This window comes from Streptomyces sp. NPDC058579, from assembly GCF_042718575.1.
GTDB lineage: Bacteria > Actinomycetota > Actinomycetes > Streptomycetales > Streptomycetaceae > Streptomyces.
Map to the genome: position 1 here is coordinate 1 of NZ_JBHXPI010000028.1, position 56812 is coordinate 56812.

A 56812-nucleotide genomic window follows, 5' to 3' on the forward strand; every position below is an offset into this window, starting at 1 on the left:
GGGGCTGTTGAGACAGCCCGGCCCGACCTATGTGAAGGCCCCGGTAATGGCCCCCGTACCGGCTACGGCGCCTGGTCCGACGCCGACTGGGCGGGAATGCGACCGCCGTCGCCGCCCTTCCCCTTCGTCCTCGCCTTGATCCACATGTCCCGCAGGCTTTCGAGCATCGACGCGAGGAAGATGACCGCGCCGCCGAAGATCTGCGACAGGTTCAGCGACTCGCGGTTGACGAGCCCGAAGAGGCTGGCGAACACGAGGTCGAGGTTGAAGATGACCGACGTCCGCGCGCTGCCGACGCGCCGCTGGAAGCGGGTCTGGAGGTAGATCGCCAGGGCGGTCGACATGACGCCCATGAAGACGATCGCGATCCACACCCTGGTCTCGGTCAGCGGCGCGAGGTCCCGCGCGAACGGGAAGTACAGCAGGGCGAGCGTGCCGAACAGGACCTGGAAGAAGCCCAGGGCCAGCCGGTCGACCTGCCCCGACTCGGGCTCGGACGTCAGCTTCCCGATGATCGAGATGGTCATCGCGATGGCGAAGGCGGCGAGCCCGCCCCACAGGTAGCCGACGGAGATGTCGTCGAGGTCGGGCCCGAGCACGATGAAGGCGCCCACGACACCGACGACCACCGAGGCGAGGTCCACCTTCGAGGGCCACCCCTGGCCGAGCGCGGCCGAGACGAAGGGGATGAAGACGATGCACATCGTCACGCAGAACGCCGTGCTGGCCGACGACAGATAGTGCAGCGCGTAGCTCTGGCTGACGATGTTGAGCGCGCTGAACAGGCCGAGCACGAGCCCGCCGAGGAGCGCCTTGCGGCTGGCGCGCAGCGCGACCGGGAGGGCGAACGGCAGCAGCGCCAGCGTCGCGACGAGCGAGCGGGCGAACGCGTACAGACCGGGGTCGACCACCGCCACGGCGTTGTGCGTCAGCGGAAAGCCGATGCCCCAGATCAGCGGGATCGCGAAGATCGCCAGCAGAGCGACGCGGTCGCGCCCCTTCTCGGCCTTGCTGTCGTCCAGAGGAGCGGCACGCTCATCGGTAGTCGACGTATCCATAGAACTTCCCCGGCTCGTAGTTCCACGTCACGGTCCGCTGCGTGTCGCCGAGCAGCATCTCGGCACGGCGCAGGTCACGCGAGACCAACAGGCGCTGCAGCCAGCGGTCGGTCCCGTCGTAGCGTGCCTTGAACGCCGTTCTGCCGTGGACGGTTTTGAGATTGTCGAGCAGCAGGGTCTCCCCTGGCCCTAGGTCGACCGCGTACATGTTCTCGTGCAGGATCACGCGCAGCCGGTCGAGGGCCGCCTGGGCGCGGGGGTTCGTACCGGCGATGTACTCGTCGTCGTACGCGATCATCGGCGAGGCCGGGTCGCCGAACAGGACGCGGATCGCGGGGCCGTTGCCGCGCTCGGCGTCGCTGTTGCCGAAGTTGTAGTCGACGCTCGTACGGAACTGGAACTCGGAGAGCGTGGCGATGTCCTCGGCGCTCAGCAGGGGCAGGATCTCGTCCGCCCCGATCACGAGCGTCTTGGCGACCCCGGACGGGTCGCGGCGGAGCCCGCTGAGCATCAGGTAGTCGGGCTGGACCGGGTGGTAGATGTTCTCGTTGTGCAGGTCGAGGATGACGGCCGAGCTGTCCGAGGAGATGTTGGACTCGTTGAGCTTGGCCGGGCGCACGTTGTGGATGATCGCGCCGTTCCGCTCCTGGCTGTAGCTGAAGGGCTCGCCGAGCAGCTTGCCGAGCATGATCAGCGTGAACTCGCTGTAGTACGTGCCCTTCCCGTTCTCGATGTCCTCCGTGGACTCCGTGGTGGGCATCAGGTCGGGGTCGATCGCGCCGTCGCGTATGAGCAGGCGTCCGCCGGGGCCGCCCTTGCGCTTGAAGTCGAGCAGGGCGCGGACGTCGTCGTGCTCCAGGGTGGCGAGCGCCTCCTCGGCGTGCGCGGCCGTGCGCTCGAACTCCCGGTAGGGGTTGGCGCGGACGGCGAACCGCCGGATCGCCTCCGACCAGGAGGAGATGTCGACCGTCGGCATGGGAACGTGGGTGGTGGTACGGGTCACAGGGCTGCCCTCGCAGTCTCGCCGCCGTCGACGATGTAGTGCTGACCGGTCATGAAACGTGCCTCGTCGGAGGCGAGGTAGACGAGGAAGCCCCCGATCTCGGAGGGGTCGGCGTGCCGGCCGAGCGGGATGTTGGCGTTGACCTCGTCGAGCATCTCGTCGGTGTACTCGGCCCGCTGCATGGGCGTGAGCACGGCGCCGGGAGCGAGAGCCAACACCCGGATCTTGGGCGCGAGTTCGACGGCCATGGTGCGCGAGAGGGCGAGGATGCCGGCCTTGGAGGCGTTGTAGTCCGCGTAGTGCGGGAACGCGGCGAGGCCGTTGATCGAGGACATGTTGACGATCACGCCCTCGTCCATGCGCCGGACGGCTTCGCTCGCGACGTAGAAGACCCCGTTGAGGTTGGTGTCGATCACGGCGCGCCACTGCGCGGGCGTGATCGAACGGAAGCTCTCGTGGCGGACGCTGACTCCGGCGTTGTTGATCAGCACGTCGAGGCGCGGGAAGGTCTTCTCCAGCTCCTGGAACGCCTGCGCCACGGCGACGTCGTCCGAGACGTCCACGGTGATCGCCACGGCGATCTCCGGAATGGCCGCCAGCGTTTCGTCGATGGCGCGCTTGTCACGGTCGAAGATCGCGACGCGTGCGCCCTCTTCGACGAACCGCCTGACGGTGGCCTGGCCGATTCCGCTCGCCCCGCCGGTGACCAGCACTCTTTTCCCGCTGATGCCCTGCATGAAGAAACTCCCCTGAGTGCCGGTCACAGCTGCTCGAAGACGTTGCGGTCCGGAATCTCGAAATCCACGGGCCATTTTCCGGAGTCGACGCGCTCCTTGATGTACGGGAAGTCGCGGTAGAGCTGGCCGAGGAGGTGGTGTCCCACGACGATCCGCTCGTCGCTCTCCCCGAATTTCGGCAGGACGCTCAGTTCGGTCTCGAAGTCGAGATTCATGAAGAAGGGGAAGCTGTAGCGCTCTTCGCCGGTCGTGACGACCCGGTGCAGGAGCGACTTCACTTCTCCGCCGGTGATGAACTGGAGCATGTCGCCGCCCATGACGAGCAGCATGTTCTTGAAGACGGGCATGCTGCGCCAGGTCTCGGTGGCGCGGTCGTAGGCGAGCAGGCCGGGCGAGGTCTGGTGGATGAGCGTGAAGAGCTCGTAGTCGGTGTGCGCGCCCATGGACGTGTCGCCGCTCTTCACGAGCACGTCGTTGGGGACGTAGTGGATCAGGCGCAGCTGCGAGGCGGGCCGGGTGATCCAGGGGTCGAAGTGGTCCTCGCCCTGCCCGACTCCCTGCGCGATGAGCCGCAGGATCTGGCGGGAGATCTCGAAGTTGGCCGCGTAGTACGCCTCGGCGGTGCCGGCCATGCCGTCGATGTGCGAGGGGTACCGGTTCGGTCCGACGAGTTCGAAGCCGAGGCTGCTGCTCGGCGGCAGCGGCTCGGCGTCGTAGCCGATGTCGAAGGCCTCGTAGGTCCGGATGGATTCGTCGCCGTAGGCGCCCTGTTCGGTGACGGGGACATAGCCGCGGTGATTGTCGGAATCGCCGATGTAGAACTCCAGCTTCGACTCCGTCGGGGAGTCGAAGAAGCTCTTCGAGACGTCTTGCAACGACTTGAAGAGAAGCGGAGATATGACCTGGTCAAGGTCGGAGAGATAGAAGTAGCCGGTGTCAGCGAGGGCTTCCAGGATGTGCGCGGGTGTCACGTCACCGGAAAGGATTTCGTCATAGCTGATGACCGGAATGGAGTGAATCGCCATGTATGGGCTCCCCCGAGCTCCATGCTTTCGGACAGATCTTGCCGTCGGAGAGTTTGGTGAGCCCGGAATGGAACGTCAATCTTCCACTTGTGGTCGTACACGACGAAATTATTGAGCACCGAACAATGAGGCCCGCTTTGTTGGCCTTTTGACCGCTGTCAGCATTGAGGAATTGGCCATCCTGGCCGTAACCAGCCCCTCAAAGTGTGACTGCGATCACAGGCCGAAGTCCGTTTGGTTACTGCGGGGTTACACCCCCGGACACGCCGAGCCGGAGTGACCAAGGACACCCGACATTTGCTTGTGGGAATCCTGTGCGGCGGCTGTACGGTCCCTGAGGCACATGCACCCGAGGGAAGGCTCCGTCATGCCGGGCTTCAGCCGAGCCAGCAGCGGAAAGGAACCGGGCGCGCGTCTCTTCGCGCTGGACGGCATACGGATCACGGCGGCGCTGGTGGTGGTGCTGTACCACTACATAGGGCTCAATTCGGCGTGGGACAGAAGCACCGCCGAGCTGTTCCCCGCGCTCCGGCCCGTCGCGCTGTTCGGCTGGCTCGGCGTCGAGATCTTCTTCGTCGTGAGCGGCTTCGTCATCTGCATGAGCGTGTGGGGACGCACGGTCGGCGACTTCGCCGTCTCCCGGGTGTCCCGCCTGTTCCCCGCGTACTGGGCCGGCATCGCGCTCACCGCGCTCGTCCTGTGGTTCCTGCCCGAGGTGCAGGAGCTACGGCACACGGAGCAGTGGAGCGACGTCCTGATCAACCTGACCATGATGCAGGGCGGCCTCGGCGTCGGACACGTGGACCACTCGTACTGGACGCTGTTCGTGGAGCTCAAGTTCTACGCGCTCTTCGCGATCGTGGTGCTCTGCGGTGTCACCTATCGCAATTGCATACTCTTCTGCGGAGTCTGGACCCTGGCCGCGATCGCCGCGCCGACCACCGACTTCCGGCTCCTGCACTTCTTCGCGATGCCGCAGTACGCGCCGTACTTCATCGCCGGCATCGCCTTCTACCTGATGCACCGGTACCGGCCGACCATGCTGCTGTGGGCCATCGTCGGCGTCCAGTTCCTCATCGCCCAGCACTACGTCCGCGGCCGGATGCGGATGAACCTCGGCCTCCACCTCTCCGAGCAGCTGCCGACCTGGCCCGCGCGTCTGGTCATCGCGGTCGGCTTCCTCGCGATCGCGGCCGTCGCGCTCGGGTACCTGGACCGGATCCAGTGGCGCTGGCTGAAGACCGCGGGAGCGATCACGTACCCGCTCTACATCATCCACATGGCCATCGGCATCACCCTGATCCACCACTTCCGCGACCGCGTCCCGCCGCTGCCCCTCGTCGCGACCGTGACGGCCGCGATGCTGGTCCTGGCCTGGCTGATCCACGTCTGCGTGGAACGCCCCCTGTCGAAGCGCCTGCGGGTGGGGATGCGGCGGGGGGTCGAGGAGATCCGCCGGAACACACCGGCGCCGGTGTCAGGCTCCGACTCCGGTTCCGGTTCCGGCTCCGGTTCCGTCTCCGTGCCGAACGCCCGGGCGCCGCTGGGCGAGCTTCACGTGCGCGAGCCGGCCCTGTCCGCGTTCAAGCGGTGACGTGGTCCTGCAAGAGGTGACGGCGGAGGAGGACGTTCGCGTCCGTCTCCGCGCTGCCGTCGAAAAGGGCGCGCGCCTGTCGGCGCTGGACGGCCAGGGCGGCGCAGGTCTCGCAGTCGGGGACGGGTGTGGGCGGTCGGTCCGGGTCGACGGTACGGGTACGAGTACGCGCCCGGGCGTTGGCCGCGCTGACACCCGCGCTCAGCCGTTCCGCCGGGGTGGCCGGCCGCAGGGCCGCCGGATCGGCCTGCCACTCCCGCCCGCCACCGACGGGCCGGAGCATGGCGTACGGGCCGATGCTGCCGCGGAACTCCCCTACCACACAAGCCACTTTGTCGTACATGAAAGCGCCGCACTCCATGGATTCCCGCCGTCCTCGTGAATTACCCTCTGTGATCCGGGCACTACGAGAATGGACCCGGGACCGAGGAACGATGAGCGCTGCAGGGCCGTACTTCCCCACGTCGCGCGGGTAGTTCCACATCTTCCACAAGGGAGCGCGTGATGCCGGCGAGACGGGTGGTGACGGGCCGCAGCCAAGAACCGCGCAAGCGGTTCGCGGAGGAGCTGCGCAAGCTGCGGGCCGAGCGGGGCGAGAGCCTGCGGAGGCTGGGCGAGGTGGTGGGCTGGGACTGGTCCCTCTTCTCCAAGATGGAGAAGGGCGAGACCCTGGGCGGCCCGGAGGTCGTCCAGGCCCTGGACACGTACTACGGGACGTCGGGGATGCTGCTGGTGCTGTGGGAGCTGGCGTTGGCGGACCCGGCGCAGTTCAAGGAGCGGTACCGGACGTACATGGCGCTGGAGGCTGAAGCGATCAGCCTCTGGCACTACGCGCCCCACGTCATGCCAGGTCTGCTCCAGACGGGGGCGTACGCACGCACCCTGATGGGGTGGGGCGGCGGCTTTGAGGGCGACGCGCTGGCCCGGCAGGTCGAGGCTCGCGTAGGGCGAAGAGCACTACTCGAAGGAGACAGCGCTCCCACGTTCCGAACGATCCTGTCGGAGACGGTTCTACGCACGTCGCTGCCAGTTCGGGCGGAGTGGCAGGAGCAGTTGGAGCATCTGCTCGCAATGAGCGACCGCCGGAATGTCACCGTCCAGGTGGTTCTGCACTCAGCCGGCCTGTACGGCCTCGCGAACACGGACGTGACGTTCCTCAAGCCGACGGACGGCAGAACGGTGGCTTGGGTGGAGACCTCGTACTCTGGCGAAGTCGTCGAGGAAACCGGCGCTGTCGACCGACTCCAGCACCGATACGATCTCGTCCGGGACCTGGCCCTTTCCCCGGCCGACTCACGGAAGTTCATCACGCGGACGTTGGAGGAAGCATCGTGCGAGCCATCGATCTGAGCTCCGTTGCGTGGCGCAAGAGCTCCTACAGCAACGAGGACGGCGGTAACTGCCTCGAAGTCGCCGACGCCCTCCCCCTCGTCCCCGTCCGCGACAGCAAGAACCCCACCGGACCGGCCCTGCTCATCGCCGCGCCGGCGTGGGGAGCCTTCGTCGACGGCGTCAAGGGCGGCGGACTCAGCCGGTGAGCTGGTTCTCCGTCAGAGGTTGAGTACGGGTACTCAAGCGGGCGGTGATCCGCAGCCCGCAGGGTATGGGCATGCGATCAATTCACCTTTCGAAGTCCCTGCTGGCCTCCGCGCTCGGTGGCGTCGTCCTCCTGACCGGCATCGGCGCGCAGCAAGCCACCGCCGGTCAGACGCCCATGGTCAAGGCCGCCTCGGTGACCAATCCCTTCGAGTCGCGGTTCCTCGAGATGGCGGACCTCATCGCACAGTCCTGTGCCCCGGACGTCTCCGACAGCGCTGCCGCGGCGCCTGCGGCCGAGCCGTCCCCCGACACCACCCTGCCCATCCTCGTCGACCCCGTGCCGCTGTCCTCGGAAGAGAGCTGCGCCGCCCAGAGACACCAGGCGCGTATCAGCAGAGCGTTCTCGGGGACGGGCGCGGCCTCGTACACGGATCTGCGGAACAGGCTGATGAAGCTGAACTACCCGCCGGCGCGCATGTATCGCATGCCGGACTTCTCGGGTGAGCCGCGGGTCAGGCTCGACCTGCGTGTGGGAGCCGAGCGGCTGGCCCTGGAGGTGACCGACCTCGGCAACAGCGTGATGGTCGAGGCGTTCGGCGTTCCGAAGGACGTGAAGGTGACCGAGGTGCGGCTGGTGCCGCAGCTGGACGCGCCCACGCTCGGGCACTGACAAAAAGGTCATCCTCGGGGACGACCCCGACCTCGCCGCCCTCTACGAGATGGCCGTCGGCGGCACGCTGCTGCCCGCCGGCGACGAGGAGTTCGCCAGGGAGGCCGGTCTCGACGTGGCGTGGCACAAGCCGTTCCAGGAGCTCCTGGAGCGCGCGGTGGAGGCCGGGCACGGGGAGCACAGCGTCTCCGCGCTGGTCGAGGTCCTCAAGAAGCAGTGAGGGCCGGACCCCGCCGGGTCCGGCCCTCACATACGCCTAAGGACGCGTCCGTCACTTGACGGGGTTCAGGCAGAGCACGAACTTGTACGACTCCAGCTGCTGCGCGAGCGCGACCTCGCTCACGTCGCCGCACTTCTCGACGTCGAAGGTGTCGTCGATGACCTTCACGACCTTGTAGAGGTCGGGGACCTTCTCGCCGCAGGGCTTGGTGTCGACCTCGGGGTCGTTCTCCGGGCCGGTGACCGTCACGCACTCGCCGACCTTGGCGGAGACGGGCGCCTCGCCGGTGAGGTACGGGAGGCCGAGCTTCCAGAACAGGATGGCCGCGATGGCCACGACGATGCTGAGGATCGTCTTGCCTATGCTGCGCTTCTTCTTCGCCGGCTCGGCGGGAACGGGCGCGGGCACGGGCTCAGGCGCGAGGGGCTGCTCGGGGGAGGCGGGCGGCTGCGTCGTCATGAAGGATTCCTTGGGGACGTGAGCATGATCAGACGCGCAGATTACATCTCACGGAACGGGCAAATCGGGCCCGGAAGATCCAATTCCCCAACCAGTTGTGGACTCGTGATTCTGGCGCCCCGTCAGGCGAAGTGACGGGGCAGCCGAAGCCACGGGGCAGCCGAAGTGACCGGTCAGCCGAAGCGGCCCATCTGCTGCTGGCGGGCCAGCGAGCGCCGCAGGTCCGTCGGGAGCGCGTGGTACGGGCCGTACGCGCGCTCGGTGTCGTACAGCAGTGCCTGGAGCTGCTGGTGGGCCGCCGTGTGGTCGCCCATCGACAGGAGCAGGTTGCCGATCCGGCGGCGGATGTCGAAGAACCGGGCCTGGTCCGCGCCGTGCTCCACGAACGGGAGCAGGGCCCGGTACTCCGTCAGCGCGGAGGCCGTCTCCCCCAGCTGCTCCAGGCACTGCGCGGCCTCGTAGCGGAACTGCAGGGTCTGCGGGTCCGCCGGGCCCGCCTCCTTCGCGCGGTCCTCGGCGAGGCGGCGCAGCTCCGGCAGGGCGCGGCGGTACTGGCCGTCGTCCATGAGGGTCGTCGCGTACTGCTTGCGCAGGATGCGGACGACCGGCGAGTGCTCGCCGTGCTCGGCGGCGGCCGCGGGCAGGATCGAGCCGAGCAGGTCCACGGCACGGGTCAGCGAGCCCTCCCCCAGGAGCCGCTTGACCTCGTCCACCGTCGCGGCCACGTCCGGGCGCGAGACCGGCGGCGGGACCGGCGGGGCCACCGGCCGAGGGGGCGGGGCGGAGGCGCGGTCCGGCCAGGGGGCGTGCGGGCGCAGGAAGGGGCGGGTCGGGTCGAGCGGTCCTGCCGGGGCGCCGCGCGCGGGGAGCATCGGCAGCAGCGCCTCGTACACCTCGTGCGCCCCGGAGGGGCGGTGCTGCGGGTCCTTGGAGAGCAGCCGCAGCACGAGCGCCTCCAGCGCCTCCGGCACCTCGGGGCGCAGCTGGCGTACCGGCAGCGGCGGCTCGTACAGGTGCCGGTGCAGCACGCCGAGCGCGGTCGAGCCCGCGAACGGGACGTTCCCGCTGAGGAGTTCGTGGAGCAGGACCCCGAGCGCGTACAGGTCGGTGAACGGGCCGACCGCGCCGCCCATGGCCTGCTCGGGCGCCATGTACGCGGGGCTGCCGATCGGCGAACCGGTGTGCGTGAGGCGGGTGGTGTCGGTGTCCAGGACGGAGGCGACACCGAGGTCGAGCACGGTGAGGGAGCCGTCCGAGCGGACCATCACGTTCCGCGGCTTCAGGTCGCGGTGGACGATCGGGACCGCGTGCACGGCGGCGAGCACCGCGCACAGCTGCGCGGCGACGGAGACCGCCCACTCCCAGGGGTACGGGTCGTGCTCGGCGAGATGGTCGGCGAGGTCCGCGCCGTCGACGTACTGCATCACGAGGTACAGGTCGTCGCCGTCGCTGCCGGCGTCGTGGACGGTGACCAGGCCGGGGTGGTCGACCTGCGCCGTGACCCGGCACTCGCGCACGAAGCGGCGCCGCAGCTCCTCGGCGGCGGTCGCGGGGCCTGTCATGGTGGCGGGGCGGAGCAGCTTGACGGCGACCCGGCGGTCGAGCCGTCCGTCGTACGCCGTCCAGACCTGGCCCATGCCGCCCTGGCCGATGACGGTGGAGAGTTCGTACCGGCCGCCGATGACGCGTCCGTTCACTTACTTCCCCTCGTCCTTCCGGAGGAGGTCGCTGAGCTCGTCCAGCTCGGCCCGGACCTGGTCGATCCGGGGGTTGGAGGGCTGTGCGGGCGGCGCGGGCTGAACCGTCGGCTGCGGCGGGATCACGGGCTGGGGCTGGGGCTGAGGCTGCGGTTGGGGCTGCACCGGGGGGACGTAACCGGCCTGGTGGCGCGGGACCGTCGCCCCGTACGGGTTGAACGGGGCGGCGGGGTGGGCCGGCGGTACGGCACCGATGCGGACCTTGTCGTGCCGGATATCGACGACCAGGAAGTAGGCGGTGAACGCGGCCGCGTTGAGGAGGATGATGCCCATCGCGATGTCCGCCTGGGTCGTCTCCACGTCCTCCGGCAGGATGGCCAGGCCGGTGATCATCACGGCGGCGGAGACCCCGCAGAGCACCCAGTCGCGCGCGCGCCGGGTCACGGCGGCGAGCCGGATCATGGTCCCCCAGGTCAGGAACCCCAGGCTGAACAGCGGCAGCAGCGCGAAAAGCACGCGGAGCGCGATCACCGACGCCGGAATGACACGCGGTGGTGGCGGTGGCGCATAGCCGTGGCCGTACATTCCTGCTCCTGAGCACTCGGTTCGGTTGCGGAGTCGAGCGTATACACCGACGCGGACAACGTCCCCAGGGTTGTACCGAACCGTTGCCGGACCGATCAGGTCAGGGCCCGCGTCAGGGCGCCACCGTGCCGTCCGCGAGGCCGTCGAAGAGCCCCTGGACCAGTTGCTCGCCGATCCGGCCCGCGAGGCGCAGGGCGTCCTCGAACTCGGCGAGGGCGCGGAAGCGTTCGCCGTACCGCTGCTGTTCGGTGAGCGGCAGGCGCGGGAGCTGGAGGCGGCGGACGTCGAGGCGGGTGGCCGTGGAGGCGTAGCTGCTGGCCTGTCGGGTGTTGGTGGTGCCGCGCAGGAAGCCGGCCAGGAACCACGGGTCGAGGGCGGCCGGGTCGGGGCGCAGGAGCTGGAGGTTGCGGCCGAGCGCGGCCCCGGCGGTCGCGGTGTCGACGACCCGGGCGAGGGAGCCGCCGCCGAGGACGGGGACGACGACGTCGCCGGGGGCGAGGAGGACGGGCTCCTCGGGGGCGCCGTCGGGGAGGGCCCCGGAGGGCGGCTGGGCGGCGAAGACGTCGTTGTCCGTGAGGACCCGGGTCGGGGCGCCGGTGAAGGAGGTCGTGCCGGTGCCGCCCGCGCGCAGTTCGAGCGCGCCCGTACGGGCCAGTTCGCCGACCGTGACACCGGTGGGCCGGGCGGCCGCCGCCGCCGGGTCGCCGACGGCGCGCGTCGCGGCGTCGGCGGGCAGGGCGGGGGGCGGGGTGAGCGCGACCGTACGGCCGAGGGTCTCGGCCAACCGGTCCCGGACCGCGAGGAGTTCGGCCGCGCCGCCGCCCGCGGCGGGGGGCGGCAGATGGCGGGCGGGCGCCAGGTCGACGTCGTCGTCGAGGAGTTCGATGACGGGCACGGACCGGCTCGCGCCCGGGGTCTCGGTGACCGTGCCGTGCTTGTCGAAGGGCAGCCAGGCGTCGAGGACGGCGGTGTGGACGGCCTGCCAGTCGAGCTTGTCGCGGCCCGCGCCGGCCAGGTGGTCGGCGGTGGTGTCGACGAGCAGCAGCTCCGGGGAGGGGGTCACGCCGGCGGCCGGCTTGCGGAGCACCCAGAGGTGGAGCGGGATGCCGTAGGGCGGGGCGGCCCCGGCGGGCAGGGCGACGACGGCCCGCAGGGCGCCCCTGCGCAGGAGGTCGGCGCGGATGCGGCGGCCCGAGCGGCGGGAGGCGGCGGCGGGCGGCATGAGGAGGACGGCGGTGCCGCCGGGGCGGAGCCGGGCCAGGGCGTGCTGGACCCAGGCCAGTTCGGACTCCGTACGGGCCGGGAAGCCGTACTCCCAGCGCGGGTCGTAGGCCAGTTCGTCGTGGCCCCAGTTGCGCTCGTTGAACGGCGGGTGGCAGAGCACGGTGTCCGCCGTGAGGTGCGGGAAGGCGTCGGCGCGGAGGCTGTCGCCGGTCCGCACGCGGACGTCGGCGTCGGAGGCGAGGGCGAGGCGCAGGGCGGTGAGCGCGGCCAGGTCGGGGTCGGTGTCCTGACCGTGCAGGGCGCCGGGGTGCTCGACGGCGCGGAGCAGGGTGCCGGTGCCGGACGCCGGGTCGAGGACGGTGGGGCGGGGTCCCTCGGTGGGGGCGGCGAGGGCGGCCATGAGGGCGGCCGGTCCTGGCGGGGTCAGCGTGTACTGGCGCGGGTTGGCGTCGAGGTGCCGGCCGAGCAGGAACTCGAAGGCCTGGCGGGCGCCGATCTCGGCGGCAAGGTCGGCGGCCCCGCGCAACAGGGGTACGGAGGGGCCCAGTTCGGCCGGGCTCGGGGTGAGGACGGACCTCTCGACGCCGAGGCGTTCGGTGAGGACCTCCTCCAGGGCGACCGGCAGGGTCTCCGCGATCCGTTCGTCCGAGACGGCGGCGAGCTTCGGCCAGGCGCTGGACCGGTCCCGTACGAGCAGCAGGACGCAGCCCGCGTGGGCGAGCGCGGTGACGGCCTCCGCCGGGTGGCCGGCCACCTGCTGCCAGACGCGCTCGCGCAGCGGGACCTCGGCGAGCTTGCCCTGGGCGCGCAGCCAGCCCTCGACGTCGGCGAGCGCGAAGGAGGGGCTGGTCTCCGTGCCGCCCACGGGCCGGGGGAAGTCGGCGTGCCGGCGCCGCCAGTTGCTCACGGCGGCCCGCCCGACCCCGGCGAGCCGGGCGATCCCGGCGGCGGTCACCTCTGCTGCGTGCTCCGGCACCTGGCGCCTCCTGTGCGTTTCCCGCGCGTTGTCCCTGCGTACCCCGCGTACCCGGCTGTGAGCCCCGATAGTACCGACGGACGCAAGTCCCCTCCCTTCACAGTGTGAGTCGACGTGAATCCTTCGAACCGTGTTGACTCGGTTCACAGGCTCTGGTCTTATTGAGTCATCGCTCCACGGGAACTCGGTGGGGCATCGCTCACCACCGACACGTCATGTCACGTCACACGCCACGTCATGTCCTGGAGGACACCCATGTCGTACGACACCCAGATCCCGCAGGCGCCCCAGGTGGCCGTGCGCAACGGGCTCGGCACCGCGGCCCTGATCCTCGGCATCATCGGTACGGTCTCCGGCCTCATCCCGCTCCTCTTCTGGCTGGCCGGCATCCTCGGCGTCATCGCGCTGATCCTGGGTCTGGTGGGCAGGGGCCGGGTCAAGCGCCGCGAGGCGAACAACAAGGGCGTGACGACGACCGGCGCGATCCTGGGCCTCGCGGCCCTGATCCTCTCGGTGGTCGGCGCGGTGATCACGTTCACGGCCGTCAGCGACGCCGTCGACGAGATCAACAAGGCCGTCGAGGACTCCGCCCCGAAGGACCCGTCGAGCAGCCCGGGCAAGGGCGACGCGGGCAAGAAGGACATCGCCAAGGGCCTGGCGGCCGGTGACATGGCGGCCTACGACGACCTGAAGGTCACGGTGTCCGAGGCGAAGCCGTACAAGCCCAGCGAGTTCGCCGCCGGCCACACCGAGGGCAACAAGGCGTACCAGGTGACCGTCGTCATCGAGAACAGCGGCAAGCAGAAGTTCGACGCCACGCTGGTGACGCTGACCGCCCGCGCCGGCAAGGACGGCGTGACCGCCGAGCAGGTCTTCGACGAGAAGGTCGGCACCGGCTTCAGCGGCACCATCCTGCCCGGCAAGAAGTCCACGGTCGTCTACGCCTTCGACGCCCCGAAGGACGCGAAGAACCTCTCGGTCGAGGTCAGCCCCGGCCTGGACCACGAGGCCTCCCAGTGGGAGCTGAAGGTCGGCTGACCCCGGGCCCTCCCCGCCCGCTCCCCCACCGCTCCCCTTTCGTACGCCCGTAAGCCCGTAAGCCCGTAAGCCGGTACGCCCGTACGCCGGTACGCCGGTACGCCCGTACGCCGGTACGCCGGTACGCCCCCAACCCCCGCCCCTGAACACCCCGGAGAAGGACCCACCATGTCTGCCGCCCGCCACCCCCGCACCCGCCGCACCGCCGCCCTCGTCTCCGCGCTCTGTGCCGCCGTCGCGCTCGGCGCCACCGCCTGCGGGCCCTTCTCCGACGACGCGAAGGCCTCCGGGCCGTTCGGGGACCTGACCGGACCCCAGATCGCCAACAAGGCGATAGCCGCGACGAAGAAGGCCGACTCCCTGACCCTCGACCTCGCCACGAAGACGACCGACGGGCCGATGAAGGCCTACCTGGCGATGGACACCACCGGAAAGTGCGCCGGCACCCTGACCGTCGGCACCACGGGCACGGCCGAGCTGGTCAAGGCCGACGACAAGGACGTCTACCTCCGCTTCGACGAGGCCTTCCTGCGGGCGCAGGCGGAGGGTGAGCCGGCCGAGGTCCAGGAGGCGGTCCTCAAGGAGCTCAAGGGCCGCTGGGTGAAGACCCCGGTGACGGACCCGGAGGCCAAGGACAACCTCGAACTCTGCGACCTGAAGGCGCTCCTCGGTGACTTCGAGGAGGGGATCAACTTCGCGGCCAAGGGCAAGGAGACCACCGTCGGCGGCAAGAAGGCGCTGACGCTCACCGAGAAGTCCGGCGGCGAGACGACGACCCTCTACGTGGCGACGGAGGGCGAGCCGGTCATCCTCAAGGTCGTCGCCGAGGGCGGCGAGGAGCCGGGGACGATGACGTTCACCGACTACGGCAAGCCCGTCCAGGCGAAGGTGCCGGCGGCCAAGGATGTCGTCGACGAGAAGAAGCTCGGCTGACGCCCGAGGGGCCGAGCACGCGGTACGCGGAAGAAGGGTGTGAGGGCCGCCGCAGGGGAGCGGCCCTCACACCCTTCTCGTACGAAAGCCGTGTTCACACGCGGTGGCGGACCCATATGTTCGGCTCGACGTAGACCGCGTAGCCGCGCGAGGCCTCGCAGTGCACCGGTACGAGCGCGCCCGCGACCTCCACCGGGCCGTCCGTGTCGAAGGGCAGCCCGGTCCAGGCGCGCCACTGCTCCACGGAGGCCGCGACGGTCATCGAGGCCGGGCAGACCGCCTCCACCGTGCCGCCCGCCCGGACGTGGACGCGCAGCCACGGGTCCTGGGGCAGGCCGTCGGACTCCCGGGTACGGAAGGCGTACTCGTGGATGGAGGACGCGGCCTCCAGGTGCTTGCCGTTCGGGCGGACCGGGGCGACGACCTCGGAGAAGCCGAGGCGGCGGGCGTTGTCCCGCATCGCGCCCAGCATCCGCCCCGAGAGCCCCTGCCCGAGCGCGCTCGTGTCGACCGTGACCTCGATCGCGCTCACGGTGTCGGGCACGCGCCCGTGCCGCAGGTCGGAGAACGCCCACATCAGGACCTGGTCCCAGCCGGTGGCCGGCAGCTCGCCGCGGCCCTCGGCCCGGAGCTGGAAGGGGACGCTGAGCGCGCGGGCGACGAACGTGCCCTCGGCGTCGGTGGCGACGAGGACGTACTCCGGGAGTTCGGCGACGATCCGGCCGTAGTGGGACCAGCTCACCGGGTCGTTGACCGTGAACACCGGCCAGAGGTCCTTCATCGCCCACATCGCGCCCTGGAGTTCGGGGCGCTCGGCGAGGGTCGTGATCGTCAGTTCCATGGGAGCGGAGGCTAACGGCCGTTAGCGCAGGTGAGGAAACGATTTACCGCGGCTACGGGACTACTGCGGCTACGGGACCACGGCGGCCACCGGACTACGGCAGCCACCGGACTACGGCAGCCGGCGGACTACGGCAGCCGGCGGACTACGGCAGCTTCTGGTCCGGGCAGCGGCCGAGGACCTTCTTCATCGCCTCCTGCTCGCCCCGGGTGACCCAGACCCCGTACTTCTTCTTCACCGCGACCTGCGCCGCGACGTACGTACAGCGGTACCCCTTGTACGGCGGCAGCCAGGTCGCCGCGTCGCCGTCGGACTTGCGGCGGTTGGCGGACGAGTCGACGGCGAGCAGGTTGAGCGGGTCGTTGGCGAAGCGGCGCCGCTTCTCCGCGTCCCACTTCTGCGCGCCCTTCTGCCAGGCGTCGGAGAGCGCGACGACATGGTCGATGTCGACCTTGCTGCGGCCCCGGACGAAGTCGATGCGGTCCCCGGTGTACGGGTCGTGGGCGAGGACCCCGGAGGCGACCTTGCAGCGGTCGTCCTTGAAGCGGACGTCCGCGAGGTCGCGCTTGAGGATGTCGTCGCGGGTCCCGCAGCCGTTGCCGTCGACGTCGGCCCAGGCGCGCCCGAACTTCTCCCGCTCGTAGCCGGTCTTCGGCGCCCGGCCCTTCACCGTGAGCGCGTCCACGGCGACGAGCGCGGAGCCACCCGCGCCTCGGGCACCTCCGGCCGGCGGGCCGTCGGGGCTCTCGGTGCAGCCGGAGGTTATGAGGACGGTGGCCGCGAGGGCGGCGGCGAGGGCGGAGGTCCTGCGGTAGCTGGGCACCCGGGGATCCTAGCCAGAGCCCTGCGTGGTCCAGACCATTGAGCCGCTCGACGCGCGGGATCGGCAGCGGGCACGTAGCGTCGAATGAGCCGTTTATCCCCTTCTGAAGGAGTCACACACCATGGGGATCATGGACAAGCTCAAGGGCATGATGGGCCAGCACTCGGACAAGGCCAAGGAAGGCGTCGAGAAGGGCGGCGACGCCGTCGACCAGCGGACGGGTGGCAAGCACGCGGCCAAGGTCGACCAGGCCCAGCAGAAGGCGCAGGAGTACATCGACAAGCAGCGCGGGCAGGACCAGCCGCCGCCGAGCTGACCCGACGGCTTCTCCGTCCTCCGACTTCCGGCCGCGAGGTGCGCGCGACGCGCACCCCGCGGCCGCGCGCGCTTCGTGACAGAAAAAGCCAAGCCGCGGAATAAGCGGAGCTCGACTCCACTTGATCACGTGCATGACGACGATCACGCCTGACACGACAACATCCATACGCCGCACCGCCGTTGCCACCCTGACCGCCGCCGCGCTGACCGCCGCCCTGACCGCGCTCCCCCTCACCGGCACCGCCGTGGCCACGGAGCACCGGCACGGCGGAAGCCAGTGGCGCGGCGCCTGGGCCACCTCGCCGCAGGCCCCGACCGCGCCCTTCGGCGCCAACTGGTCCCAGCAGGGCTTCTCGAACCACACCGTCCGCCAGGTCGTCCGGGTCACCACCGGCGGCACCAAGGCGCGCATCGAGCTGTCCAACCGCTACGGCACGACCCCGCTGCGGATCACCGGCGCGACCGTCGCCCGTACGGACAAGGGCGCCTCCGTGAAGGCCGGTTCGGTGCGGCAGCTGTCCTTCGGCAAGGGCCGCTCGCTGACGATCCCGGCGGGCGGAACGGCGTACAGCGACGGCGTGCCGTTCACGGTGAAGGCGCTGGAGTCGGTGACCGTCACGCTCTACCTGGCCGCGCCCACCGGGCCCGCCACCTTCCACCACGTCGCCTCCGCCACCAGCTACCGCGCGGACGGCGACCACCGCTCGGACCGGTCCGGTACGGCCTTCAAGGAGACCGGCTCGTCCTGGTACTACCTCTCCGGCGTCGAGGTGACCGGCGGGCAGGCCCCGCGCCGGGACGGCATCGTGACGTTCGGCGACTCGATCACCGACGGCGTCGGCTCCGGCCTCGACGCGTACAACCGCTACCCCGACGAGCTGGCCGAGCGCTTCGCCGCCGCCGGGAAGCCGCGCTCCGTCCTCAACCACGGCATCGCCGGCAACCAGGTCACCAACGACACGACCTGGGCGGGCGAGAAGGGCATCGCGCGGTTCAAGGAGGACGTCCTGACCGAGCCGAACGTCCGGACGGTCATCCTCCTCGAAGGCATCAACGACTTCGGCGGCAGCCTCCCGAGCGACTTCGCCGCCCCCACCCCCGAGGTCTCCGTGGAGCGCCTCATCGCGGGCCACCGCGAACTGATCCGGCAGGCCCACGCCAAGGGCATCAAGGTCGTCGGCGCGACCCTGACCCCGGTCGGGGGCTCCTTCTACGACACCCCGGCCGTCGAGGCCAAGCGCGACGCGTTCAACGACTGGGTCCGCACCTCGGGCGCGTACGACGCGGTGGTCGACTTCGACCGCGCCGTCGCCGACCCGGCCGACCCGGACCGCATCCTGCCCGCGTACGACTCGGGCGACCACCTGCACCCGGGCGACGCCGGGTACAAGGCGATGGCGGAGGCGCTGGACCTCGACGCGCTGTAGGAACCCGGGGCCGGCCGGCCGCAGACCCCGGCCGGCCCCGGACCCCGCTCCCTACGACCCCAGAATCGTCGTCAGGAACTCGCCCGTCCACGCGAGCAGTTCGCGTCCGACCACCGGCTTGCCGCCGATCTTCCCGCTCGTCGGGCGCGGCACCAGGATCTGGTGGACGGCCGGCTTGATGACCGTACGGGGGTAGAGGCGCTTGAGCCGCAGCTCCTGCGACTCCCGCAACTCCACCGGCGCGAAGCGGATGTTGGGCCCCTGCAGGACGATCTCGCCGACCCCGCACGCGCGGGACAGCATCCGCAAGCCCGCGACCAGGAGCAGGTTCTCGACCGGCTCGGGCAACTTGCCGTAGCGGTCGGTGAGTTCCTCCCGTACCGCCTTGATGTCCTCCTCCGTGTTGGCGGAGGCGATCGCGCGGTACGCCTGGAGGCGCAGCCGCTCGCCGGGCGCGTAGTCGTGCGGGACGTGCGCGTCGACCGGCAGCTCGATCTTGACCTCGAGCGTCGGCTCCTCCTCGACCCCGCCCTCCAGGGAGGCGCGGTAGTCGGCGACCGCCTCGCCCACCATCCGTACGTACAGGTCGAAGCCGACGCCCGCGATGTGGCCGGACTGCTCGCCGCCGAGCAGGTTGCCCGCGCCGCGGATCTCCAGGTCCTTCATGGCCACGTACATGCCCGCGCCCATCTCGGTGTGCTGGGCGATCGTCGCGAGCCGCTCGTGCGCGGTCTCGGTCAGCGGCTTCTCCGGCGGGTAGAGGAAGTAGGCGTAACCCCGCTCGCGGCCACGGCCGACGCGGCCGCGCAGCTGGTGCAGCTGCGACAGGCCGAAGTTGTCGCCGCGCTCCACGATCAGCGTGTTGGCGTTGGAGATGTCGATGCCGGACTCGACGATCGTCGTCGACACGAGCACGTCGAACTTCTTCTCCCAGAAGTCGACCACCACCTGCTCCAGGGCGTTCTCGCTCATCTGCCCGTGTGCCGTGGCGATCCGCGCCTCCGGGACGATCTCGCGCAGGCGAGCCGCCGCCCGGTCGATGGACTCGACGCGGTTGTGGATGTAGAAGACCTGGCCCTCGCGCAGCAGTTCGCGGCGGACGGCCGCGCCGATCTGCTTCTGCTCGTACGGTCCGACGAAGGTGAGGACCGGGTGCCGCTCCTCCGGCGGGGTGGTGATCGTCGACATCTCGCGGATGCCGGTCACGGCCATTTCGAGCGTACGGGGGATGGGGGTGGCGGACATGGTGAGGACGTCGACGTTGGCGCGGAGCTTCTTCAGCTGCTCCTTGTGCTCGACGCCGAAGCGCTGCTCCTCGTCGACGATGACCAGGCCCAGGTCCTTGAACTTGGTCTCGGAGGAGAAGAGGCGGTGGGTGCCGATGACGATGTCGACGGAGCCGTCCCGCAGCCCCTCCAGCGTCGCCTTCGACTCGGTCTCCGACTGGAAGCGGGAGAGCGCGCGGGTGACGACGGGGAACTGCGAGTACCGCTCCGAGAACGTGCCGAAGTGCTGCTGCACGAGCAGCGTGGTGGGGACGAGGACGGCGACCTGCTTGCCGTCCTGGACGGCCTTGAAGGCGGCGCGGACCGCGATCTCGGTCTTGCCGTAGCCGACGTCGCCGCAGATGAGGCGGTCCATCGGGACCGTCTTCTCCATGTCCTCCTTGACCTCGGCGATCGTCGACAGCTGGTCGGGCGTCTCCACGTACGGGAAGGCGTCCTCCAGCTCGCGCTGCCAGGGGGTGTCGGGGCCGAAGGCGTGGCCGGGGGCCGCCATCCGGGCCGAGTACAGCTTGATCAGGTCGGCGGCGATCTCCTTGACGGCCTTCTTGGCGCGCGCCTTGGTCTTCGTCCAGTCCGCGCCGCCGAGCCGGTGCAGGGTCGGCGCCTCACCGCCGACGTACTTCGTGACCTGCTCAAGCTGGTCGGTGGGGATGTAGAGCCGGTCGCCGGGCTGGCCGCGCTTGGCGGGGGCGTACTCGACGAGGAGGTACTCGCGGGTGGCGCCCTGGACGGTCCGCTGGACCATCTCGACGTACCGGCCGACGCCGTGCTGCTCGTGCACGATGTAGTCGCCGACCTCCAGGGTCAGCGGGTCGATGGTCTTGCGGCGCTTGGCCGGCATCCGCTGGCCGTCCTTGCCGGCCGCCTTCTGGCCGGACAGGTCGGTCTCGGTGAGGACGGCGAGCTTGAGCGCCGGGTCGACGAAGCCGAAGTCGATGGAGCCGGTCGCCACGTGCACGACGGACGGGGAGATGTCGGCGAGGTCCGCGTCGAGGCGGGCGGCGATGCCCTCGCCGCCGAGGACCTCGACAGTGCGGGTCGCCGGGCCGTGCGCCTCGGTGACGTAGACCGTGCGCCAGCCGTCGGCCAGCCAGCCCTTGGTGTCGGCGAGCGCGCGGGCGGTGTCACCGCGGTAGGTCTCGGGGGCGTGCATGCCGAGCTTGACGGTGTCCGTTTCCAGGGTCTCGTCGGCGGCGAACGGGGAGACCGACCACCACATCATGTCGAGCTCGCGGGCCCGGTCCCGTACGTCCGCGATCCCCCAGAGGGAGGCCGCGCCGACGTCGATGGGCGCCTCGCCGCCGCCCGCGGTCGCCGCCCAGGACGCCTGGAGGAACTCCTGGCTCGTGGCCACGAGGTCGGCGGCCCGGGTGCGGACCCGCTCGGGGTCGCAGACCACGGCCATCGAGCCCTTCGGCATGACGTCGAGGAGCAGCTCCATGTCGTCGACGAGGACGGGCGCGAGGGACTCCATGCCCTCGACGGCGATCCCCTCGGCGATCTTGCCGAGCAGCTCGCCCAGCTCGGGGTGCTCCTCGGCGAGGGCGGCGGCGCGGCGCCTCACCTCGTCGGTGAGGAGCAGCTCGCGGCAGGGCGGGGCCCACAGGCCGTGCTCGGCGACCTCCAGGGAGCGCTGGTCGGCGACCTTGAAGTAACGGATCTCCTCGACGTCGTCGCCCCAGAACTCGATGCGGAGCGGGTGCTCCTCGGTGGGCGGGAAGACGTCCAGGATGCCGCCGCGCACGGCGAACTCGCCGCGCTTCTCGACGAGCTCGACGCGGGAGTACGCGGCGGCCGCGAGGCCCTCGACGATCTCGTTCAGATCGACGCTCTGCCCGCTGCGCAGGGCCACCGGCTCCAGGTCGCCGAGGCCCTTGACCTGCGGCTGGAGCACGGAGCGTACGGGGGCGACGACGACGGAGACGGGGCCTGCGGCCGGGTCGTCGGCGGAGGGGTGGGTGAGGCGGCGGAGCACGGCGAGGCGGCGGCCGACGGTGTCGGAGCGGGGCGAGAGCCGCTCGTGCGGGAGGGTCTCCCAGGACGGGTACTCGGCGACCGTGTCGGGGTCGAGGAGGCTGCGCAGCGCGGCGGCCAGGTCCTCCGCCTCCCGCCCGGTCGCGGTGACGGCGAGCACGGTCCGCCCGGCGTCCCGCGCGAGCGCGGCCACGGCGAAGGGCCGGGCGGCGGGCGGGCCGACCAGGTCCACGTGCGTGCGGCGGCCGTCGGACGCGGCCTTGACCGCTTCGGCGAGGGCGCCGTCCTTGACGACGACATCGAGCAGACCGTGCAGGCTCATGGAGCTTTCCATCCCGGGTTCGACTGCGGCAGAGGGCAACGCGAACAGCCCGACACGTCGCACGGGCCGGGTGGTCCCGGCACGCGGAGCGGCCGGGGGCTCCCCCAGCGTACGACGTGGGCGGCTCGCGGGCGCGAGGGACTGACCGTCACTCGCCTGGGTGAGGGCAACCCGGTCACCAGGTGGAGGACGCCCTCCGGGACAGGCTTACGGCCCCGGTGGAAACCCACCGGGGCCGTCCGTACCCCCGTACCGCCGCCCGTCCGCGTACCGCGCTACTCGCTCGCGATCGCGTTCAGGACGTTCATCCGGCCCGCGCGGAACGCCGGGACCAGGGCCGCGAAGAGGCCCACGAAGGCCGAGGCGACGAAGACCGTCAGGATCGTCGGCCAGGGGATCTCCAGGACGCCCAGGCCCTCCAGGGCCAGGAGCTTCTGGGCCGAGGTACCCCAGCCCATGCCCAGGGCCAGGCCCAGCAGGGCGCCGAAGAGCGCGATGACCACCGACTCCAGGCGGATCATGCGGCGCAGCTGGCGGCGCGAGAGGCCGATCGCCCGCATCAGGCCGATCTCCCGGGTCCGCTCCACCACCGAAAGCGCCAGCGTGTTCACCACACCGAGCACCGCGACGATGATCGCGAGCGCCAGCAGGCCGTACACGATGTTGAGCAGCTGGCCGACCTGGTCCTTCAGGTCCTGCTTGTAGTCGGCCTGGTTCTGCACCTTGTACTGCGGATACGCCGCCAGCGCGTCCTTCAGCGCCGTGTACGCCTCCGTCTCCTTGCCGTCCTGCGCCGTCGCGAACATGATCATGCTCTGGGGTATCTTCTCGGCCGGCACGTACCGCGCCGCCGTCGTGATGTTGGTGTACATCACGCCCTTGTCGACGTTGTTCTCGTCCGAGGTGATCGCCGCGATCTTCAGCTTCGCGCGCTCGCCGCCCTTGAACGCGACGGTCAGCTCGTCGCCGACCTTCACGCCGTGCTCGGTCGCGTAGTCGCTGCCCACCGACATCGCGTTCGCGCCGTACGCGGCGGTCAGCTCACCGGCCGTCGTGTCGCGCCGCAGGTCCTTCGCGTACGACGGATCGGCGGCGACGACACCCTTCTCCACCGTCTTGCCCGCCGGGTCGGTGACCGTCGCCTCGACCCACTTGTACTCCGTCACGTGGTCCAGGCCCGGCGTCTTCTCAAGGGCCGCCTGCGCCTGCGGCACGATCGGCTGCCCGTTCGCGGACTGCACGATGAAGTCCGCGCCCACCGAGCGGTCCAGTTCGTCGGTGGCCGAGGCCACCATCGACGAGCCCACCACCGACAGGCACGCCACAAGCGCGAGCCCGATCATCAGGGCGGCGCCTGTCGCTCCCGTACGGCGCGGGTTGCGCAGCGCGTTCCGCTCGGCCATCCGCCCCACCGGGCCGAAGACCCGCAGGACGACGGCGCCCAGGACCCGCACGACCCCGCCGGCGAGCAGCGGCCCGACGACGATGAAGCCGACGAGGGAGAGCACGACACCGACACCGAGCCAGAGCGAGCCGGGACCGGCCTCCTCCGCGCGCGTCGCCGCCCACAGGGCGGCCGCGCCGCCCAGCGTGAGGAGCAGGCCGAGCCCGCCCCTGACCCGCCCGGCCCGGCCGTCGGCCGGGGTGCCCGCGTCGCGCAGGGCGGCCATCGGGGAGACCTTGCCGGCCCGGCGGGCCGGGATGTACGCGGCGAGGACGGTGACGACCACGCCGAGGACGAGACCGACGGCGGGGGTCGTCCACTTCACGGTCAGGTCCTCGGTGGACAGCTCCATGCCCATCGCGGACATCAGCTCCATCAGACCGACCGCGACCCCGACGCCCGCCGCGACGCCCGTGATCGAGCCGACCACACCGAGGAGCAGCGCCTCGACGAGCACGGAGCGGTTGATCTGGCTGCGGCTGGAACCGATGGCCCGCATCAGGCCGATCTCGCGGGTGCGCTGGGCGACCAGCATGGAGAAGGTGTTGACGATGAGGAAGATGCCGACGAGCAGGGCGATCCCGGCGAAGCCGAGCATCGCGTACTTCATCGGGGTGAGGAAGCCCTCGACGTCCTTGCGCCCCTCGTCGGCGGACTCCGCCTGCGTCAGCAGCTTGTACTCACCGCCCGCCGTGGCGGCGATGTTCTTCTTCAGCTGCTCGTGGCTGACGCCGGACGCGGCCGTCACCTCGATGTTCGTGAACGCGTCGCTCTTGCCGAGGAGGTGGCGCTGCGCGGTGGCGGTGTCGAAGTAGACGACGGTGGCACCGGGGTTGGTGACCTTGAAGTCCGCGATGCCGGAGATACGGGTGGTGAAGTCACCGGTCACCGCGATCGTGCGCAGCTCGTCGCCGATCTTCAGCTTGTGCTTCTCGGCCGTACCGGCGTCCAGGAGCGCCTCGGTCGGCCCGCGCGGGGCGTGACCGGAGGTGATCTCCATGGAACTCAGTTCCCTGGGGCTCCAGTTGACGGCGATGGTCGGGGCGCCGCTGGAGGAGCCGAGGTTGTTGTTCTTCGCGTCGGCGACGGTCACGCTCATCGAGATGACCTTGCCCTCGGCGGACTTGACGCCCTCCACCGCGGCGACCTTGCCGACGGCCGAGGCCGGCAGCGTCTCGGGGCGGCCGGACTGCGGGATCTCGTCGTCGGTCGCCGCGTTCTTCGGGCTGACGGTCACATCGGCGGCGGTCGCCGAGAAGAGCTTGTCGAACGTGGTGTTCATGGTGTCCGTGAAGACGAGCGTGCCGCTCACGAACGCCACGGAGAGCAGGACGGCGACTGCGGAGAGCGCCATGCGGCCCTTGTGCGCGAGGAAGTTGCGCAGGGAGGTCTTGAGGACGGTCATGACGTGCGCCCCCGGGCGTCGAAGTCCTTCATCCGGTCGAGGACGGCCTCGGCGGTGGGTCGGTGCATCTCGTCCACGATCCGGCCGTCCGCGAGGTAGAGGACCCGGTCGGCGTGGCTGGCGGCCACGGGGTCGTGGGTGACCATCACGATGGTCTGGCCCAGCTCGTCCACCGACTGCCGCAGGAAGCCGAGGACTTCGGCCCCGGCGCGGGAGTCGAGGTTGCCGGTCGGCTCGTCCCCGAAGATGATCTCGGGGCGCGCGGCGAGCGCGCGGGCGACGGCGACGCGCTGCTGCTGGCCGCCGGAGAGCTGCGTGGGCCGGTGCTTGAGCCGGTCGGCGAGCCCGACGGTGGAGACGACCCGGTCGAGCCAGGCCTGGTCCGCCTTCCGCCCGGCGATGTCCATGGGCAGGGTGATGTTCTCAAGGGCGTTGAGCGTCGGCAGCAGGTTGAACGCCTGGAAGATGAAGCCGATCCGGTCCCGGCGCAGCTGGGTGAGCCGCTTGTCCTTCAGGCCGGTGATCTCGGTCTCGTCCAGGTAGATCTGGCCGCTGGTGACGGTGTCGAGCCCGGCGAGGCAGTGCATCAGGGTCGACTTGCCGGAGCCCGAAGGGCCCATGATCGCGGTGAACCGCCCGCGGGCGATGTCCACGTCCACATGGTCGAGGGCGACGACTCGCGTCTCACCGGCACCGTACGCCTTGACGACCTGCCGCGCCCGCGCGGCGACGGCCGTACGCCCTGCGGTGTCCCCGAGTTGGGGGATGGTCACAGCCGAAGTCACGGTATGTCTCCTATGTCTGGACGGGTGCCTGGCGGTCGCCCGGGCTGAAGTGGTGAGGGTGGATCCGGCTCGCGTGTCCGAGTCCGTGTCCGAGTCTGTGAGAAGCGGGGCGATGAATCACTGGTGCCTGTCGCACTCTTCGCCCTGGGGTTATCCGTAAGACCAAGGTAAGGACGGGCGCGCCCGTCCTCCTCCTCCGCCGGAACGAACCGCCCCTGGCCTCTAGGGGGGAGAGACCCCTAGGGGTTCTCCACCCACGGTTCGAGTGGGAGGCTGGTGCGACGGATTTAGATGTACGACCCATCGGATGGAGGGCCGGGTGTCACGCACGACCACGCGGCAGACCGCGGCACCGACGACGACCCCGCGCGGGCGCGGCCCGGTCGTCGCGGCGCTGATGCTGGGGATGGCGCTGGCCGCGCTCGACGGCACCGTCGTCTCGACCGCCGTCCCGCAGATCGTCGGTGACCTCGGCGGCCTCTCCGTCTTCTCCTGGCTCTTCTCCGGCTACCTGCTCGCCGTCACGGTCACCCTGCCGGTGTACGGAAAGCTCTGCGACACCTTCGGCCGCAAGCCGGTCCTGATCGCCGGAACGATCCTCTTCCTCATCGGCTCCCTCCTGTGCGCGGCCGCCTGGAACATGGGCTCGCTGATCGCCTTCCGCGTCGTCCAGGGCCTCGGCGGCGGCGCGCTCCAGGGCACGATCCAGACCATCGCGGCGGACCTCTACCCGCTGAAGGAGCGCCCGAAGATCCAGGCGAAGCTCTCCTCGGTCTGGGCGACGGCCTCGATCGCGGGCCCGGCGGCGGGCGGCCTCCTCGCCGGGTACGCGGACTGGCGCTGGATCTTCCTGATCAACCTGCCGGTGGGCCTGGTGGCGCTGTGGCTGATCGCCCGGTACTTGGTGGAACCGGACCGGGCGGGCGCCGGGGCAGCGGACGGCGGGGCGGCAGACGGCGGGGCGGCAGACGGCGGGGCGGCAGACGGCGGGGCGGCGGGCGGCGGCGAGGGCTCGCCCCCGAAGCGCCGGAAGGTGTCCGTCGACTGGGCCGGCGCGCTCGCCATCTTCGCGACCGGAACCCTCCTGCTCACCGCCCTCGTCCAGGGCGGCGTCGCCTGGCCCTGGCTCTCCACGCCCTCCCTCGGCCTCTTCGCGGGCGCGCTCGCCCTCGCCGGAGTGACCGTCCTCGTGGAGCGCCGCGCCGCCGAACCGATCATCCCCGGCTGGATCTGGCGCCGCCGCACGATCTCCGCCGTCAACCTGGCCCTCGGCGCGCTCGGCCTGCTGATGGTCGCCCCGACCGTCTTCCTGCCCACCTACGCCCAGGCCGTCCTCGGCCTCGGCCCGATAGCCGCCGGCTTCGTCCTCTCCGCGATGACGCTCAGCTGGCCCATCTCGGCCGCCTTCTCCAACCGGGTCTACAACCGCATCGGCTTCCGCCTCACCGCGGTCATCGGCATCACCCTCGCCCTGCTCGTCCTGCTCGCCTTCCCCTTCCTGCCCTTCCCCGGGGAACCCTGGCAGCCGGCCCTGCTGATGTTCCTGCTCGGCGGCGCGCTCGGCCTCTTCCAACTCCCGCTCATCGTCGGGGTCCAGTCGACCGTCCCCTACGAGGAGCGCGGCACGACGACCGCGTCCGTCCTCTTCTGCCGCCAGGTCGGCCAGAGCGTGGGCGCCGCCCTCTTCGGCGCGATCGCCAACGGCGTCCTCGCCTCCCGCCTCGGCGCCGACGCCGACCTGGACAGCCTCGCCTACGCCCTCGACCACGCCGACGACGCCCTCCGCCGCGCGGTCGACGCGGCCGTCGACTACGTCTACCTGGGTGCGGCGGGGGCGGCGGCCCTGGCCCTCCTGGTCCTGCTCACCCTCGCGCCACGCCGGTTCCCGGTCCTGAAGGAGGAGGACTAGGGCCTGTCCGGCCTGAGTACGTGCCCGCCCGGAGATGAGCAGTCGCGCCCATGCCCGGACGGCGCCCCGGCCTCGACGATGAGGTCACCCCATCCGAAGGAAATGGAACCGGCCATGAACCCCGACACGTACGCGACGCTCTACGGCCCCGCCCGCCCGACGCCGTCCCCTCGCGGGACCGGCGTCGCCGTGGTGGCGGCCGCGCTGTGGGCGGTCGCCCTCTTGCTGCTCTCGGGTCTGGGGTTCCTGGCGCTGTGGGCGACGGCGGACACGGGGCCGACCGAGGGGATCCCGCTCCACTGGGCGCCGATATGCCTCGCCATCGCGGCCGTACCGGTCATCCTGCTCCGCACGCCCCCCGTCCGCCGCCTGTCCGTCCCGGCCCGCGCGCTCGTCACCGGTCTCGCGATGTGCTCGATCGCGGTCGGCCTCGTGATCTGGGTGGCCTAGCCGAAGAGCCCTGCCGTCCGGCTCGGACGGCAGGGCTCTCTCGCGTACAAGCGGCGGTTGTACTACTCCGCCGAGGCGAGCCCGACGAACCCCGCCCACGCGTCGCGCGAGACTCGGAGGGCCGGCCGGGCCACGTCCTTGGAGTCACGGACGTGCACGGCTCCCGCGCCCGCCGCGACCTCGACACACTGGCCGCCCTCAGCGCCGCTGTAGCTGCTCTTGAACCAGGCGAGGGATTCATTGCTGTTCATAGCTCTCCTAGCAACTTCTCGATGAACGCCAGCGACTCTCGCGGGGTGAGAGCCTGCGACCGGATGATCCCATAGAGAGCGGCGGCGAGAACGCCCTGTTTAGGGTCGGTCTCCAAGGCGCCGTTGCCCTGGACTTCGGCGTAGACGAACCGCTTGCCGTCCTCGCGGGTGACGACTGTGAACGGCCCGTCCACACCCGCGCTTTCTTCGCAGTCGAGCGGCATGACCTGGAGCTCGACGTTCCTCCGCTGGCCGATGAGGAGCAGCTGTTCCAGCTGCCCGCGCAGCACTTCCTTGCCACCGAACTTCCGTCGCAGCACCGATTCGCACATGACGAAGCTCAACAGAGGTGCGGGGCGCCTGTCGAGGATGTCCTGTCGGGCCAGTCGGGCGGTCACGCGTTGCTCGATGGTCTCCGCGTCGAGCGGCGGGCGCCGATTACTCAGCAGCGCCCGCGTGTACTCCTCGGTCTGGAGCAGGCCGTTGACCACCAGGGTGTCGTACGCCAGCAGCTCTATCGCTCGCTTCTCCAGCTGCGCCATCCCCTGGAAGAACGCCGGGTACTGCGCCTTCTCCAGCTGGTCCTTCCACACCCGCAACAGCCCGTCCGCATCCAGCACTTCATCCGACCGGTCGATCGCGCGCGGCGGCGGGATCCTCCGACCCTGTTCGAACGACGCGATGGTGGAGGCCGAGTAGCCCAGCCGTTTGCCGAACTCCTCCCGCTCCATCCCCGCCCGCGTCCTCAGCGTCTTCAGGCTCTGCCCGAACGCGGCCACCACCCCCCGCCCGGACTTGTCCGCCGCCTGGGCGCCCTCCGCCTCATCAGCCTCGGGCTCCGCCTGCTCCTCCGCCATCGCACCCCGCCTCTCGTACCTGCACCGACACGCCGCGTACAAGGCAGTCGCGTCGGTGCGTCACCCCTGGTCACGCTACGCGACCAGGAGGAGCTTGGGAGGCATGACGAGTAACAACCTCAGCCCCACCGGCACCACTCAACTCTCCGGTGACTCGCCTTACTTGGGTGGCAGGGTCTTCGCCCTGCGGTTCAGCTCGACCGCCCGTGGCGCCCGGCTCGCCCGGCGCCTTGTCGCCGTCCGGCTGGACGAGTGGGGTGTCCCGTACGGGAGCGGGGCGCACGACACCGTCGTTCTGGTCGCCGCCGAGCTGGCGACGAACGCCGTACGGCACGGGCACGTGCCGGGGCGGGACTTCCACCTCTCGCTCCGCGTCACGGAGAGGCCCCGGCCCGTCGCGCGGATCGAGGTGAGCGACACCCGCGCCGAGCGCGTACCGCCCCGGCCCGGACAGCTCCCCGGTCCCCGTCCGGAACTCATCAACGGGGGCCGGGGGTTGCTGCTCGTCGACGCGCTCGCCGACCGCTGGGGCTGGTGCCCGAGGGTCGGGGCGCCGGGAAAGACGGTGTGGGCGGAGTGCGCCCTCACCTGAGGGGCAGCGGCTAGAAGACGGTGCCGTAGGACGAGTCCTGGGTCAGGCTCACCCGGGCGCCCGGCTTGAAGGGGGCCCGCCAGTCGCCCGTACCCGCGTAGAAGGTCTCGTCACCGTTCCAGGCGACGAGGTCGGCGCGTCCGTCGCCGTTGGCGTCACCGACGGCGGTGAGCCCGGTGAAGCCACCCCAGCCGGAACCGATCCGGGTAGGGGCGGCGAAGGTGCCGTCGCCCTTGCCGAGGTACAGCCAGAGCACCCCGGCCTTGTCGCGGGCGAGGAGGTCTCCGGCAGGAGCGCCGGCGAGGTCGCCGACGGCAGTGACCTCGTTGTAGATCCCCCAGCCGCCGCCGATCTTCTTGCGGGCGGAGAAGGGGGCGTTGGCGTTCCCGGTACCCGGATAGAGCCACAGAGCACCGGACTTGTCGGAGGCGAGGACGTCGGACCGCCCGTCGCCGGTGACATCGCTGCCGCCGGTGATCCGGTCGTAGACCTGCCAACCGCCGCCGATCAACGTCCGGCCGGCGAGCGGCGCGTTCCGGTCGCCGGTGCCCCGGTACAGCCAGAGCGCGCCGGAGCGGTCGCGGGCGACGCTGTCGGGCTCGGAACCCCCCGCCACGTTCCCGACGGACGCGAGCCGGTCGTAGGTCCCCCAGCCGCCGCCGACCCGGTGGGCGCCGGTGTCCGTCAGCGATCCGCCCGGCGCGGTGGGCCGGGTACCGAAGCGCCACAGCACACCGTCGGCGTCCCGGACGAGGAGGTCGGCCGTACCGTCGTCGTTGTAGTCGTGCGGAGCGGCGGGCCGGGTCACGGTGAACCGGCCGGTGGAGACCAGCTCGGGGCCGATGCCCTCGTCCGGGCGGGCGGTGAGCTGCCACTCGTACGCGCCGTTGGCGGCGGGGCTCCCCCAGTCCCGGCCCTCCAGGTCCTTGCCGTCCCAGTGCCAGGTGATCCGGCTCGGTGTCCCGGCGGCGGCGCCGTTCGGGACGGACAACCGTTCGGACACCGTCGTCCCGCTGCGGACGTGGGTCAGGGTCAGCCACACCTTGCTGTCCGCCCGGGACAGGTCCCAGCCGAAGTCGACCCCGCGCGCGACCTGGTCGCCGGTGAGCGTGGTCGGGGTGGCGGATCCGGTGAGGGTGACGACGGTCGACTGCCCGGTGGACGCGACCCGTTCGACGTCCGGCTTTCCGCCGTCGGCGCGCGGCGAGATCCGGTAGAGGCCCTCGCCCTGCTCGGGGGTGCCGCCGCGCACCAGGACGGTGCCGTCGGGTCCGGCGACGGCGGAGGAGAACGCGGTGAGGAGGACGGCCTTCTCCCCGGTCTCGATCGACCGAACGGTGAACGGCCGCTTCGTCGGGTTCGCCGCGCCGTCGAGATAGGTGGACGCGTCGATGTGGGCCTTCTGGCCGGTCGCCACCCAGCCGCCGACCAGGTACAGCGGGTCCTGCACATCGGCTTCGGCGTCCGCGATCCACCGCTCGGCCCCGCCACGTCTGAAGGCGACGATCCCGTCGCCCCCCAGCCGCGCCTCGCGCCAGGCCACGTGTGTGGCGGAGACGGCGCCGTCCCAGGCCCACTGGTCCCTTCCCTGGACATGCCAGGAGTTCGCCCCCGTGGCGAGATCGACGTGGATCTTGGCGGACCCCCGGGTCTCGCCGATCCGGCAGTCGTAGAGCGCGGAGGCGGTATCGGTCCATGCCTCATCGGCCGCGTCGCAGTCGATGAGGGGCCCGCCGACCAGCTTGCGGAGCTTCGGCGTGCCGCCGGCGAGCACGGCCTCGTCGAGCGTGGCGGCGTACTGCACCTGGTAGCCGCCCTCGTACTTCCCGAGGAGCAGGGTGTCGCCGGCCAGACCCGAGTAGTCGTAGTCGCCGAGCGCGTCGAGGTCGATCTCCACCGACGTCACGGCGGGTTTCGACACGTCGTGGATCCGGATCACCGAACTGACGGACAGCAGAGCCCGGTTGCCGGTGACGACGAGGTCCGCCCCGCCACCGGCGGCGGCGGCGCCGGGCAGCACGGTCGACGAGCCGTCCGCGTACCGGGTCCAGCGGAACTCGGCCGCGTTGCCGCGGGTCTTCGACAGGAAGCCGCTCGGCCCCGCGCCGACGACGTCCGCGTTGAGCGGGAACGCCACAGTGGTCTGCTGCGGGTCCTCCTTGGTGGCGGCCGGCGCGGCCACGGCCGGGAGTGCGGTGAGCGTGCCGCCCGTGGCGGCGAGGACGACGGTGACAGCGACGGCCGCGAGACGGCGGCCGGGTATGCGTACGTGCTTCAAGTACTTCCCTCCCCTAAAGGAGGGAGGCTAACGTGCCCGCTCGCCTCGCCCCCCGGAGGCCCGGGACGGGGGATCGTCGGGCGGCCGGCCGCGGTGTCGTCCCAGGGGTCGGCGCAGGATCCGATTCCCTGTGGCGGTCCCTGGCCGCCCTGTTACCGGTCGCCCGTCTCCGTCTCCGGTCCCTGTTCCGGTACCTGCTCCGGTCCCTGCTCCGGTCCGGGCGCCGACTCCTCCTGTGCGGGGTTCCCGCCCACCCTCCCCGTCAGCCCCGCCAGCGAGGTGCGGATGTGTTCCATGTGGGAGTGGATCTCCTCCCGGCTCTCCTCGTGCTCCCGCAGCACGCGCTCCGTGGCCCTTTCGGTCCGTTCGCCGTGCGCCCGCGCCTCGGCGAGGAGTTCGGCCGCCCGGGCCTCCGCGTCCTCCTGCTCGTGCCTGGTCTGTTCCTCCGCCCGCGCGAGGGCGCGTTCGGTCTCCGCGAGCCGGGCGTGCGCGGCGGCCACGAGGTGCTCGTGGTGGGCGTCCAGGCCGGCCGCCCGGGACGACGCCGTGTGCTCGGCCTTCTCCCGTACGACCGCCTGCTGAGCCCGCTGGGACTCGAGCAGCGCCGACGCCCTGCGGACCGTGTCCTCGAACGCCTCCCGCGCCCGCGCCCGGCGCTCCCCCGCCTCCTCGCGGGCCGCCGCGCGCAGCGCGTCCGACTCCGCGCCCGCCGCCTCGAGGGCCGCGCCGGCGGTGTCCTCCGCCTCCGCCCGTACGGCATCCGCGTACGCCCGGGCCGCCTCCGTCGCCGCGCCCGCCGCCTCCTCGGCCGCCTCCGCGAGGGACTGCGCCTCGGCCTCCGCGTCCCGTACGAGACGCTCGTCCTCCGCCTCCGCGAGTTCCAGGATCTTCCGCGCCCCCTCGCCCAGCGACTCGTACCGCTGCGGCGCCAGCGCCTCGACCTCCGCCCGCAGCCGGGCCGCGTCCGCCCCCATCTCCTTCGCGAGGACCGTCAGCCTGGCCGCCCGCTCCCACGCCGCGTCGCGATCCCCGGAGAGCGCGGCGAGGTGACGGTCGACCTGCTCGGGGCGGTATCCGCGGCCCCGTCCGACGGCGAAGTCCATCCCTGACGCCCCTTCCGTAATGGCTGTAATGGGCCTACTGCCTCAAATGCCAAGGATGCGTCATCAGGCACGACAAAAGGCGCCCGACGTGTCATTCACACCGGGCGCCTTTCGTCACATATGGCCTACAAGTGGCCCTACAGGTGCCCTACAGCAGGCCGTCCCACATCTGCTCCAGGAGCACCGACCACCAGTTCTCCGGCGACGCGAGCGCCGCCGGGTCCAGCATCGCCAACTGCGCCTGGAAGTCGACCGTCCAGCGGCCCGCCTGCTCCGGGTTGAGCCCGAACCGCAGCCGCCACATCCGCCCGAGCAGCGCCATGGACCGGGCGAACTCCGGCAGCCCGCTGTTCACGAACTGCGGCGGCATCGGCCCACCACCCGGACCGGCCTCGACCGGTACGGCGACGATGTGCGCGGTCCCGTACTGGACGCAGATCGCCCGCCCGAAGTCCGAACCGATCACGAGGTACGAGCCCGCGTCCGACGCCGGCTGGATCTGCCGCTGCGCCGCGAGCTCCGCGAGCGTCGGCACCACCGGCTGGGCCGGCTGCGCCCAGAAGAACGGCCCGAAATCGGCCGGAAGCCCCGCCCATACGAGCGTCAGCGCCACGACCTCGGGGACGCCCTGGCGCGACACCGCCCGCTGGTCGAACCGGCAGATGCCGGGCCCGAAGGCACCCGCCATCTCCTGCGCGATCCCGTCCGGCGGGATCGGCGGCGCCGGCTGCACCTGCGGCAGCGGAGCCCGCACCGGCGCGGGCCGGGCCGGACCGTCCGCGACCTGGTGCAACTCGCCCTGATGGGTGATGAGTTGCCGCATGCCCTGCTGACGGCCCGCGTGATCCCTGCCGTACGGCGCGATGTTGGTGATCCGCGCCTGCGGCCAGGTCTCCCGGATCATCCGGGCGCAGTAACCACCCGGCAGCTCGCAGGACTCCAACTCCGTGTGCAGCTCAAGGACCTGCTGCGGCGGCACGTTCATCGCGCGCAGCTCGTGCAGGATCTGCCACTCGGGGTGCGGGGTGCCGGGAGCGGACCGCCGGATGATCTGCGCCTCGGAACCGTCGGGCGCGCGGTAGCGCAGCACGGCCTGGTAGCCGGGGCCGACGGTCGGCTGACCGGGCGGCTGCTGCGGGTACCCGTACGCGGGCGGCGCCGGCGGCGCGCCCTGCACGGACGGCGGCGGCCCCGGCGGAGCCGGCGGCCCACCCGGGCCCGGCTGCGCGAACATCGTCGCCGCGTGGTGCACCCCACCGGGCGGAGTCCCGGGGCCACCGGGCGCACCGGGCGCACCAGGAGCGCCGGGGGCGCCGGGGGGTCCGGGCGGGGCGATCCCGCCGGGACCGGGGTGCGCGAGCATCGTCGCCGCGTACGCGACCCCGGCACCGGCACCGTCGGACCCACCGGGCACGCCGGGGGCACCGGGCGCACCGGGCATGCCCGGCGGCGCGGGCGGGGGCAGCGGAGCACCGGGCCCGCCCTGACTGGGGTGCGCGAGCATGGTCGCGGCCTGGTGCACGGGCTGCGCGGGCGTGGGCGCTCCGGGGGGACCGGGGGGCGTGGGCGCTCCGGGCGGGCCGGGGGGCAGGGGGCCGTCGGGACCGAGCTGCGACACCAACTGCGTCCGTACGTAACCACCCGCGGGCGCACCGGGAACCCCCGGCGCCTGCGGCGGCGGAGGCGTGCTCCCCCCGCCCCCGCGCGCACCGCGCGGCGGAACCGCGGCCTTGCTGGTCGCGGCGTCCGCGATGTCCCCGGCGCCAGGCGCACCCGGCGCGGGCGGCGGCGTGGGAGCGGGCGCGACGGGACCCGGCGCGGGCGTCGGCGGACCGGGCGGAACCGGAACACCGGACCCGAGCGAGCCACCCGGCGCTCCCGGAGCACTCGGCACTCCCGGAACACCCGGCCGGAACGGCGCCTCGGCGCCCGCCGGCGGCGGGGCCTTCGGGTCGAGGGCCTGGGCGATCGCCGTCGGCGGGAGCGCGCTGCCGCCCGCCATCAGGGCCGTCGGGGCGTCCGCGCCCACGATCGGCAGCGGCGTGTCGTCGTCGTCCGCGCCCGAGAGCGGCGGCGCGAAGACGGTCGCCGGCAGCGGTACGGAGCCGTCCGCACCGCCCGAACTGGCGTTGGCGTCCGCCCACGGGCTGCTGGCCACCGGGGCCGCAGGCCTCTCGGAGGGCTTCTCGGCAGGTGTCTGAGCGGGCCTCTCGGCAGGCGCCTCCGCGGGCACCCCGTCGGAAGCCGTCGGCTCGTAGTCGACCGACCGCCCCTCCGACGCGTCAGTGACCGGCTCGGGCGACGGCGAACCGTCCCCCGTAGCCCCACCCGTGACCTCCGGGGTGGACGAACTCCCGCCCGCCTGGGACGCGTTCGGCCCCTTCGGCGGCAGGCCCAGCTTGTCCGCCGCGTCCTGCAGCCACTCGGGCGGGCTCAGCAGGAACGACGTCGCGTTCAGGTCGACCCGCTCCGGCGGCGCCGGCGGCGCACCCGTCTCGTCCTCGACCGCGCCGTACTCCTCCTCGTACCGCCGGATCACCTCACCCACCGGCAGCCCCGGCCACAGCGTCGCCTCGCCGCTGTCCCGGGCGATGACCAGCCGCTGGCGGCCGCCGTCCGAGATCGGACCGCCCTCGCGGTCCTCCGCCCACACGACGAAACCGAGCCCGAACTCCCGTACCCGCACCTCCCGGTGCTGGTACGCCGGCACGTCACCGTTGATCCATTCCTCGGCGCGCTCCTGCGCCTGCGCGAACGTCACCACTGCCAGTTCACTCCCCCACCGGGACCACGGGTACGGCGCGCGCGAAGCCGCCGTCCACCATCAGGTTCGCCACCGTCTCCAGCTCCGGCGGATTGCCCGCGAGACGCTGCAGGAACGCGTCGAAGTCCTCGCCGCACGGCAGCAGCAGGCGCTCCACGCGCTCGCCCACGCTCCACGCGGCGGCTACCTCGCCGGAGTCCCGCGCGTCGTCGTACGCGCAGAACCACACCGTCCCGATCCGGTCGCCCTTCACCTTCAGCGCCAGGATCCCGCCCTGGACGAAGCCGACGCCCAGGTAGTCCTTGGTCAGATGGTCACGCAGACACTTGTTGACGTAGACGAGGTCATTGACCCCCGCCTCCTCACGGACCGTGAAGAAGGGCTGGTCGATCAGGAGACCCAACTCCGCGTCCAGCGCCGCGCCCACCGGGGCGCACCCGCCCGCAGCCTTCAGGAAGGAGCGGTACGCGCCCGGCAGGCGGTATCCCAAGTCCTCCTCCACGCCGAGCAGTTGCTGCTCGGACACCGACACCAGGCCCTTCGGGAGGCCGAAGTGGGCCGGCCGGGTCTCCTGGAGCGGACGCGTACCGCGCTTGGCGTGGTCGACGGCGGCCGTCGCCACCCCGCCGTGGTGGCGCAGCAGCGCCTTCACCTCGACCGGGACCAGCTCCATCCGCCGACTGCCCGGCACGTGGTGCCAGGTCCAGCCGTGCGGGGTCGCCACCGGCGGAATCGTGTCCCACAGCTCATGGCCGGTCGCGGCGAGCGCCGCGTTCGCCGACACGAAGTCCGTCAGCCGCAACTCGTCGACGCCGAAGCCCTCGGGGGGATCGGCGATCTCCGCCGCGGCCCGGGCATACGGCGAGAAGTCCGGATAACCGTGTTCGTCCACCCGCACCCCTCTAGGATGCCGGGAGGCGCGGACCGGGTCCGGGAAGTGCACGACCTGCCCGGCGTAAGCCGCGTTCGGTGGCGCGGCGTGCTGCCCGAGCCGACCTGTCGTCATGGCGGTTGCCCCCTGCGCTGGCTGCTGGCTGATTCCGCACAGCCTATGCGGTGCCACAAGCCCACGACCCGGCCCGATGCCCCCACCCGCCCGACACTCGCCCCACACACGCCCCGCACCCGCCCCACACCCGTCCCACGCTCTCCCCATGAACACAGTCCGTGACCAACTGTCACGACCGGATGACGTACTGGCGATAGTTACGACACACCCACGACCGGTTCGAGTACCCCGCTTCCACATGAGGCGTCCCATTTGGCACTCTGTTCCAGCAACTCCGGGGGGATTGCAGGAGGGGAAGAACGCACTATGTACGCAACACCGACGCCCACGCAGGGTGACCCACGCCTCAACTGGAGCAGCACCGAATCCACCCGCGCCCCGTTACTGCGCTTCCGCCGCGACGGCATCCTCCCCACCGTCGGCGCCGCGCTCTCCGTACGCGGCGAAACCCTCACGTGCACCGCCGGCCGGGGCGACCGGCCACCCGCCCTGCACCCGCTCGTCCAGGACTTCCTGGACACCCTCACCAGCGGACAGCGCGAACGGTTCACCGGACGCTGCCCGGAAGCCATCCTGCTCTCCCGCCACCTGACCGCCACCGAGACCGGCCGCTCCAAGCGCGCCCAGCGCAAACCCCTCACCCACAGCGAAGCGCGCCGCTCCCTCAAGCAGGCCAAACTCACCGCGCGCCGCATCCGCGAGGACGGCGACCCGCTGCACGGCAGCTACGCCGCCCCCTGCCGCTCCTGTACGGCGATGCTCGCCCACTTCGGCGTGCGCACCGTCGACCCCACCTCGACTGTCGAGAACGGCTGACCGCACCTTCATGCCCGACCACCTGAGCACCACGCGCTTCCCGGTCAACGTCGACGCCGCCCTCCGCGAGGCGGGCTGGCAGCCGGGCCGCTGGGACATAAAGCTCGCCGAACAGTGGGCCGACGCCCTGCGCGCCCACGTCTCGCCGGGCGGTCACCGGCACAGCGTCTTCCCCGCGGCCGTCGAGGCATGGGCGGAGTTCGGCGGCCTCCAGGTCACCGCACCCGGCGCCGGCCGCCAGATCGCCCCGGCCACCCTCCACTTCGACCCCCTGGCCGGCCTGCACCTGGCCCGCACCCTCTCGGACCTCGGACGGGCCCTCGACACGGAGATCTCCCCCCTGGGAGCGGAGGGCGAGCACCAGGCGGTCCTCGCGATAGACCTGGAGGGCCGGGTGTACTGCCTGGACCACACCGGCGACTGGTTCCTGGGCCGGGACATCGACGCGGCCCTGTCGACCCTGGTCACGGGAACCCAGCCGACGCGCCTGGTGACGGGCTAGCGCGGGGCGGGATCGGATCCAATATCCAGGACACCGGATCCAATATCCAACGCATTGGATCCACGCATCGGATCCAATGTCCGATATCCAATATCCGATACCCAACGCCCGCCCTCCGGGCGGACCTACGCGGCCTGCTCGCCCACCGGCAGCACCGCCGACACCCTGAACCCGCCCCCGTCCGTCGGGCCCGACACGAACGCCCCGCCCAGCCGCATCACACGCTCCCGCATGCCGACCAGACCGTTGCCCCCGCTCGGCAGATGGGCGTCGGCCGCCTCCGCGTCCGAAGGGCCGTTCTCGACCTGCATCGCGACCTCCGCCTCGCGATGCGCCAGCCGGACCACGACCTTGGCGCCCGCCGCGTGCTTGTGCACGTTCGTCAGCGCCTCCTGGACCACGCGGTACGCCGTCCGCTCGACCTCCGCCGCGTACGCCCGCACCTCGCCCAGGACCGTCAGCTCCACGACCGCGCCCGCCTGCCGCGACTGCTCGACCAGCTCCTCCAGGGCGTCCAGACACGGCCCGTCCTCCGAAGCGGCCTCGGCGGCGGCAGCGGCCGCCCGCCCGACAGCCGCCAGCGGAACGGACGACGACACCCCCGCCACCGCGCCCTCCCGGAGCACCCCCAACATCTCGCGCAGCTCCGTCAGCGCCTGCCGCCCCATGTCACCGACCAGCGCCGCGTTCTTCACCGCCTTCTGCGGATCCTTCAACGCCACGGCCTGCAGCGCCGCCGCGTGCACCACCATCAACGACACCCGGTGCGCGACCACGTCATGCATCTCGCGCGCGATCCGCGTCCGCTCCTCCTGCCGCGCCCACTGCGCCCGCTGCTCCGCCCGGTCCGCGAGCAGCGACAGCTCCTGCTCCAGGCTGTCCGCCCGCTCCCGCAGACTCTCCATGAGCCGGCGCCGCGCCCCTATGTACAGGCCGAACAGCAGCGGGGGCGCGTTGAGCCCGAGGGTCAGGAAGACCGCGACGACCGGGACGTACCAGCCACTGGCGTCGAAGTCCGGCTGGCCGGCGGGGGCCTGCGCGACGTCCTGCCGCACCATCACCACCGTCACGACGAAGACCGCGACCGTCGACATGCCGGCGAGCGCGGCCGTGATCCGGCGCGGCACCTCGGAGGCGGCGAGCGTGTACAGCCCGACGATCCCCATCAGATAGGCCATCTCGGCGGGCGTCACCGCGATCGAGACCAGGACGACGACCATCGGCCACCGGCGCCGCACCAGCAGCACCGAGCCGACGATCAGCCCGAACAGCACCCCCACGGGCACCGGCAGCCCCGCCTTGTCGGCGAAGCCGACCCCCTCGATCGCGCACTCCAGCGCCGACACGGCGGCAAGCCCGATGTCGAGCACCGCGCTGCGCCGTCTCCCCCACCACCACAGTCCGCCGGGCGTCATGCCCGTCGCGTCCTGGTGTGCCCCCGTTGTGGTCATGCCCTCCAGCCTACGGGCGGTGGCGAGCCATTTTCCGAAGACCGCCGGACCCGGGAGCACCGCACGTCAACCGCGTGCGTGAACCGCGTACGCGGCCAAGAGCGCCGATCTCCACCGTCGCACGGAAGGTGCTTGGTACGGCATAGTGTTGGGTGCTGGTCCGGCGGCCTGACCAAATGTCCGGTTTAGTCGGTTACCATCCCCTGTGGTGTAATTGGCAGCACTGAGGCTTTTGGTGCCTTATGTCCGGGTTCGAGTCCTGGCGGGGGAGCTCCTGGATCCGGGTCCTGACTTTCAGCGTCAGGACCCGCACTCATATCCGGCCCTGTACCCCCCGGTATCCTGCGGGTGTCCACCACCCGAAGCCGAAGGGCATTCCCGTGAGCGCCAACCGCCCGGCCGCCGTCGTCGTCCTCGCAGCGGGTGAGGGCACCCGCATGAAGTCGAAGACTCCCAAGGTCCTGCACGAAATCGCCGGACGTTCCCTCGTCGGACACGTCGTGTCCGCCGCGCGTGAGCTGGAGCCCGAGCACCTCGTCGTGGTCGTCGGGCACGCCCGTGAGCAGGTCACCGCGCATCTCGACGCGCACTACGCCGGTACCCGCACCGCCGTCCAGTACGAGCAGAACGGCACCGGTCACGCCGTTCGCATGGGGCTCGAAGAGCTGGGGCAGGCTCCCGACGGGACCGTCGTCGTCGTGTGCGGCGACACCCCGCTGCTCTCCGGGGAGACCCTGACCGCCCTCGCCGGCACCCACGCCGCCGACGGCAACGCCGTCACCGTGCTGACCGCCGAGGTGCCGGACTCCACCGGCTACGGCCGCATCGTCCGGGACGCCTCGGGCGCCGTGACCGCGATCGTCGAGCACAAGGACGCCTCCGACGCGCAGCGGGCGATCCGGGAGATCAACTCCGGGGTGTTCGCGTTCGACGGGCGGCTGCTCGCCGACGCGCTGGGCAAGGTGCGGACGGACAACAGCCAGGGCGAGGAGTACCTCACCGACGTGCTGTCGATCCTCCGCGAGGCCGGTCACCGGGTGGGCGCGTCCGTCGCGGGCGATCACCGGGAGATCCTGGGGATCAACAACCGGGTGCAGCTGGCCGAGGCCCGCGCGCTGCTCAACCAGCGTCTCCTCGAGCGCGCCATGACCGCCGGTGTGACCGTGGTCGACCCGGCGTCGGTGTTCGTGGACGTCACGGTGACGTTCGAGCGGGACGCCGTGATCCACCCGGGTACGCAGCTGCTCGGTGCGACGCACATCGCCGAGGACGCCGAGGTCGGCCCGAACACGCGCCTGAAGGACACGACGGTCGGCAAGGGCGCCCGCGTGGACAACACGGTCGCCGACTCCGCCGTGATCGGCGAGAGCGCCTCCGTCGGGCCGTTCGCGTACCTGCGTCCGGGGACGAACCTGGGGGCCAAGGCCAAGGCCGGTACGTACGTGGAGATGAAGAACGCCACGATCGGCGAGGGCACCAAGGTCCCGCACCTCTCCTACGTGGGCGATGCGACGATCGGCGAGTACACGAACATCGGCGCGGCGAGCGTGTTCGTGAACTACGACGGTGAGGCGAAGCACCACACGACGGTGGGTTCGCACTGCAAGACGGGCTCGGACAACATGTTTGTGGCGCCTGTCACGATCGGGGACGGCGCGTACACCGCCGCCGGGTCCGTGATCACCAAGGATGTGCCGGCCGGTGCTCTGGCTGTCGCCCGTGGCCAGCAGCGGAATATCGAGGGCTGGGTCGCCCGGAAGCGGCCCGGCAGCGCTGCGGCGCAGGCCGCTCAGGTGGCCACCGAGGAGTCCGCCGGGGAAAGCTGACCGAAGCTGACCGGAAACAGGTGCGTCGAACTCGGCGTACCGTGATACGTGCACATAAATTCGGCTGGCTCGCACACGCGCACGGGAGCGCGGCGATCGCGACCAGAAGACACGTCTGAGGAGACAGTGCTGTGACCGGGATCAAGACGACCGGCGAGAAGAAGCTGATGCTCTTCTCCGGCCGCGCCCACCCCGAGCTGGCCGAGGAGGTCGCGCACCAGCTGGGTGTCGGCCTCGTGCCGACCAAGGCTTTCGACTTCGCGAACGGTGAGATCTACGTTCGCTTCCAGGAGTCGGCTCGTGGCGCGGACTGCTTCCTGATCCAGAGCCACACGGCTCCGATCAATAAGTGGATCATGGAGCAGCTGATCATGCTCGACGCTCTGAAGCGGGCTTCCGCGCGGAGCATCACCGTGATCATCCCGTCGTACGGCTACGCCCGTCAGGACAAGAAGCACCGCGGCCGTGAGCCGATCTCGGCCCGTCTGGTCGCCGACATGCTGAAGACGGCCGGTGCGGACCGGATCCTCACGGTCGACCTGCACACGGACCAGATCCAGGGCTTCTTCGACGGCCCGGTGGACCACCTGTCGGCCCTGCCGGTCCTCGCGGACTACGTGGGCAGCAAGGTGGACCGTTCGAAGCTGACGATCGTGTCCCCGGACGCGGGTCGTGTGCGGGTGGCGGACCGCTGGTGCGACCGCCTCGACGCGCCGCTGGCGATCGTGCACAAGCGCCGTGACAAGGACGTCGCCAACCAGGTGACCGTCCACGAGGTCGTCGGTGACGTCCGTGGCCGTGTCTGTGTCCTGGTGGACGACATGGTGGACACGGGTGGCACGATCTGCGCCGCCGCCGACGCGCTGTTCGCGCACGGCGCGGAGGACGTCATCGTGACGGCCACGCACGGCATCCTGTCGGGGCCGGCCGCCGATCGTCTGAAGAACTCGAAGGTGAGCGAGTTCGTCTTCACGGACACGCTGCCGGTGCCGAGCTCGCTCGAGCTGGACAAGATCACGGTCCTGTCGATCGCCCCGACGATCGCCGCCGCCGTGCGTGAGGTGTTCGAGGACGGTTCGGTGACGAGCCTCTTCGAGGAGCACTGACAGTTTTCGACGAAGGGCCCGCTTGCTGATCAGGCTTCCTGATCGGCAAGCGGGCCCTTCTCGTACGCCCCCGGTGATCCAATTGGGTGGCTCGGCCATGGCCGAGTAGACTGCCGTAGTTGCTCGGCGAGGGAGGCCGTACCCGTGGTGGTACGGCGGTCCGTTATCGACGCGCTCTTCGTAGCAGGCCACCGCCAGTCGTGGCCGGGTGACAGGTCATATTCGTCACCTTTACTACGAGGAGTGCACATGTCCGAGGTGAAGCTCGCCACCGAGACCCGTACCGAGTTCGGCAAGGGTGCGGCGCGCCGCGTCCGCCGCGAGGGCAGGGTCCCCGGCGTTCTCTACGGTCACGGCACCGACCCGGTCCACATCACGCTTCCGGGCCACGAGCTGCTGCTCGCCCTGCGTACCCCGAACGTCCTGCTCTCCCTCGAGCTCGAGGGCAAGAACGAGCTGGCGATCCCGAAGGCCGTGCAGCGCGACCCGCTGAAGGGCTCCCTGGAGCACGTCGACCTGATCCTCGTGAAGCGTGGCGAGAAGGTCACCGTCGAGGTCGTCATCGAGACCGAGGGTGAGCTGGCCCCGGGCACCTTCCTCGTCGAGAACGTGCTGAACACGCTCTCCGTCGAGACCGAGGCCACGCACATCCCCGAGTCCGTCACGGTCTCCATCGAGGGCCTGGAGGCCGGTGCCTCCATCCTCGCCAAGGACATCGCGCTGCCGAAGGGCACCACCCTGGTGACCGACGCCGACGCCGTCGCCATCCAGATCCTGGCCGCGCAGGCCGAGGAGCCGGCCGCCGAGGCCGCCGAGGGCGAGGCCACCGCGGGCGCCGAGGCCTGAGCCGTAGGCTCTGCTTGACGCGACGGGGTGACGGGCCGTTCGGGCCCGTCACCCCGTTTCTTCTGTTCCCACGCCGGTACGCACACGAGGAGACGAGACCCCCATGACGGACGACGCGAACGCCCCCTGGCTGATCGTCGGCCTCGGCAACCCGGGGCCGGAGTACGCGGCCAACCGCCACAACGTGGGCTTCATGGTGGTGGACCTGCTCGCGGACCGCATCGGCGGCAAGTTCAAGCGGGCGGGGAAGGCGCAGGTCGTGGAGGGCCGGATGGGCCCGCCCGGACCCGCCAACCGCCGGGTGATCCTGGCGAAGCCGATGTCGTACATGAACCTGTCGGGCGGTCCTGTGACGGCGCTGCGCGACTTCTACAAGGTGCCGACGGCGCACGTCGTGGCGATCCACGACGAGCTGGACGTCGACTACGGCGTGCTGCGGCTGAAGATCGGCGGCGGCGACAACGGCCACAACGGTCTGAAGTCGATGACGAAGGCGATGACCGCGGAGTACCACCGGGTGCGGTTCGGCATCGGGCGTCCGCCGGGCCGGATGCAGGTCGCGGACTTCGTCCTGAAGGACTTCTCCTCGACGGAGCGCAAGGAGCTCGACTACTTCGTGGACCGGGCGGCGGACTCCGTCGAGTGCCTGGTGGCGGAGGGTCTGGAGCGCGCGCAGTCGGCGTACAACTCCTGACGGCCGGGCCGTCACGGTACGACTGTACGATCGCGGGTCATGACGCACGCCCGTAACGCCGCCGTGGCCCTGATCACCCTGCTGCTCCTCGTCGCGGGAGCCTGGTCGTCGTGGGGAACGGCGCAGCACGTCCTGCTCTCCAAGGGCCGTGAGCACGGCACGCTGACGGTGACCGGCTGCAACGAGGAGACGTGCAGCGGCCGTTACGTGACGTCCGGTCCGCCGTCGACGCACACCACCCTGACGATCGACCACTCGGTGGCGGCCGCCAAGGGCCAGACGCTGCCGGTGGTCGTGAAGCCGGGCACGAGCGAGGCGGTCCGCACGGGCTGGGGCGGCGGCCTGCACGCCTGGCTCCCCCTGGGCGGAGCCCTGCTCCTCGCGGCCCCGCTGGTCGGCGGCGGCCTGCGACTGACGCGGACGGCGTGGTCGATGGCGGGGGTGGGCGCGGTGCTGCTTGTGGGGACTTTCTTCGCGCTCTAGCGCCGATAAACGGGCAGTGCCCCTGCCGGAATCCGTGGATTCCGGCAGGGGCACCGTCACGTACGGGCCAGGCGTCAGCCGGTGTTGCGCAGGCCTGCCGCGACGCCGTTGACCGTGAGGAGGAGGGCTCGGGCGAGTAGCGGGTCCGGGTCCTCGCCGCGTTCGGCGGCGGCTCGCTGGCGGGCGAGGAGGGCTACCTGGAGGTAGGAGATCGGGTCCAGGTAGGCGTCGCGGATGGCGAAGGTCTGCCGGAGCACCGGGTTGGAGTCGAGGAGCTTCTCGCCGCCCGTGATCTTCAGGACCTCGGCGACGGTGAGCGCGTGCTCCTCCTCGATGGTGGCGAAGACGTGCTTGAGCTCGTCGGGCACCAGGGTGTCGATGTAGTGGCGGGAGATCCGCAGGTCCGTCTTCGCGAGCGTCATCTCGACGTTGGCGAGGAAGTTGCGGAAGAAGTGCCAGCGCTCGTACATCTCGCCGAGGACCTCGTCGAGGCCGGCCTCGCGCAGCGCCTTGAGGCCGGATCCGACGCCGAACCAGCCGGGGACGATCTGGCGGGACTGTGTCCAGCCGAACACCCACGGGATGGCCCGCAGTCCGTCCAGGCCCGCGCCCGAGTCGGGGCGGCGCGACGGGCGAGAGCCCAGGTGGAGGTCGGCGAGCTGGTCGACCGGGGTCGCCGCGAAGAAGTACGCGGGCAGGTCGGGGTCCTCCACCAGCCTGCGGTACGCGGTGTGGGCGGCCTCGGAGACGGTGTCCATGGCCGCGTCCCAGCGGGCGAGGGACTCGTCCGACTGGCGCGGCGCGGTGTGCAGGGCCGAGGCCTGGAGGGTGGCCGCGACGGTCAGCTCCAGGTTCTCCCTCGCCAGGGACGGGATCAGGTACTTGTCGGAGATGACCTCGCCCTGCTCGGTCACCTTGATCTCGCCCTCCAGGGTGCCCCAGGGCTGGGCGAGGATCGCGTCGTGCGAGGGGCCGCCGCCTCGGCCGACCGTTCCGCCTCGGCCGTGGAACAGCCTCAACCGAACGCCGTAACGGTGAGCGACATCCCTCAGCCTCCGCTGAGCGCGGTGGATCTCCCACTGGCTCGTGGTGATGCCGCCGAACTTCGAGGAGTCGGAGTAGCCGAGCATGACCTCCTGGACATCACCGCGGAGCGAGACGAGGCGGCGGTAGGAGGGGTCGGCCAGCATGTCGTTGAGGATGACGTCGGCGGCCTTGAGCTCGTCGGTGGTCTCCAGGAGCGGCACGATGCCGATCTTGGCCCAGCCGGCGTGCAGGTCGACGAGGCCGGCCTCGCGGGCGAGGACGGTGGCGGCGAAGACGTCGTCGGCGCCCTGGCACATCGAGATGATGTACGACTCGATGACCTCGGGGCCGAAGCGCTCGAAGGCCTCCTTGACCGTGCCGAACACGCCGAGGGTCTTCTGTCCGGCGGCGTCCAGCGGCGCGGGCGTCGGGCCGAGCGGGCGGCGCGAGCGGAGCTCCTTGGCGAGCAGCTTCTGCCGGTAGTCGCGGGGCATGTCCGCGTACCGCCAGGACTCCTCACCGAGCCGGTCGAAGAGCTGGCCCAGCGCGTGGTGGTGGGCGTCGGCGTGCTCGCGGACGTCCATGGTGGCGAGCTGGAGGCCGAACGCGGACAGGGTGCGGATGGTGCGGTCCATCCGGCCGTCGGCGAAGAGGCCGCCGCGGTGCTCGCGCAGCGAGGTCTGGATCAGGGTGAGGTCGTGGACGAGCTCGGCGGTGCCGAGGTAGTCGCGGCCCTCCTGGTGCGGGGTGCCCTTGGCGAGGCGCTCGCGGGTGTTGACGAGCTTCTGCCGGATACAGGTCGCCTTGAGGCGGTACGGCTCCTCGGCGTTGAGGCGCTTGTAGCGGGGGCTGATCTCCGGCAGGCGCTCCAGGTCGCGCTGGAGGGAGGTGAGGAGCTCCTCGGTGGCGCCGGTGTAGCGGATCGAGTTGGAGAGCAGTCCGCGCAGGTAGTCGACGAGTTCGAGGGCGTCGGTGATGCCGTGCTCGTGCTGGAGGATCAGCACGTCCCAGGTGACCTGCGGGGTCACGTTGGGGTTGCCGTCGCGGTCGCCGCCGATCCAGGTGCCGAAGGTGAGCGGGCGGGTGCCGGCGGGCAGCTCGATGCCGACGCGCTCCAGCTCGGCGGCGAGGTCCTCCAGGACGTCGCCGACGGCGCCGGCGTGCAGCTCGTCGAGGTAGTAGATGGCGTTGCGGGCCTCGTCGGCGGGCTCGGGGCGGACGACCCGGAGCTCGTCGGTCTGCCAGATGAGGTCGATGTTCTCGGCGAGCCGCAGGTCGACGCGGCGCCGGTCGGCCTCGATGACCGGGGTCTCCAGGAGGGCGGCGATCCGGCGGAGCTTGTTGAGGACCGAGCGGCGGGCGGCCTCGGTGGGGTGCGCGGTGAAGACGGGCCGGACGTTGAGGTTCCGTACCGTCTCCTGGACGTGCTGCGGGTCGCCGTCCTTGAGCATGTCGGCGGTGCGCGCGAGCAGGCCGCCCTCGGCGGCGCGCTTCTCGCGCATCTCGCGGCCTCGGTGCACCTGCTCGGTGACGTTGGCCAGGTGGAAGTAGGTGGAGAAGGCGCGCACCAGCTTGGTGGCGGTCTCCAGGTCGGTCTCGCCCAGCAGCTCGGCGGCCGCCTCGCCGTCCTCGCGGGTGAGCCGGCGGACCTTCTCGACGAGGTCGAGAAGTTCGCGGCCCTCCTGCCGGACGAGGGTCTCGCCGAGCAGGTCGCCCAGTCGGCGGATGTCGGAACGCAGCTCGGCGCTGGCGGTGGGGGTCTGGTCGGCACTGCTCACAGGTGCGGCTCCTTGCAGTGTTCGGGCACATCTGGAGGGGTACTGGAGGCTTGCGGACCGCGCTGTCCGACGGACACAGGATAGGTGTCCATCCCTTGGACACCATCTAGCCCCTCGTGTGCCCTCTTGCCGCGCGCCCCGGCGCTGCCATACTTACGTCGCCGTAGGTTACGGTCCCGTAGGCACGGCTTCATTCCCTCACCCTCACCCCCCAGGGGACACCCATGACCTCCAGTCCCGAGGTGCTCGAAACCACCGGCCAGGACCCCTCCGAGACCGATCTGCCCTCCGCCACGCTCGGCGGCGACAGCAAGCGGTCGATCGAGCAGATCGCTCTGCTGCTGTTCATCACGGTGCCGTTCGTGGCTCTGCTCGCGGCGGTCCCGCTGGTCTGGGGCTGGGGCGTGAGCTGGCTCGACCTGGGCCTCCTTGTGGCGATGTACTACATCGGCTGCCACGGCATCACGATCGGTTTCCACCGGTACTTCACGCACGGTTCGTTCAAGGCGAAGCGGCCGCTGCGGATCGCCCTGGCGGTCATGGGCTCGCTCGCGGTGGAGGGCCCGCTGGTGCGGTGGGTGGCGGACCACCGCAAGCACCACAAGTTCTCCGACGCGGAGGGTGACCCGCACTCGCCGTGGCGGTTCGGCGAGACGGTGCCGGCGCTGATGAAGGGCCTGTGGTGGGCGCACATCGGCTGGATGTTCGACGAGGAGCGCACGCCGCAGGCGAAGTACGCGCCGGATCTGATCAAGGACCCGGCGATCCGCCGGATCTCCCGCGACTTCATCTACTGGACGATGCTGTCCCTGGCGATCCCGCCGCTGGTGGGCGGTCTGGTGACGATGTCCTGGTGGGGCGCGTTCACGGCGTTCTTCTGGGGCTCGCTGGTACGGGTCGCGCTGCTGCACCACGTGACGTGGTCGATCAACTCGATCTGCCACGCGGTCGGCAAGCGCCCCTTCAAGTCCCGTGACCGTTCGGGCAACGTGTGGTGGCTGGCCGTCCTGTCGTGCGGCGAGTCCTGGCACAACCTGCACCACGCGGACCCGACGTCGGCGCGCCACGGCGTGCTGCGCGGGCAGGTCGACTCCAGCGCGCGGCTGATCCGCTGGTTCGAGCAGCTCGGCTGGGCCTCCGACGTGCGGTGGCCGAACGCCTCCCGGATCGAAGCCCGGCGCCGGGGCGAGCCCGTCGACGCGGCATGATGGAGAACGTGGCGATCGACGGCAGTACCAGCGGCACCAGCGGCACCGGAAGCAGCGAGAACAAGCCCCGGCGTGGCCGCCGGGTGCGGATGACGGGTGCGGAGCGCCGGGAGCAGCTGCTGGACATCGGCCGGACGCTCTTCGCCGAGAAGGGCTTCGAGGGCACGTCGGTGGAGGAGATCGCGGCGAAGGCCGGGGTGTCCAAGCCGGTCGTGTACGAGCACTTCGGCGGCAAGGAGGGGCTGTACGCGGTCGTGGTCGACCGGGAGATGCGGCAGCTCCTCGAGATGGTGAACGGGGCGCTGACGGCCGGGCACCCGCGTGAGCTCCTGGAGCAGGCGGCGTTCGCGCTCCTCGACTACATCGAGCGGTACACGGACGGTTTCCGGATCCTGGTCCGCGATTCGCCGGTGGCGCAGTCGACGGGCACGTTCGCGTCGCTGATCAGCGACATCGCGACGCAGGTGGAGGACATCCTGGGCCTGGAGTTCAAGGCCCGCGGCTTCGACCCGAAGCTGGCACCGCTGTACGCGCAGGCGCTGGTGGGGAGCGTGGCGCTGACGGGCCAGTGGTGGCTGGACGTCCGCAAGCCGAAGAAGGCGGAGGTCGCGGCACACCTGGTGAACCTGGCGTGGCACGGCCTGGACGGCCTGGAGCAGAAGCCCCGGCTGATAGGGCACCGCAAGAACTGACGGGCGGGGTGCGGGGCACCGCGGGAGCCGCGGGGCGGGGCGGCAGGGGCTGAGTGAACTAGTGGAAAACTCAACGGTCTCTTGTCGGTGAACGGATGTATGCTCCCTCCACATCCGGGGGGGTGTTCGCCCTTCGTACGCGCTTTCTACCGTGCGTACGAAGGCGTCGCGGACCCCTGTGCCGGGCCCAATGATCATTCTGATTCCCTGGGGGGGATCTCTTGCGTTCTGCGCGTTCCACGCATTCCCGCCGTGCGCGCCGCGTCGCGGCCTGCACCGCTCTCGCTCTCTCCGCCGGCATGCTGCTGGCGGCTCCGGCCTCGGCCGACGACGTGTCGCCGCGTCCCGTCGCCGAGCGGCCCGAGCCCACCTTCACCATGCCGCCGGCCCTCGGGCTGAAGAAGGACACCGCCCGCGCCGGGACCGCCGAGTCCACCGCCGGTACGCAGCGGCTGCGCTCCGACATCGACCTCGACGGCACGAGCGATCTGGTCTTCCGCGCCGGCAACGGCAAGGTCTTCACCTACTCGCCCGTGGCCGGCACCGGCGAGGAGTTCTACCGCAACGACGGCGCCACGTCCTTCGTGAAGGACATCGTCCCGATCGGCGACCAGGACGGGGACGGCTCGGGCCGCCCCGAGCTGCTCATGCTGTCGCAGACCGGCACGCTCTCCCTGTACGGGGACGCCGAGCTCACCTACGGCAACTTCCGCTGGTCCGGCGGCGGCTGGAACATCTACAACAAGGTGATCTCGCCCGGCGACATCGACGGCGACGGCCGCGCCGACCTGCTGGCCCGCCAGCCCAACGGCGAGCTGTACGCGTACCAGGCCACCGGCAACCCGACCGCCCCGTTCAAGGCGCGCGTCAAGGTCGGCGCGGGCTGGGGCGTCTACGACCAGCTGGTGGGCGTCGGCGACAACGACGGTGACGGCCTTGCCGACATCATCGCCCGCGCACCCTCCGGTCTGCTGTTCTTCTACGGCAGCACGGGCAAGGTGGCCGCCCCGTTCAAGACCCGTACCGAGATCGGTACCGGCTGGAACACGTACAACCAGATCATCGCCATCGACGACTTCACCGGTGACGGTTTCGGTGACGTGCTGGGGCGTGGCCAGGACGGCTCGCTGTGGGAGTACAAGGGCATCGGCAACGGCCGCTTCACCGCGCGCATGCAGACCAGCCCGGCCGGTTACTGGTCCCACATCGCCCAGTTCGGCGGCGCGGGCAACACGCCGGGGTCCGGCAAGGACGGCTTCGTCGCCCGGGACAAGCAGGGCACGCTCTTCTGGTACTCCTCGACGTTCAGCGACAAGCTCGAGCCCCGTGAGCAGATGAGCGACACGGGCGGCTGGGCCGGGACGACCGTGGTGCACGCCTCGGACCTGAACGCGGACGGCAACTCGGAGATCATCCAGATCCACGGCGGCCGCCTGTGGGTCAACGGCCAGTACATCGGCGCCGGCTGGGACATCTACAACCACGTCTTCGGTCCCGGCGACCTGACCGGTGACGGCCGGGGCGACCTGCTGGCCCGTGACAAGGCCGGCAACCTGTACCTGTACCGCTCCACCGCCTCGGGCACGGGCTTCCAGACCCGGGTCAAGGTCGGTGCCGGCTGGGGCTCGTACGACCGCATCGTCGGCACGGGCGACCTCACCAACGACGGTCTGACCGACATCGTGGCCCGCACCAAGGGCGGCCAGCTGTTCCTCTACCCGGGCACGGGTCAGGCCGGCTACCCGTTCAAGGGCCGGGTGCAGATCGGCACCGGCTGGAACGCGTACACCAAGCTGGTCGCCCCGGGTGACCTCAACGGCGACGGGCAGGGCGAACTGCTCGGCGTGACCGCCGGCGGCGACCTCTACCGGTACACCGGTGGCGCCTCGCAGGGCACGCTCAGCCCCCGGGTCAAGCTCGGCCACGGCTACGCGATCTACAACTTCATGTCCTGACGCCCCGCGTCCCACGGGCATACGCGCCCCGCACCGGTCTTCCGGTGCGGGGCGCGTGTCTGTCTGTCCGTCTGCCTGTCCGTCTGCCTGTCCGTCCGTCTGTCGCGCAAGGGCTTCATCCAGCCGCCGCCGGACGCTCACGCGCCCGTCGTGCCGCGTTGCCCGCGCGCCATCGAACAAGGGTATTCTCCCTCCACATCCGGAGGGTGTTCGCCCTTCGTACGCGCTTTCTATCGTGCGTACGAAGGCGTCGCGGACCCCGCACCCGGTCCGTTGTTTTCTAGATCCCTGGGGGGGATCTCTTGCGTACCGCTTTCTCCAAGCGCGCGCGCCGCGTCGCGACGTGCACCGCGCTCGCCCTCTCCGCCGGCATGCTGCTGGCGGCTCCCGCCTCCGCCGACGAGCGGCCCGGGTCCACCGTGAAGGCGCCCGAGCGCTCCTTCACCCAGCCCGCCAAGCCCGACCTGTCGAAGCTCGGCGCGGACAAGGCCCGCGCCGGCCGCCAGGCGACGACCGCGGGCGTCTCGCCGATCCGCTTCGACGCGGACGCCGACGGCAAGAACGACCTGATCTACCGCGCCTGGGACGGCGGCACCTACGTGACGCCGTCGACCGCCGAAAACAGCGAGTTCTTCGGTGACGACGGCAACGCCGCGCCCGCGAACGACATCGTCCCGATCGGCGACCAGGACGCCAACGGCAAGCCCGAGGTCCTCGTCCTCTCCCCGTACGGCACGCTGCACCTGTACGCGGACGCGTCGACGACCTTCGGCACGAAGCGCTGGCAGGGCGCCGGCTGGACCATCTACAACAAGGTCTTCTCGCCCGGTGACGTCAACGGCGACGGCCGCGCCGACGTGATCGGCCGCCAGCACAACGGCGAGCTGTACCTCTACCTCGCCACCGGCAACCTCGACGCGCCGTTCGGCAGCCGCGCGAAGATCGGCAACGGCTGGAACGTCTACGACCAGGTCGTGGGTGTCGGCGACAACGACGGTGACGGCAAGGGCGACGTCCTCGGCCGCTCCTACGACGGCAAGGTCTGGTTCTACGGCTCCACCGGCTCCACCACCACCCCCTTCAAGGGGCGCGTCGAGGTCGGTCAGGGCTGGAACATCTACAACCAGCTGATCGCGATGGACGACCTGAACGGCGACGGCGCGGCCGAGCTGTTCGCGCGCGATCTGAACGGCGCGCTGTGGGGCTACACGGGCCTCGGCAACGGTCGCATGGCCGCCCGCGTGCAGGTCGCCGCCAACGGCCTGTTCCAGAACGTCGACCAGTTCGGCGGCGGCGGCGCCATGCCGGCCTTCGGCAAGCGGGCGCTCATCGGCAAGGACAAGGCGGGCACGATCTTCTGGTACGGGGGGATGAACAACGGTCTCCTCAGCCCGCGCGACCAGGTCGGGGACCCCGGTCTCTGGGGCCCCGCGAACCTCACCTTCGCCTCCTCCCTCAACAACTCCGGGGCGGCCACGCTGCTGGAGATCTTCGACAACCACCTGTACGACAACTTCGACGGGCACGACTTCGGCTCCGGCTGGAGCGTGTACAACCTCCTGGTCGGCCCCGGTGACCTGAGCGGTGACGGCAAGGGCGACCTGCTGGCCCGTGACAAGTCCGGCAACCTGTACCTGTACAAGGGCAGCGGCACCGGTGACCACCTGGCCACCCGGATCAAGATCGGTGCGGGCTGGGGCGCGTTCAACCAGATCGTCGGCGCGGGTGACTACTCGGGCGACGGCCGGGCGGACATCGTGACCCGTGACGGCGCCGGCGGCCTGTTCCTGTACCGGGGCACCGGCTCCGCCACCGCGCCGTTCATGGCGAAGGTGAAGATCGGCTCCGGCTGGAACACGTACACCAAGCTCGTGGCCCCCGGTGACCTCAACGGTGACGGCAAGGCCGAGCTGCTGGGCGTCAACGCGGCGGGTGAGCTGTGGCGCTACTCGCCGACCGGCGCCGCCGCCTTCGGCCCGCGGGTCAAGATCGGCACCGGCTGGCAGATCTACACCGGCGTGTACTAGGCCGAGTACTAGGCCGTGCACTAGGCCGTGTACCAGCGAAAACGCCCCGCACCGGGTCTCCGGTGCGGGGCGTCTTCGTGTGTCCGGCCGTGCTAACCGTGGTAACCGTCCCCCTGTCACGCCGGCTTCGTCGCCAGGGCGAAGATCCGGCGGAACGGGAAGACCGTCCCTCGGGGCCCCGGCGGGTAGGCGGCGCGCAGGAGGTCGCGGTACTGGGTGAGGAAGGCGTCCGTCGCCTCCTTGTCGCCCTCCAGAGCGGTCAGGACGGGGCGCAGGGCCGTGCCCTTGACCCAGTCGAGGACGGGGTCCTCGCCGGTGAGGAGCTGGGAGTAGGTGGTCTCCCAGACCTCGGTCGCGCAGCCGAGTTCGGTGAGGCGCAGGAGGTAGTCGGCCGGTTCGAGGATGTGGACGAAGCGGCGGCCCTCTCCGTCGAGCCGGGCGCGCCACTGGGGCATGTCGCAGAGTTCACCGAGCAGGGCGTGGCTGGGCGCGGTGAAGTTGCCGGGGACCTGGAAGGCGAACGTTCCGCCGGGCTTGAGGGCGTCGACCCACGGAGCGAAGGACTCCGGGTGGTTGGGGACCCATTGCAGCGCGGCGTTGGAGACGATCAGGTCGTAGGGCTCGTCGGGCGTCCAGTGCGCGGCGTCCGCGGGGCGGAAGTCGAGCCAGCCACCCCCGGCCGTGGTGCCCGCCCAGTCCTTCTCCGCCCGTTCCAGCATGTCCGGGGAGAGGTCGAAACCGGTGATGTGGGCGTCGGGCCAGCGGTCGGCGAGCAGAACGGTCACATTGCCGGGGCCGCAGCCGAGGTCGGCGATCCGGGCGGGTGTGGCGACAGTGGGAAGTCGCGGTATTCGGGAGAGCAGGTCGAGAAACGGACGTGTGCGGTGGCCGGAATGCCGCAGGTACTGCTGGGGATCCCAGGTTGGCGCGGTGGACGCGGAGGATGGTGCGGAATACATGTTCGAGCCCCCTTGCTGGAACGAGCTGCCGAAGCGGAACTAGGTCCCGGCCCCGTCCTTCCCCATAGTCCAGCCGAATATATCTTGACGTCAAGAGACTTTATGTCAACAGACCCTCTACACTGATCGTCATGGAGGACGAGGTCGACCGGTTGGTCGCTGCATGGCGCCGCGAGCGCCCGGACCTCGACGTGGAACCGCTCGAGGTGCTCAGCCGCGTCTCGCGGCTCGCCCGGCACCTCGACCGCGCCCGTCGGCTCGCCTTCTCCGAGCACCAGCTGGAGCCCTGGGAGTTCGACGTCCTCACCTCGCTGCGGCGCGCCGGGGCCCCGTACCAGCTCTCTCCCGGCCAGCTCCTCACGCAGACGCTGGTCACCTCGGGCACCATGACCAACCGCATCGACCGGCTCACCAAGAAGGGCCTCGTCGAGCGGCTCCCCGACCCCAGCGACCGGCGTGGCGTCCTCGTCCGGCTGACGCCCGAGGGCCGCGACCGGGCCGACCAGGCGCTCGCCGGACTGCTCGCCCAGGAGCGGGCCATCCTGGCCCAGCTCTCCCGGGCCGACCGCGGCGAACTGGCGGCGCTGCTACGCCAGCTGACCGCCCCGTTCGACAACATCCCCGGCTAGGTCCCCGGACAGGTCGGCCGGCCCGACCCCGGCCCGGCGGGCCAGCGCCACGGCGGCGAGCGTCGAGTGCACGCCCAGTTTCCCGAGCACGTTCTGCATGTGCGTACGGACGGTGTGCGGGGAGAGGAACAGCCGCTCGGCGACCGCCTTGCGGCCAAGACCCGCCACCATGCAGCGCAGCACCTCGCGCTCGCGCGGGGTCAGCGACTCCACCAGCTGCTCGCTCTCGGTGCGGTGCTTGCGGGCCGCCGTGAGCTCCCGCAGGACGCCGGTGAGCAGGGCGGGCGGCAGATGCGTCTCGTCGCGCAGGACCCCGCGGATCACGGCGAGCAGCCGCTGGAGCGAGCAGTCCTTGGCCACCCAGCCCGACGCCCCGGCCTGCAGCGCGAGCGCCGCCCGGTGCGGGTCGTCCTTCTCGGCGAGCACGACCGTACGGACGGCGGGCTGGACCGAACGGACCCCGGCGACCAGGGAGATGCCGTCGACGACCCCCTCGCCGTTCTCCGATACGGCCTGGGCGACCGCCAGCGTGCCGGCCGGGTTCGCGACCGCGCCCAGGTCGGCGTCGACCAGCATCACGTCGTACCGGCGCGACTCCGCGACCGAGCGGTCCAGACAGCGCAGCGCGGCAGGGCCGCTGCCCGCTGCGGAGACGTCGACGTCGGGCTCCGCCGCGAGGGCGGCTGCCAGCGACTCGGCGAAGATGCGGTGATCGTCCACCACCAGGACCCGGATACGAGCCACGGACACCCCCAAGTGTCGAGGAGCGGAACCGGCGCGGGTACGGCGCCGGGGACAGGGGTCCGTCGATCGCACGGCCGCCGCCGTGCAGTGACTGCTACCCCGTCCCGGGCGCCGTACCCGACTGGCTCTTGCCCCCTGATGCGCGCCGGCCCCCACCGGCGCTGTGCTCAGAGTACGGGTGGGGGGCGGCAGGGGAAGGCAATTGGGAGAACTGACCGAACACGGTCGGTACGGATGCGTCACCTGGGCACGGACGCGACAGAAGGCGACAGTGTCCGGCAGGCGGGCCGGGAGGGCGGGCCGGGAGGCAGCCCGGCAGACGAGCCGGGGGCAGCCCGGGAGGTAGTCCCGCAGGCCGTCTCACTCCCGGCGCGCGCCCGCCGACGGGACCGCCGGGAAGATCCCCGGCGCGGCGAACCCCGCCCCGGCGAAGGCCTTCTCGACCGCCGCGACCACGGACTCCGCGCGCTCCTCGGGCACGAGCACGATCGCCGAGCCGCCGAAGCCACCGCCCGTCATCCGCGCCCCCAGCGCGCCGGCCGCGTTCGCCGTCTCGACGACGAGGTCCAACTCGGGGCAGGAGACCCGCAGATCGTCCCGGAGCGAGGCGTGGCCCTGGTTGAGGACCGGGCCGACGGCCGCCGCGTCCCCGGCGTCGAGGAGGGCGATCGTCCGCTCGACCCGATGGTTGTCCGAAACGACGTGCCGGACATAGCGACGAACCGATTCCTCGCTCAAACGCGCGAGGGAATCGGTCAGTTGCACGTACGGGACTTCGCGCAGCGCGCGCACACCGAGCGCCCGCGCACCCGCTTCACACCCAGCGCGCCGCTCCGCGTACGCGCCGTCCCCGAGGGCGTGCTTCACCCGGGTGTCCACGACGAGCAGCCGCAGCCCCTGCGCGGCCAGGTCGAAGGGCACCTGGCGGTAGGAGAGATCGCGGGTGTCGAGGAAGAGCGCGTGGCCCTCGATGGCGCACGCGGACGCCATCTGGTCCATCACCCCGCACGGGACGCCGACGAAGGCGTTCTCCGCGCGCTGGGCGAGGACGGCGAGTTCGGGGCGGGAGAGCCCGAGGCCGAAGAGGTCGTTCAGGGCGAGTGCGGTGACGACCTCCAGGGCGGCCGAGGACGACAAGCCCGCCCCGGTCGGCACGGTGGAGGCGAGGTGGACGTCCGCCCCGGTGACCGGGTGGCCGGCCTCGCGCAGCGCCCAGACGACACCGGCGGGGTAGGCGGCCCAGCCGGCGTCGGCGGCGGTACGCGGGTCGAGCGCGGCCACGTCGAGCCGGACGACACCACCCTCGGCACCGCCCTCGACACCGCCCTCGACGTCGGCCGAGTGGACCCGCAGCACCCCGTCGTCGCGCCGGGAGACCGCGGCGACGGCCGTGTGCGGCAGGGCCAGCGGCATCACGAAGCCGTCGTTGAAGTCGGTGTACTCGCCGATCAGGTTGACCCGCCCGGGGGCGGCC

Annotated in this window: 48 protein-coding genes, 1 tRNA gene and 1 pseudogene (1 of these 50 cut by a window edge); 25 read left to right on the forward strand and 25 right to left on the reverse strand. The window is 71.1% G+C overall.

What is annotated here, in order from left to right; translation table 11 throughout:
- Positions 1 to 62 precede the first annotated feature (62 nt).
- Genes ACFWRO_RS25805 through ACFWRO_RS25820 form a run of 4 tightly spaced genes read right to left on the reverse strand, consistent with a single transcriptional unit; the run spans position 63 to position 3823 of the window.
- On the reverse strand, positions 63 to 1058 hold the full coding sequence (locus ACFWRO_RS25805; protein ID WP_384513691.1) for a DMT family transporter: 996 nt from the start codon (positions 1056 to 1058) through the stop codon (positions 63 to 65).
- On the reverse strand, positions 1036 to 2034 hold the full coding sequence (locus tag ACFWRO_RS25810) for a TauD/TfdA family dioxygenase (RefSeq protein WP_384513693.1): 999 nt from the start codon (positions 2032 to 2034) through the stop codon (positions 1036 to 1038). The genes ACFWRO_RS25805 and ACFWRO_RS25810 overlap by 23 nt, the downstream gene beginning before the upstream one ends.
- 23 nt (positions 2035 to 2057) lie before the next feature.
- Positions 2058 to 2798, reverse strand: a complete 741-nt coding sequence (locus ACFWRO_RS25815) for an SDR family NAD(P)-dependent oxidoreductase (RefSeq protein WP_384513695.1) — start codon at positions 2796 to 2798, stop codon at positions 2058 to 2060.
- Positions 2799 to 2821: 23 nt separating this feature from the next.
- Entirely contained in the window at positions 2822 to 3823 is a 1002-nt protein-coding gene (locus tag ACFWRO_RS25820; RefSeq protein ID WP_384513697.1) for an isopenicillin N synthase family dioxygenase, read from the reverse strand.
- A 343-nt stretch (positions 3824 to 4166) separates the two neighbouring features.
- Between ACFWRO_RS25820 and ACFWRO_RS25825 the strand changes: the two genes are divergently transcribed.
- Entirely contained in the window at positions 4167 to 5417 is a 1251-nt protein-coding gene (locus ACFWRO_RS25825) for an acyltransferase family protein (protein WP_384513699.1), read from the forward strand.
- On the opposite strand, the gene ACFWRO_RS25830 is transcribed toward ACFWRO_RS25825, so the two are convergent.
- Complete coding sequence (locus ACFWRO_RS25830; protein ID WP_384513701.1) at positions 5407 to 5778, reverse strand: hypothetical protein; 372 nt, start codon at positions 5776 to 5778, stop codon at positions 5407 to 5409. The genes ACFWRO_RS25825 and ACFWRO_RS25830 overlap by 11 nt on opposite strands.
- Before the next feature lie 143 nt (positions 5779 to 5921).
- Between ACFWRO_RS25830 and ACFWRO_RS25835 the strand changes: the two genes are divergently transcribed.
- The 4 genes and pseudogenes from ACFWRO_RS25835 to ACFWRO_RS25850 form a co-directional block, all read left to right on the forward strand.
- Positions 5922 to 6767 (forward strand): helix-turn-helix domain-containing protein, encoded by an 846-nt coding sequence (locus tag ACFWRO_RS25835; protein ID WP_384513703.1) that lies wholly within the window; start codon positions 5922 to 5924, stop codon positions 6765 to 6767.
- Positions 6749 to 6955, forward strand: coding sequence for a DUF397 domain-containing protein (locus ACFWRO_RS25840; RefSeq protein WP_384513705.1), 207 nt, complete (start codon positions 6749 to 6751; stop codon positions 6953 to 6955). The genes ACFWRO_RS25835 and ACFWRO_RS25840 overlap by 19 nt, the downstream gene beginning before the upstream one ends.
- Positions 6956 to 7026: 71 nt before the next feature.
- Positions 7027 to 7626 carry a hypothetical protein gene (locus ACFWRO_RS25845; protein WP_384513707.1) on the forward strand — a complete coding sequence of 200 codons (600 nt, stop codon included), beginning with the start codon at positions 7027 to 7029 and terminating at the stop codon, positions 7624 to 7626.
- A gap of 7 nt (positions 7627 to 7633) precedes the next feature.
- A pseudogene (locus ACFWRO_RS25850) lies at positions 7634 to 7846 on the forward strand (hypothetical protein); the annotation flags it as partial.
- Positions 7847 to 7897: 51 nt separating this feature from the next.
- Here the strand turns inward: ACFWRO_RS25850 and ACFWRO_RS25855 are convergent.
- The 4 genes from ACFWRO_RS25855 to ACFWRO_RS25870 form a co-directional block, all read right to left on the reverse strand.
- Positions 7898 to 8305, reverse strand: coding sequence for a hypothetical protein (locus ACFWRO_RS25855; RefSeq protein WP_384513709.1), 408 nt, complete (start codon positions 8303 to 8305; stop codon positions 7898 to 7900).
- Between the two features lie 173 nt (positions 8306 to 8478).
- The gene (locus ACFWRO_RS25860; RefSeq protein WP_384513711.1) at positions 8479 to 10002 is read right to left on the reverse strand and encodes a protein kinase; all 1524 of its coding nucleotides are present in this window, start codon (positions 10000 to 10002) and stop codon (positions 8479 to 8481) included.
- Positions 10003 to 10533, reverse strand: a complete 531-nt coding sequence (locus tag ACFWRO_RS25865; RefSeq protein WP_384513713.1) for a hypothetical protein — start codon at positions 10531 to 10533, stop codon at positions 10003 to 10005.
- A gap of 166 nt (positions 10534 to 10699) precedes the next feature.
- Positions 10700 to 12787: an N-6 DNA methylase gene (locus ACFWRO_RS25870; protein ID WP_384513715.1), complete on the reverse strand. Its 2088-nt coding sequence runs from the start codon at positions 12785 to 12787 to the stop codon at positions 10700 to 10702.
- A gap of 255 nt (positions 12788 to 13042) precedes the next feature.
- Between ACFWRO_RS25870 and ACFWRO_RS25875 the strand changes: the two genes are divergently transcribed.
- Positions 13043 to 13825, forward strand: coding sequence for a DUF4190 domain-containing protein (locus tag ACFWRO_RS25875; RefSeq protein WP_384513716.1), 783 nt, complete (start codon positions 13043 to 13045; stop codon positions 13823 to 13825).
- Between the two features lie 168 nt (positions 13826 to 13993).
- Positions 13994 to 14758, forward strand: coding sequence for a hypothetical protein (locus tag ACFWRO_RS25880; protein ID WP_384513718.1), 765 nt, complete (start codon positions 13994 to 13996; stop codon positions 14756 to 14758).
- A 94-nt stretch (positions 14759 to 14852) separates the two neighbouring features.
- On the opposite strand, the gene ACFWRO_RS25885 is transcribed toward ACFWRO_RS25880, so the two are convergent.
- Positions 14853 to 15599 carry an N-acetyltransferase gene (locus ACFWRO_RS25885; RefSeq protein WP_384513720.1) on the reverse strand — a complete coding sequence of 249 codons (747 nt, stop codon included), beginning with the start codon at positions 15597 to 15599 and terminating at the stop codon, positions 14853 to 14855.
- 145 nt (positions 15600 to 15744) lie between these two features.
- Entirely contained in the window at positions 15745 to 16422 is a 678-nt protein-coding gene (locus tag ACFWRO_RS25890) for an HNH endonuclease family protein (RefSeq protein ID WP_384513721.1), read from the reverse strand.
- Between the two features lie 121 nt (positions 16423 to 16543).
- Here ACFWRO_RS25890 and ACFWRO_RS25895 point away from each other — a divergent pair, with 121 nt between their 5' ends.
- Both ACFWRO_RS25895 and ACFWRO_RS25900 read left to right on the forward strand, forming a co-directional pair.
- A complete protein-coding gene (locus ACFWRO_RS25895; protein ID WP_384513723.1) occupies positions 16544 to 16738 on the forward strand; it encodes an antitoxin in 195 nt (64 codons plus the stop codon).
- A gap of 133 nt (positions 16739 to 16871) precedes the next feature.
- A complete protein-coding gene (locus tag ACFWRO_RS25900; protein WP_384513725.1) occupies positions 16872 to 18167 on the forward strand; it encodes an SGNH/GDSL hydrolase family protein in 1296 nt (431 codons plus the stop codon).
- Between the two features lie 51 nt (positions 18168 to 18218).
- Here the strand turns inward: ACFWRO_RS25900 and mfd are convergent, their stop codons facing one another.
- The 3 genes from mfd to ACFWRO_RS25915 form a co-directional block, all read right to left on the reverse strand.
- Positions 18219 to 21749 (reverse strand): transcription-repair coupling factor, encoded by a 3531-nt coding sequence (mfd, locus tag ACFWRO_RS25905; protein WP_384513726.1) that lies wholly within the window; start codon positions 21747 to 21749, stop codon positions 18219 to 18221.
- Between the two features lie 275 nt (positions 21750 to 22024).
- A complete protein-coding gene (locus ACFWRO_RS25910) occupies positions 22025 to 24598 on the reverse strand; it encodes an ABC transporter permease (protein ID WP_384513728.1) in 2574 nt (857 codons plus the stop codon).
- Positions 24595 to 25383, reverse strand: coding sequence for an ABC transporter ATP-binding protein (locus tag ACFWRO_RS25915; protein WP_384513730.1), 789 nt, complete (start codon positions 25381 to 25383; stop codon positions 24595 to 24597). Before ACFWRO_RS25915 ends, ACFWRO_RS25910 begins: the two co-directional genes overlap by 4 nt.
- 307 nt (positions 25384 to 25690) lie before the next feature.
- Between ACFWRO_RS25915 and ACFWRO_RS25920 the strand changes: the two genes are divergently transcribed.
- Positions 25691 to 27292 carry an MFS transporter gene (locus tag ACFWRO_RS25920; RefSeq protein WP_384513732.1) on the forward strand — a complete coding sequence of 534 codons (1602 nt, stop codon included), beginning with the start codon at positions 25691 to 25693 and terminating at the stop codon, positions 27290 to 27292.
- 114 nt (positions 27293 to 27406) lie between these two features.
- Positions 27407 to 27742 carry a hypothetical protein gene (locus tag ACFWRO_RS25925; RefSeq protein ID WP_384513734.1) on the forward strand — a complete coding sequence of 112 codons (336 nt, stop codon included), beginning with the start codon at positions 27407 to 27409 and terminating at the stop codon, positions 27740 to 27742.
- Between the two features lie 62 nt (positions 27743 to 27804).
- Here the strand turns inward: ACFWRO_RS25925 and ACFWRO_RS25930 are convergent, their stop codons facing one another.
- Together ACFWRO_RS25930 and ACFWRO_RS25935 are read right to left on the reverse strand one after the other, a co-directional pair.
- Entirely contained in the window at positions 27805 to 27993 is a 189-nt protein-coding gene (locus tag ACFWRO_RS25930) for a DUF397 domain-containing protein (protein ID WP_384513735.1), read from the reverse strand.
- On the reverse strand, positions 27990 to 28850 hold the full coding sequence (locus ACFWRO_RS25935) for a helix-turn-helix domain-containing protein (RefSeq protein WP_384513736.1): 861 nt from the start codon (positions 28848 to 28850) through the stop codon (positions 27990 to 27992). The genes ACFWRO_RS25930 and ACFWRO_RS25935 overlap by 4 nt, the downstream gene beginning before the upstream one ends.
- Positions 28851 to 28953: 103 nt before the next feature.
- Between ACFWRO_RS25935 and ACFWRO_RS25940 the strand changes: the two genes are divergently transcribed.
- Positions 28954 to 29442, forward strand: coding sequence for an ATP-binding protein (locus ACFWRO_RS25940; protein WP_384513738.1), 489 nt, complete (start codon positions 28954 to 28956; stop codon positions 29440 to 29442).
- A 10-nt stretch (positions 29443 to 29452) separates the two neighbouring features.
- Here ACFWRO_RS25940 and ACFWRO_RS25945 read toward each other — a convergent pair whose 3' ends face one another.
- The 4 genes from ACFWRO_RS25945 to ACFWRO_RS25960 form a co-directional block, all read right to left on the reverse strand.
- Positions 29453 to 31720: an FG-GAP repeat domain-containing protein gene (locus tag ACFWRO_RS25945; protein ID WP_384513740.1), complete on the reverse strand. Its 2268-nt coding sequence runs from the start codon at positions 31718 to 31720 to the stop codon at positions 29453 to 29455.
- Between the two features lie 152 nt (positions 31721 to 31872).
- On the reverse strand, positions 31873 to 32823 hold the full coding sequence (locus ACFWRO_RS25950) for a cellulose-binding protein (protein ID WP_384513741.1): 951 nt from the start codon (positions 32821 to 32823) through the stop codon (positions 31873 to 31875).
- A 148-nt stretch (positions 32824 to 32971) separates the two neighbouring features.
- Complete coding sequence (locus ACFWRO_RS25955) at positions 32972 to 35587, reverse strand: SUKH-4 family immunity protein (protein WP_384513743.1); 2616 nt, start codon at positions 35585 to 35587, stop codon at positions 32972 to 32974.
- Between the two features lie 7 nt (positions 35588 to 35594).
- Positions 35595 to 36593: an SMI1/KNR4 family protein gene (locus ACFWRO_RS25960; RefSeq protein ID WP_384513745.1), complete on the reverse strand. Its 999-nt coding sequence runs from the start codon at positions 36591 to 36593 to the stop codon at positions 35595 to 35597.
- A gap of 309 nt (positions 36594 to 36902) precedes the next feature.
- Between ACFWRO_RS25960 and ACFWRO_RS25965 the strand changes: the two genes are divergently transcribed.
- Positions 36903 to 37412 carry a YwqJ-related putative deaminase gene (locus tag ACFWRO_RS25965; RefSeq protein ID WP_362427124.1) on the forward strand — a complete coding sequence of 170 codons (510 nt, stop codon included), beginning with the start codon at positions 36903 to 36905 and terminating at the stop codon, positions 37410 to 37412.
- 10 nt (positions 37413 to 37422) lie between these two features.
- Complete coding sequence (locus ACFWRO_RS25970; protein ID WP_384513747.1) at positions 37423 to 37914, forward strand: SUKH-3 domain-containing protein; 492 nt, start codon at positions 37423 to 37425, stop codon at positions 37912 to 37914.
- Positions 37915 to 38039: 125 nt separating this feature from the next.
- Here ACFWRO_RS25970 and ACFWRO_RS25975 read toward each other — a convergent pair whose 3' ends face one another.
- Positions 38040 to 39365: a sensor histidine kinase gene (locus tag ACFWRO_RS25975; protein ID WP_384513749.1), complete on the reverse strand. Its 1326-nt coding sequence runs from the start codon at positions 39363 to 39365 to the stop codon at positions 38040 to 38042.
- Positions 39366 to 39564: 199 nt separating this feature from the next.
- On the opposite strand from ACFWRO_RS25975, the gene ACFWRO_RS25980 reads away from it, so the two are divergent.
- From ACFWRO_RS25980 to ACFWRO_RS26005, 6 genes are all read left to right on the forward strand, one after another.
- A tRNA-Gln gene (locus ACFWRO_RS25980) sits at positions 39565 to 39636 on the forward strand.
- A 109-nt stretch (positions 39637 to 39745) separates the two neighbouring features.
- Complete coding sequence (gene glmU, locus ACFWRO_RS25985; protein ID WP_384513751.1) at positions 39746 to 41191, forward strand: bifunctional UDP-N-acetylglucosamine diphosphorylase/glucosamine-1-phosphate N-acetyltransferase GlmU; 1446 nt, start codon at positions 39746 to 39748, stop codon at positions 41189 to 41191.
- A 131-nt stretch (positions 41192 to 41322) separates the two neighbouring features.
- Complete coding sequence (locus ACFWRO_RS25990; protein WP_384513753.1) at positions 41323 to 42297, forward strand: ribose-phosphate diphosphokinase; 975 nt, start codon at positions 41323 to 41325, stop codon at positions 42295 to 42297.
- Positions 42298 to 42546: 249 nt separating this feature from the next.
- The gene (locus ACFWRO_RS25995; protein ID WP_384513754.1) at positions 42547 to 43143 is read left to right on the forward strand and encodes a 50S ribosomal protein L25/general stress protein Ctc; all 597 of its coding nucleotides are present in this window, start codon (positions 42547 to 42549) and stop codon (positions 43141 to 43143) included.
- Between the two features lie 103 nt (positions 43144 to 43246).
- Positions 43247 to 43837, forward strand: coding sequence for an aminoacyl-tRNA hydrolase (pth, locus tag ACFWRO_RS26000; RefSeq protein ID WP_384513756.1), 591 nt, complete (start codon positions 43247 to 43249; stop codon positions 43835 to 43837).
- Positions 43838 to 43876: 39 nt separating this feature from the next.
- The gene (locus tag ACFWRO_RS26005; protein WP_384513757.1) at positions 43877 to 44320 is read left to right on the forward strand and encodes a hypothetical protein; all 444 of its coding nucleotides are present in this window, start codon (positions 43877 to 43879) and stop codon (positions 44318 to 44320) included.
- Between the two features lie 74 nt (positions 44321 to 44394).
- Here ACFWRO_RS26005 and ppc read toward each other — a convergent pair whose 3' ends face one another.
- Positions 44395 to 47124, reverse strand: a complete 2730-nt coding sequence (ppc, locus tag ACFWRO_RS26010; RefSeq protein WP_384513758.1) for a phosphoenolpyruvate carboxylase — start codon at positions 47122 to 47124, stop codon at positions 44395 to 44397.
- 224 nt (positions 47125 to 47348) lie between these two features.
- Here ppc and ACFWRO_RS26015 point away from each other — a divergent pair, with 224 nt between their 5' ends.
- From ACFWRO_RS26015 to ACFWRO_RS26030, 4 genes are all read left to right on the forward strand, one after another.
- A complete protein-coding gene (locus tag ACFWRO_RS26015; RefSeq protein ID WP_384513760.1) occupies positions 47349 to 48332 on the forward strand; it encodes an acyl-CoA desaturase in 984 nt (327 codons plus the stop codon).
- Positions 48329 to 49024 carry a TetR/AcrR family transcriptional regulator gene (locus tag ACFWRO_RS26020; protein ID WP_384513761.1) on the forward strand — a complete coding sequence of 232 codons (696 nt, stop codon included), beginning with the start codon at positions 48329 to 48331 and terminating at the stop codon, positions 49022 to 49024. The genes ACFWRO_RS26015 and ACFWRO_RS26020 overlap by 4 nt, the downstream gene beginning before the upstream one ends.
- Before the next feature lie 221 nt (positions 49025 to 49245).
- Positions 49246 to 50979 carry an FG-GAP repeat domain-containing protein gene (locus tag ACFWRO_RS26025; protein WP_384513762.1) on the forward strand — a complete coding sequence of 578 codons (1734 nt, stop codon included), beginning with the start codon at positions 49246 to 49248 and terminating at the stop codon, positions 50977 to 50979.
- A 302-nt stretch (positions 50980 to 51281) separates the two neighbouring features.
- On the forward strand, positions 51282 to 53006 hold the full coding sequence (locus ACFWRO_RS26030; RefSeq protein WP_384513764.1) for an FG-GAP repeat domain-containing protein: 1725 nt from the start codon (positions 51282 to 51284) through the stop codon (positions 53004 to 53006).
- Positions 53007 to 53122: 116 nt separating this feature from the next.
- Here ACFWRO_RS26030 and ACFWRO_RS26035 read toward each other — a convergent pair whose 3' ends face one another.
- A complete protein-coding gene (locus tag ACFWRO_RS26035) occupies positions 53123 to 53965 on the reverse strand; it encodes a trans-aconitate 2-methyltransferase (protein WP_384513765.1) in 843 nt (280 codons plus the stop codon).
- 131 nt (positions 53966 to 54096) lie between these two features.
- On the opposite strand from ACFWRO_RS26035, the gene ACFWRO_RS26040 reads away from it, so the two are divergent.
- On the forward strand, positions 54097 to 54594 hold the full coding sequence (locus ACFWRO_RS26040; RefSeq protein ID WP_361961254.1) for a MarR family transcriptional regulator: 498 nt from the start codon (positions 54097 to 54099) through the stop codon (positions 54592 to 54594).
- On the opposite strand, the gene ACFWRO_RS26045 is transcribed toward ACFWRO_RS26040, so the two are convergent.
- Positions 54553 to 55338, reverse strand: a complete 786-nt coding sequence (locus ACFWRO_RS26045) for a LuxR C-terminal-related transcriptional regulator (protein ID WP_384513767.1) — start codon at positions 55336 to 55338, stop codon at positions 54553 to 54555. The two genes, ACFWRO_RS26040 and ACFWRO_RS26045, sit on opposite strands and share 42 nt — an antisense overlap.
- Positions 55339 to 55698: 360 nt before the next feature.
- Positions 55699 to 56812, reverse strand: the 3' portion of a protein-coding gene (galK, locus tag ACFWRO_RS26050; RefSeq protein WP_384513769.1) for a galactokinase. It continues 56 nt past the right edge of the window; only the last 1114 of its 1170 coding nucleotides appear in the window; the start codon falls outside the window, past its right edge; it ends in the stop codon at positions 55699 to 55701.

Excerpts from the sequence above, each read along its gene's own strand:
- ACFWRO_RS25820 (WP_384513697.1), bottom strand. The coding sequence starts at position 3,823 with ATGGCGATTCACTCCATTCCGGTCATCAGCTATGACGAAATCCTTTCC.
- ACFWRO_RS25940 (WP_384513738.1), top strand. The coding sequence starts at position 28,954 with ATGACGAGTAACAACCTCAGCCCCACCGGCACCACTCAACTCTCCGGT.
- ACFWRO_RS25805 (WP_384513691.1), bottom strand. The coding sequence starts at position 1,058 with ATGGATACGTCGACTACCGATGAGCGTGCCGCTCCTCTGGACGACAGC.
- ACFWRO_RS26005 (WP_384513757.1), top strand. The coding sequence starts at position 43,877 with ATGACGCACGCCCGTAACGCCGCCGTGGCCCTGATCACCCTGCTGCTC.
- ACFWRO_RS25810 (WP_384513693.1), bottom strand. The coding sequence starts at position 2,034 with ATGCCGACGGTCGACATCTCCTCCTGGTCGGAGGCGATCCGGCGGTTC.
- ACFWRO_RS25830 (WP_384513701.1), bottom strand. The coding sequence starts at position 5,778 with ATGGAGTGCGGCGCTTTCATGTACGACAAAGTGGCTTGTGTGGTAGGG.
- ACFWRO_RS25835 (WP_384513703.1), top strand. The coding sequence starts at position 5,922 with ATGCCGGCGAGACGGGTGGTGACGGGCCGCAGCCAAGAACCGCGCAAG.
- ACFWRO_RS25825 (WP_384513699.1), top strand. The coding sequence starts at position 4,167 with ATGCACCCGAGGGAAGGCTCCGTCATGCCGGGCTTCAGCCGAGCCAGC.
- ACFWRO_RS25965 (WP_362427124.1), top strand. The coding sequence starts at position 36,903 with ATGTACGCAACACCGACGCCCACGCAGGGTGACCCACGCCTCAACTGG.
- ACFWRO_RS25975 (WP_384513749.1), bottom strand. The coding sequence starts at position 39,365 with ATGACCACAACGGGGGCACACCAGGACGCGACGGGCATGACGCCCGGC.
- ACFWRO_RS25910 (WP_384513728.1), bottom strand. The coding sequence starts at position 24,598 with ATGACCGTCCTCAAGACCTCCCTGCGCAACTTCCTCGCGCACAAGGGC.
- ACFWRO_RS25925 (WP_384513734.1), top strand. The coding sequence starts at position 27,407 with ATGAACCCCGACACGTACGCGACGCTCTACGGCCCCGCCCGCCCGACG.
- ACFWRO_RS25920 (WP_384513732.1), top strand. The coding sequence starts at position 25,691 with ATGGAGGGCCGGGTGTCACGCACGACCACGCGGCAGACCGCGGCACCG.
- ACFWRO_RS25875 (WP_384513716.1), top strand. The coding sequence starts at position 13,043 with ATGTCGTACGACACCCAGATCCCGCAGGCGCCCCAGGTGGCCGTGCGC.
- ACFWRO_RS26040 (WP_361961254.1), top strand. The coding sequence starts at position 54,097 with ATGGAGGACGAGGTCGACCGGTTGGTCGCTGCATGGCGCCGCGAGCGC.
- ACFWRO_RS25895 (WP_384513723.1), top strand. The coding sequence starts at position 16,544 with ATGGGGATCATGGACAAGCTCAAGGGCATGATGGGCCAGCACTCGGAC.
- ACFWRO_RS25935 (WP_384513736.1), bottom strand. The coding sequence starts at position 28,850 with ATGGCGGAGGAGCAGGCGGAGCCCGAGGCTGATGAGGCGGAGGGCGCC.
- ACFWRO_RS25845 (WP_384513707.1), top strand. The coding sequence starts at position 7,027 with ATGCGATCAATTCACCTTTCGAAGTCCCTGCTGGCCTCCGCGCTCGGT.
- ACFWRO_RS26020 (WP_384513761.1), top strand. The coding sequence starts at position 48,329 with ATGATGGAGAACGTGGCGATCGACGGCAGTACCAGCGGCACCAGCGGC.
- ACFWRO_RS25970 (WP_384513747.1), top strand. The coding sequence starts at position 37,423 with ATGCCCGACCACCTGAGCACCACGCGCTTCCCGGTCAACGTCGACGCC.
- ACFWRO_RS25880 (WP_384513718.1), top strand. The coding sequence starts at position 13,994 with ATGTCTGCCGCCCGCCACCCCCGCACCCGCCGCACCGCCGCCCTCGTC.
- ACFWRO_RS26015 (WP_384513760.1), top strand. The coding sequence starts at position 47,349 with ATGACCTCCAGTCCCGAGGTGCTCGAAACCACCGGCCAGGACCCCTCC.
- ACFWRO_RS26035 (WP_384513765.1), bottom strand. The coding sequence starts at position 53,965 with ATGTATTCCGCACCATCCTCCGCGTCCACCGCGCCAACCTGGGATCCC.
- ACFWRO_RS25885 (WP_384513720.1), bottom strand. The coding sequence starts at position 15,599 with ATGGAACTGACGATCACGACCCTCGCCGAGCGCCCCGAACTCCAGGGC.
- ACFWRO_RS25995 (WP_384513754.1), top strand. The coding sequence starts at position 42,547 with ATGTCCGAGGTGAAGCTCGCCACCGAGACCCGTACCGAGTTCGGCAAG.
- ACFWRO_RS25960 (WP_384513745.1), bottom strand. The coding sequence starts at position 36,593 with ATGACGACAGGTCGGCTCGGGCAGCACGCCGCGCCACCGAACGCGGCT.
- ACFWRO_RS25950 (WP_384513741.1), bottom strand. The coding sequence starts at position 32,823 with ATGGACTTCGCCGTCGGACGGGGCCGCGGATACCGCCCCGAGCAGGTC.
- ACFWRO_RS25900 (WP_384513725.1), top strand. The coding sequence starts at position 16,872 with ATGACGACGATCACGCCTGACACGACAACATCCATACGCCGCACCGCC.
- mfd (WP_384513726.1), bottom strand. The coding sequence starts at position 21,749 with ATGAGCCTGCACGGTCTGCTCGATGTCGTCGTCAAGGACGGCGCCCTC.
- pth (WP_384513756.1), top strand. The coding sequence starts at position 43,247 with ATGACGGACGACGCGAACGCCCCCTGGCTGATCGTCGGCCTCGGCAAC.
- ACFWRO_RS25855 (WP_384513709.1), bottom strand. The coding sequence starts at position 8,305 with ATGACGACGCAGCCGCCCGCCTCCCCCGAGCAGCCCCTCGCGCCTGAG.
- ACFWRO_RS25930 (WP_384513735.1), bottom strand. The coding sequence starts at position 27,993 with ATGAACAGCAATGAATCCCTCGCCTGGTTCAAGAGCAGCTACAGCGGC.
- ACFWRO_RS25815 (WP_384513695.1), bottom strand. The coding sequence starts at position 2,798 with ATGCAGGGCATCAGCGGGAAAAGAGTGCTGGTCACCGGCGGGGCGAGC.